Raw genomic sequence first — 54118 nt, forward strand, 5'->3', positions numbered from 1 at the left:
TTAGAGTGCGTCATGTGAATTCATCCTGTCTATTGAGAGTTAGAGGTAACTTTAATATAACATGAAATTCACATGGCGTTTTTTATATGTTAGCCTAAGCGGCTAACTTCATTATAAAATCCAGCAAGCAAAAACAAAAAGATTCTTAGCTTAATAAGCTAAGAATCTTTAGTTAATCTAATTTTTATTTCTTACATGTGAATCGGCATACCTAAAGCAGCTTCTGCAGCATCCATAACGACTTCACTTAGTGAAGGGTGTCCGTGTATAGTTAATGCAATATCTTCCGCATTCATTCCGCTTTCAACAGCTAGAGCAATTTCAGCAATGACATCAGAAGCACTGATTCCCGCTACTTGACCGCCAACAATTACATTGTCTTCTTTAGTTGTTATCAAACGTACGAATCCTTCAGTAGCATTTAAAGATAATGCGCGTCCATTACCACCAAGTGGGAATTTTGTAATATTAACTTCTACTTTATTTTCTTTAGCTTCGCTTTCTGTCAATCCAACAGATGCGATCTCTGGATCTGTAAAGGCAACTGCGGGTAGTGCACGGTAATCCACAGCCACTTTTTTGCCTGAGATTGCTTCAGCAGCAATTTTAGCTTCATAACTTGCTTTATGTGCTAATGCGGGTCCAGGAACGATGTCCCCAACAGCATAAATGGTTTCAATATTTGATTTGCCTTGTTCGTCTACTTCGATTAAACCACGTTCGCCAACTGTAACACCTGCTTGTTCCAAGCCAAGTTCATCAGTGTTGGGACGACGGCCAACAGTTACTAAAACATAATCCACATCTAGAGATTTTTCTTCTCCTTTAGCTTCATATTTGACCGTTACGCCATTATCTGTAACCGTTGACCCTTTAGCCATTGCTCCAGTAATGATTTCCACGCCTTTTGATTTGAAGTTTCTTTCAACAAGTTTAACCATGTCTTTATCAAAACCGTTTAAAATTGAAGGAAGACCTTCTATAACAGTTACTTCAGTACCTAAGTTGGCATACGCACCCGCTAATTCAGAACCAATATAGCCTCCACCAACAATAGCCATTTTTTTAGGAATTGCCGGTAAGTTCAATGCGCCTGTAGAATCTAAAACACGTTCACTGAATTTAAATCCGGGAATTTCAATTGGACGACTACCTGTTGCAACAATAGCGTTATTGAATGAATACGTTTGAGCACTGTCATCATTCATGACACGCAACGTATTTTCATCAACGAAAAATGCTTCTCCGCGTAAAATTTCAACTTTGTTCTTTTTAAGCAGACCTTCTACGCCTTTAGTTAATTTATTAACTACTTGCGTATCTTTCCACTCTTGAGTTTTAGTAAAATCAATTTTTACATTTTCAGAAGTAACACCAAAAGCAGTTGAATCGAGTGATTCTTGATACTTGTGACTAGCAGCGATCAATGCTTTGGAAGGAATACATCCAACATTTAAACATACGCCACCAATAAATTCTTTTTCGACAATAGCTACTTTTTGTCCCATTTGCGCTGCACGAATAGCTGCAACATAACCACCAGGACCAGCTCCAATAACTACTGTATCTAATTCAATTGCGAAATCTCCTACTACCATTTGTGATTCACCTTATCCTTCCATTAATAATAATTCAGGATCTGCTAACAGACGTTTTAGTTCATTCATTGCTTTTTGACCTGTAGCTCCGTCAATAACACGATGATCGAAGACTAAAGATAATGCTAACATTGGAGCAGCAACGATTTCTCCATCGTCATTTACGATTGCTTTTTTAGCGATACGACCAACACCCAAAATAGCCACTTCTGGATAGTTTATAATTGGAGTGAACCAACCGCCACCTACAGAACCTATATTAGAAATCGAGATAGACCCATTACCCATATCACTTGATTTCAATTTACCTTCATGAGCTTTACCACCCAATTCAGTAATTTCTGAAGCGATACTGAACATTGATTTCTTATCAGCATCAGCTACGACCGGGACATATAATCCTTGCTCTGTATCAGCAGCAATACCAATATTGAAGTAATTTTTGTAAACAACTTCATCGCTCGTACCATCGATAGATGAGTTCAACGCTGGGAATTTCTTCATAACAGCGATGATTGCTTTAACTACATAAGGTAAGAATGTTAATTTAACATCCTGCTCTGCAGCAATCGTTTTAAATTTAGTACGGTGTGCCATTAATTTAGTGACATCAACTTCGTCAAACAATGAAACCGATGGTATAGTCAAACTACTGTTCACCATTGCTTTAGCAATAGCTTTACGGGTTGTAGACATTTTTTCTCTGGTTTCTTCGTCAGAACGATTAGATTTAAATGCTTTAACCTCAGCAGAAACAGCAGGAGTTGATCCTTTAGATTCACTTACAGCACTTTCTTCAGTAACTGTTTCTTGAGCAGAAGCTTTTTCTCCTCCACCTTGCAGGAAGTTATCGATGTCTTCACGCGTCGTGCGTCCACTTTTTCCGGTTGCTTCGACTAAACTGATATCTACATTTTTTTCGCGTGCGTGTTGTCTAACTGAGGGCATTGCTAAGACGCGTTTATCAGGATCAGATGTTTTAACTACATCATCCGACACTTCTTTTTCAGATTGAACCGGTTCTTTTTTTTCTTCAGTAGCAGCTTCTTTTGATGAAACTTCAGATTTAGTTGGAGCTTCTTCAGTTTTTTCTTCAGTTTTTTCTTCAGCAGCTTCTTCTGATGATTCCTCGCTATCGTCTTCGTTTCCTTCTGAATCGATTTCAACGATAGGGTCACCTACAGATGCCACTGTACCTGGTTCTACTAAGAATTTTTTGATTATTCCATCAACTGGAGAAGCTAATTCTTCAACAGATTTATCGTTTTGAATTTCAGCAATCGAATCGCCTTCTTCAACTTTATCTCCTTCAGAAACTAACCAGCTGACGATTTCACCTTCAGCCATACCTTCCCCAACATCAGGGAGCTTAAATGTAAAAGCCATTATATTTTTCTTCCCTTCTATAAATGATTTCAGTTTGAACTTCGTTTAATTTTGACTAAATATGGAACATTCTCTAATTGGTCTAAACCAATTAGAGAATGTTCTTTGAAGTCTGTTTAATAATTATTAAAATTCCACTGTTTCTTTAATTGACGCAGCAATGTCTTTAGCATTTGGTAACCAAAGGGTTTCAACTTGACCAAACGGAAAGACTGTATCTGGTGCTGAAACAAAACCGATTGGTGCTTCTAATGATAAAATAACACGTTGCGAAACTTCAGAAATAACTGTGTTTCCTACACCGGCCTGACGCTGTGCTTCTTGAACCATGACCATACGACCAGTTTTCTTAACAGACTTAATAATTGTTTCATAGTCAATTGGAGAAACTGTACGTAAATCGATAACTTCGACAGAAACGTTATCTTTTTCTAATTCTTCAGCTGCTTTGAGAGATTCACGTACCATGTAACCATATGCTACAACAGTAACGTCAGAACCTTCTTTAGCCACAGCCGCTTTACCTAAAGGTACCGTGTACTGCTCTTCAGGTACTTCATCACGGAAAGAACGATATAATTTCATGTGTTCCAAGAATACAACAGGATCATCATCGCGAATTGCCGATGTTAACAAGCCTTTTGCATCATAAGGGTTTGAAGGAATAACAACTTTAAGTCCCGGAGACTGAGCCAGTAACCCTTCAAGACTATCCGCATGCATTTCTGGTGTATGTACGCCACCACCAAAGGGTGAACGAACAACAGCAGGTAAGTTCAATTTCCCGCCTGTGCGGTAACGCGTACGTGCCATTTGACCAACAATAGAATCCATTACTTCAAATACAAATCCGAAGAATTGAATTTCCATTACGGGACGAAAGCCTTGAACTGCTAAACCAAATGCCATACCACCGATTCCAGATTCAGCAAGCGGAGTATCATTGACGCGGTTTTCACCGTATTTATCAAAAAGGCCTTGAGTCGCACGAAATACACCGCCATTTCCACCTACATCTTCACCAAATACCAAGACTTTTTCATCGCGGGCCATTTCTTGATCAAGAGCTTCCGTGATTGCCTGAATCATTGTAAGATTCGCCATGATTATTTATTCTCCTTTGCTTCGAATTTCTCAATCTGCTCAACTATATTTTGACCAGGCTCATTGTACATATTTTTCAAGAATTCTGAAATTTTCATTTTCGGAGCTTGATCTGCTTCTTTCGCAGCTTGTTTAATTTCTTCTTTAGTTTTTTCAATTAATTCTTCTTCTTTTTCGTCAGACCATAATTCTTTTTCTGTCAAGAATTTACGGAAACGAATAAGCGGATCTCTTTGTTCCCAGTAATCAAATGATTCTTTTTCACGGTAACGCGTTGGATCATCACCAGAAGTTGAGTGAGGTCCGAAACGTGATGTGACTGTTTCTATTAAAACAGGACCGTTTCCGGCAACTGCCCAATCACGTGCTTGTTTCGTTACTGCGTAAACAGCTAATGGATCCATACCGTCGACTTGTACTCCTGGAATACCTGCAGCAGCAGCTTTTTGAGCTAGCGTGACAGCAGCGGTTTGTTTTTCACGAGGAGTGGAAATAGCATAGCCATTATTTTGAATGAAGAAAACAATTGGTGCTTTATAACGACCGGCAAAGTTCATACCTTCGTATACATCACCTTGAGAAGAACCACCGTCTCCAGTATATGTGAACGTTACTTCATCTTCTTTTCCGGCAAACTTCTGTCCTACAGCATTACCCATAGCCTGGACGTATTGCGCCCCTATGATAATTTGAGGTGCCATTGCATGTAAATCTTCAGGATAGTTATTTCCTTCAACATGTCCTCTTGACCACAAGAATGCTTGTGATATAGATAAGCCGTGTTGAATCAATTGTGGAACATCACGATATCCTGGGTATAACCAATCTTGTTTTTTAAATGCGAAATGACTAGCTAATTGTGAAGCCTCTTGACCCATAGTTGGTGCATAGAAACCTAATCTCCCTTGACGAGCTAACGCCATTGAGCGATCGTGCAGTACTCGAGACCACACCATTCTTGTCATTAATTCTACTAATTCATCATCAGATAAATCTGGCATAATGTCTTTATTAACGACATTCCCATCTTTATCTAAAATTTGAACCATCGGAAACGAAGCTTCAATTGAACCTAATAAAGCTTCGTAATCAACTGGTTGCTTTGCCATAGATTACCCATTCCTCTCTCGTTGTGTAATTAAATATAACAGTTAATTTTGTCTGTTACAATTTTCTCTATTCCTATAACAATTTATCATGATTTCAAACAAAATGCAAGCGATACCCACTTGAGCCGACCTTAAAAATTGTTGGTATGAAAGGATTTCCGAATCTTTGTGATTACAAATACAAACAAGCTGTTATACTCTGTTATTCTAGATAATTGGAAACATTTAGAATATAAAGTGATACAGGTAAATAAACTGTTATATATAAGCAGCAAAAAAAAAATTTTGTACCATTTATTTATTTTAGAGAAATAACATGTGATTTTAATCACTAATATATTAAGAAATATTTCATTTTCTAATTCTAATTTTAATAATCTTAATGCACAATGCGAGTAAACCTGTTAAAATATTAGTGTATGAATACTAGGAGGTAGTTAGATGATAACAATGAAAGATGTCATTCGAGAAGGGCATCCTGCGTTACGGAAAGTAGCCAAAACAATTACGATACCTTTAAACGATGAAGAAAAAAACTTAGCTGAAGAAATGTTGGAGTTTTTAAAAAACAGCCAGGATCCTGAAATAGCAGAAAAATACGAACTGAGACCTGGTGTAGGTATAGCAGCACCACAAGTTGATGTCTCTAAGCGTATAATAGCCGTTCATGTTCCCGCTGATGATCCCGAAGCAACAGAACCTGAGTTTAGTACGGTATTAGTCAATCCGAGAATTATCAGTCATTCTGTTCAGCAAAGCTGTCTTCCAGAAGGCGAAGGCTGCTTATCTGTGGACCGTGAAATTCCTGGATATGTTCCGAGACACAAACGTATTAAAGTAGAGTATTTCGATCTTAAAGGCAACAAACAGCACAAACGCTTAAAAGATTTTTCTGCTATTGTCGTTCAACATGAAATCGATCACTTGAATGGCGTTATGTTCTTTGACCGCATAGATCCAGATAATCCTTTAGCATTACCTGAAGGACTTGAAGTTTTAGAATCTGAAGAAGAATAATAAAAAAAGCATTAAACCTTTAGACTGACATAACAATTTGAGACAAATATAAAACACCTCTTTAGGCTGCTTGCGCCCCGAATTCTTTGGGCGTTAAGTAGCCTAATTTTTCTAGGATTCGATCTTCATTGTAATAGCGCATATATTCATCCATTCGCTCCACAACGTTGATATTGTGGAGCGAATTAAATTTGACGTACTGGAATTCCTCTGACTTGATATTAGAATGGAACGACTCAATGACCGCGTTATCCCAACAGTTTCCACGACGCGACATACTACTGACCAGATGACTCTCTTTGACCAAATCCTGATACGCATACGAGGTATATACACTTCCTTGGTCGGAATGGATGATGACCCCTTCGGGGTTTCCCCGCAACTCCAGTGCCTCTTTCAACGTGTCGATAATCAACTGCGTCTGTTGGTGATCGTACATCTTATACGCGACAATTTCATTATTGAACAGGTCCATAATTGTCGACAGGTACATTGTCGAACTTCCGTACTGGATATACGTAATATCCGTTACCCATTTTTGGTTCGACGCAGAAGCAGTGAAATTGCGTTGGAGAAGATTCGGCGCTATTATGACCGATTCACCTTGTGATTTCCATTTCCGTTTCGGTTTTATTCGACATTGCAGGTTAAACTTTTGCATGATGGACTGAACCGTGTTTCGATGCCGGTCCAACTTGTACCTTTCCTTCAATAACTTTTTGATTTTCCGATGGCCGAAACGATACTTTGTTTTCTTGCACAATGCGATAATCGCTTCTTCCACTTCTGTCAATACAATTGTAGCGCCTTCGGCGAGCCACCTGTAATAAGTAGAGCGCGGTACACCCAAAGCAGACAAAATTGCCGTAATCGTATATTTCTTCCGGTATCTTTCGACCAATTGTAGTATTAGTTCTTTTTCAACTCCTCTTTCATTTCCAAGTACTTTTTTAATATCTCATTTTCCATTTTCAAATGTGCATTTTGACGATCTTTCTTTTCATCTTCACTTGCGAATTCAGGCCCATGCCCATAAGAATATTGCTTACCGATCGGTTGATCGAAACGGTGTATTTCATTTGCCCGATAACATCTCATCCACGTCTCGATTTGTGATTTTTTTTTGATTTCATGTTTCTTCATAATCTCTTTGGTCGTCAGCTGACCGTTCATTTTGTCTTTTACTACGGCCCATTTTGTTTCACTTGAATATACGTTTTTGCCCATGCAAAAACACCTCCGATTTCAGTACTTGTAGTAAGTGTACCATTTCGGAGGTGTTTTATATTGTCCCATTTAATTATGTTAGTCTACCTTTTTAGAATAGGTTTAATGCTTTTTTATATTTAATTTTCAACTTTGACCGCTTCAGCCGGATCCACCGGTTCTCGTAACTGTCTTCTCTTCTCTTGCTGATACTGAATTGCTTCTAACAATGGTATCATCATAGCCGCTACAAAACCACCTGCAAACCCGTTATTATATAAGTTGATACCTCCGTGCAGATAACCCGTATTAGTAACTACTGTTAAATGTAAAGCACCTGCAAGAATACCTATAAGCGTACCGTATCTGCCTGCTATGGGAGCAATCGTCGTTCCGAACAAACCAGCTATGATTACGCCAGTCGCACTCATGTCATAGCCATTTATAAAACCCATAAGACTAACACCAATTAAAATTGGCAAGACATTTTTCAAGTGTTTACCAAATGCCCCAAAACCAACTACGGTCAATATTCCTCCTATAGCAGGTCCATTTATCTCACCACCATGAAAGAGAACATAGAACACGGAGACATATCCTAGAAATGCCATGTTGATCAACGTAATGCTAAATCCGTTAGTTTTTATGAAGTCTGTTGACAATTGGCCGGAATGCATCATTAACTCTGAGTAACCATTCAGTGTGCCAGAATTTAGGTACAAACCAGCAACTAGCATTACAGTGAACAGTGTCAAAAATATTATAGTGAAAGCTTGATTATTCCCACTGGAAAGCATTGAAACGGGCTCAATTTCTTTACCCATGCTACGTAAAACGGAAGTAAATATTGTTCCGACTACTCCACTGGTAAAACCAATGTTATATAAACTGAATCCTTTGGTGAAGTCGACAAAATGTTTAGCTAAAGGAGGTATGATGAACCCCGCGATAAAACCCGCAATATAACCAAAGAGAATGCCTTCAGGTAACTGAAAACCCATATTAAATGTAATTTCACTGACTAATGGTCCTAACGCAGTCCCGAACAAGGCGCCTAACAAAGATTTTTCGGCGGGGACTTCTGTTACTCTAGCATAGGCAAACGCCCCTATTATGATGGGCATCGAATTGTAAAGATTTTTCCCAAAAAAAGAAAATGCAGCTACTGTAAATACAGCAGCTATGATTGGGCCATTCACTTTTGCTCGTGTCATTCTAACAAGAACTATTGCTTGAGCCGTCAATAAACCCGAATTAAATAATGTAGCCCCTATATTAGATAAAGCAAAGTAATCGGTTGTTAAGTTGGCTGGGGATGTTAAAATAGTTATTTGTCCAGCTATTATTTCTTGTGGAGTGTTAAATACAAACGCCAATGAAGCAAAGAATATTGCTATGCTCATCAAAAATCCATACTTTACATTTTGAGAAATAGTTGTATACCTCGAGATATATAGTTGGTTTTCAGAAATCATCTATCTTCCTCGTTTCAATAATATGTTTTGTAAGCACTTTCACTGTCCTGGAAATAAAAAAGGTGGAGATAGACGGGCTCGAACCGACGACCTCTTCGCTGCCAGCGAAGCGCTCTCCCAACTGAGCTATACCCCCACGTAAAAAACGTACTATTATATTATTGCTTATATGATAGTGTATGTCCACAATTTCAACTAAATTAGGCCACGTTTTTTTCGTTTCTTTCAAATTTTAGTCACAACTCTCAGTTAATGTACTTTAATTGACGCAAAGCATTTGGGATACCATTATTCTCGTTAGAGTCTGTTATGCTATTGGCTACCGCTTTCACTTCTTTTTCGGCATTACCCATAGCAATTCCTAAGCCTACGTTTTTTATCATTTCGATATCATTCATCCCGTCACCAAACGCCACAACATCTTTTAGGTTTATCCCCAAATGGTTCGCGAGTATTTTTATTGTTAAAAATTTCGAGCCATCACTTGGCAGTACATCTACCCCAGTTTCGTACCAGCGAACAAATCGAAAATGAGAGAATTCGTTTTTATAAATCTCCATTTCATCTTCCGATATAAAGAGTAAGCATTGTACAAGTGATTGCGTTTTATAAAAATCTCTATCATGTTCAGGAACAGAAAAACCTACAAATTCCATCCCATTCTTAACACGCTTGTCAGGTGTTTGATTTCTACGTCGTAATTTATCTATTGTTTCATAAACAAGTTGATGGTCGTTTTCATCTGCCAATTTAATTAATTTTTGGAGATCATCTTCATCTAAAAAATTAGTATAAATAGCTTCATGATTATAGTATGCTGCTGCGCCATTACATACTATATAATTTGATATCCCTAATTCTTCGATGACTTCTCTTGCCATCGTGTGATTTCTTCCCGTAGCGATAGCAACTTCGTGGGATTCACTTAATTCTTTTATCGCTTGTTTAGTTTCTAATGGGAGAGCTTTATTATCATCTAAAACCGTTCCATCAATATCAAAAATAAATAATTTTTTATTTTCCAATCATAGACACTCCTTTAATGTAAATACTCCCTTACTATATATAATTCAAATCTAAACTACAACTTTTCATACAATCCTACGAGTAGGTTTCACTGATTTCCTTCTTCTATACTTATTATTTTTAGTATGGTAGAATAGTTATAATAGTGGTTTCTTACACCACGCACCGAGCGGAGATTTTCATAATAGATTGAATTTACATTTTTATAGATCACAGTTTTGCAAAGTAAGATTGAAACGAAAAATCAATTATTAAAATAAGGGAGATATACAATGAAACCAGATATAAAAAATAATGAAACAGCTATGTTTGCATTAGGCGGCTTAAATGAAATAGGTAAAAATACCTATGCTATACAATTTCAAGATGAAATTATTTTAATTGATGCCGGAATTAAATTTCCAGAAGATGATTTATTAGGCATCGATTATGTTATTCCTGATTATTCTTATCTTGTAGAAAACAAAGAAAAAATCAAGGGTTTATTTATTACTCATGGTCACGAAGACCACGTCGGTGGTATACCATTCTTATTGAAGCAGCTTAATATACCTGTTTACGCTGGTAAACTAGCTTTAGCTCTTATTAGAAACAAATTAACTGAACACAATTTGCTCAAATCAACTACTTTACATGAAATTAATGGTGACACTGTAGTGAAGTTCAGAAAAACAACTGTATCATTTTTCAGAACAACGCACAGTGTACCGGAATCATACGGTATAGTAGTGAAAACACCCAATGGAAATATTGTTGAAACTGGTGACTTCAAGTTTGATTTCACTCCTGTAGGTGAACCAGCAGATATTCACAAGATGGCTAGAATTGGCGAAGAAGGCGTTCTGGCATTACTCTCAGATAGTACCAATGCAGAAATACCCAACTTTACAAAGTCTGAGCAAATTGTTGGTGAAACGATTAGAAACTTGTTCAACAAAATTGAAGGTCGTATTATCTTTGCAACCTTCGCATCAAACATTTCCAGAGTTCAACAAGCTATAGAAGCTGCCAATAAAACCGGTCGTAAAATCGCCGTGTTTGGACGTAGTATGGTTACTAACCTGGAAACTGGTCAAGAGTTAGGCTATATCCGAGCAGATGAAGGAACATTCATTCATCCCAATGAGGTAAAAAAATATAAAGCAAACGAAGTTTTGATTTTATGTACCGGATCTCAAGGAGAACCCATGGCTGCATTGAGTAGAATCGCTAACGGGACACACAGACAGATTTCTATTCAACCTGGCGATTCGGTCATCTTCTCAAGCTCACCAATTCCCGGGAATACAACGAGTGTCAATCGTGTCATCAATCAATTGTCTGAAGCCGGAGCAAATGTCATTCATGGAAAAATAAATAACATTCATACTTCCGGTCATGGTGGTCAAGAAGAACAGAAATTAATGTTACAACTAATGAAACCTAAATACTTTGTGCCTATTCACGGCGAACACCGTATGCAACGCATACATGCGAAACTCGCTCAACAAACGGGTGTGCCAAAAGATAATTGTTTTATTATAGATAATGGAGAAATTATGGCCTTTACCGAAGACACTGCTAGACGCGCTGGAGAAATCGATGCGAAAGATGTCTACGTTGATGGTAGTGGAGTTGGCGATATCGGCAACGTCGTTTTAAGAGATCGAAAAATACTCTCTGATAACGGTTTGGTTGTGGTTGTTGCGACAATAGATACAGACAAGAAAAAAGTTTTAGCCGGCCCTGATATAATTTCCCGAGGCTTCATTTATATGAGAGAATCCGAAGAACTTATACAAAAAGCTCAAAAAGTAGCCTTTGATAGCATTCAAAAATCATTTAAAAATAAAGATGTAAATGAATATAAGATGAGAAATGACTTGATCGATGAAATCAAAGAATTCTTCTTTGCTGAAACTGAACGTCGCCCCATCATCTTACCTGTTATTTTAACAAACTAATTTAAAAGTGCCCCGTTCAAGTATCTGTACTTGAACGGGGCACTTTTTTTAATTATTTTTAACAATGTCATGTCTAAAAGCGTATATGGCTACTTGAGTACGATCTTCTACTTCTAATTTTGATAAAATATTAGACACATGAGTTTTAACTGTTTTTAAAGTAATAAATAATTCATCTGCTATATCCTGATTCGTGTACCCTTTTGAAATGAGTTGAACGACTTCGTTTTCTCTACTTGTCAATCTATCGTGCAAATGATTCTTATTGTCTTCAGCTCTTTTTTCTTCAAGTATATTAGACACTTCATCCTCGATATAATTCTGACCATTGTGCGTTTCACGTATGGCTCGAGCAATTTCAGTTGCAGAGGAGGTTTTCAGAATATAGCCACATGCCCCCGCTTGCATTGCCGGATATACTTTTTCGTCATCAATGAAACTTGTCAATATAATAATCTTTGCATCAGGCCACTTTTTCATTATTTCGATTGTTGCTTCTGTTCCATCCATGACTTCCATGACTAAATCCATTAAAATAATATCTGGTTTTTCTTCCAAAGCTAGCTTAACAGCCTCTTGACCATTCGCTGCTTCTCCCACTAATTCGAAATCTTCTTGTATAGAAAAGAAAGAAGATAAGCCTAATCGAACCATTTCATGATCATCTACCAACATTAATCGTATCACACTCACACTCTCCTCGTATAATAAGTTTATTACTAATAATTTTAGTTTATTTCGCTTGGATATTCTGGGATATTCCCTAATAATGGAGCCATGGAATAGGTCCGCCGGGAATCTGCTTACTCTCCTTGTAGTTCGACTACATTATTAAGTCTGTATCCCGACAAATTGGTGTACTTTAAACGCATAAGCTGTACGTGACAGGTGAGGCGACTAGCGTCGTAGAACTAGTTATGTGGCTGCCGAGCCTTTCTATACTGTGCTCATACGCGAGGTTGAGGCATACAATTTGTTTTAGGGGTATCCCAGAGTATCTGAGCATTTTCCAAATTTAAGGAAAGGAGGTCCTCTCCATGAAATTGTTCATTGGTTTAGATGTGAGTTCAACGAAGTTAGATGCCTGTTTTCTAACAAGTGAGTCTACAATTTTGTTAGAGACGACGGTCTCAAACGATTTAGTTGGTGCCTGTGAACTAAAAGGCCATGTGCTTAGTTATATTGACCAGTTTAACTTTTCTCGCATCGTTATTGGTATGGAAGCAACCGGTCAGTATAGTTCTCTTCCAGCCTTGTTTTTCAACGAAGACGTGGAACTGCGTTCCCAGGGTGTCGAAACAACCGTTGAAAACCCGCGTAATATCCATCGATTTATGCGGATCTTCTCTGAAGATAAAAATGATCAGCTTGATGCCTTTCATATTGCTGACTATTTACGTCTCGAACGGTTTTCGACTTCTCCAATCAAAGAAGAGCAGTACGTTGCCCTTCAGTCATTAACACGTGCTCGGTTTAATCCTATCCAGGATATGACACGGACAAAACAGCACTTCCTGAACATCTTATATATGAAGTGTAACGTGCTTCAGCGTGAGCTAAAATCAGAGAGCGGATCAACCTCTGTATTCAGCACCACCATTTTAGAGCTGTTTACCACGGAGTTCACACTCGATGAAATTGGATATATGCCACTCGAGAAATTGGTAGATATTGTTAACCCAAAAGGGCGCGGTCGGTTTAAACAACCAGAGAAACTCGCTCAACGTCTTCAAAAGGCTGTAAGAAGTTCGTATCGTTTAGGAAAAACAGTTCAAGATTCTATCGATAGTGTTCTAGCTTCACAAGTACGCATTATCCGGACGTATCAGGAAGAAATCAAAACCTTAGACAAAGCGATTATTGAGATTCTCGCTGTCATACCTGAATCGAAGAGTTTACTCAGTATTCCAGGTATCGGCCCCGTCTATACCGCCGGTATACTAGCTGAAATTGGCCAAATCGATCGCTTTGCCAACCAAGCCAAGCTAGCTAAATACGCTGGCCTGTTTTGGCCAAAAAGTCAGTCTGGTAACTTTGAAAAAGAATCAACACCACTTTCTAGACAAGGGAATCGCTATTTGCGTTATTACTTAATTGAAGCCACCAATTCAGTTAAACGCCATCTCCCTGAATATTCTGATTACTATCAGAAAAAGTTCCAAGAAGTACCGAAGCATCAACACAAACGTGCCCTCGTCTTGACCGCTAGAAAATTTGTGCGTTTGGTGGATAAACTACTACGAGACCACCAACTCTATACGCCTCCAAGGAGTGTGATAGAGCATTCTTAATTCGAATGACGCAGATTCTTGGTACCTATTATAGAGAACTGGAGTTCTCTATAATTAATAGGTTTATTTGATGCATAGTTTTTTCGAAAAGCCCCGTGTAATTTCTCGGTTTTCTAATTTGACTTAATACCATAAGACTTAAGTTAAAGGTACCTTTATTTCAATACGTGTTCCAAACCTAGGAAGAGAAACAATTTTCACATTTCCTCCCATACCCTCTATTCGTTCTTTGATATTACGTAATCCGTAACTACCTGTTTTTTTATCATCAACGTTAAATCCTACACCATCATCATTTACTCTGAGTTGAATACTGCTTCCACTTTGAGTTAAATAGACTTCCAACACTTTTGCATTAGCGTGTCTGAGTACATTAGACAAAAGTTCCTGCAATATTCTGAAAAAATGATCTTCCATCACTGTGGACATAAAAACTTCCTCGATTTGAAAATGTATATCCACATCTATTTTAGATGAAAGTTCTTTGAGCAATTGTTCAATTCCTTGTTTCAAAGATTTACCATCCAGTTGAATTGGTCTGAGATGTAATAATAAGGCACGCATTTCTGTCTGTGAGGCATGGATGGTCTGCTCTACCAATAGCAATTGTTTGATTACAGGCTCAGGACAACCGACCACTTGTTGATTCACTGCCGACAGCATCATTGAAGCAGCAAACAGCTGTTGTGATACAGAATCATGCAATTCTCTGGCTATACGCTTGCGTTCATTTTCAAGAATATCATTTTTGGTTTCATTATCAAGTGTTTTTGGTTCCTGAGCATTTTTCAGCGCTTCATCTGCCATAAACATTAATTTTTCATGCAATTTCAAAAATTGTCTGTCGATATCTTCATTAATCTGTAGCGGCGTGTCCAATGAATACATATTCAAGAATATTGAAGCAGAATAATGACCTTGACTCATCATTCTTAAACCTTCTTCGACTCTCCTCAATTTTCTTTTTTCAAACGCTCTTAAATAAGAGAGTGTCACCAATGCTAATATGAAGGAAAACAGAATCAGATAAAAAAACAAAGATATGCCTACAATATTTGCTCTATATAGTGCTGTTACCCACTGATTTTCAGAGAGTGCTAAAAAAATAAACACTGTAATAAATAATAAGATAAAAAAGAATAATAAGAAGTATCTTAGTAAATGCGACAAGGACTTTTTCATAAATAAACAACCTCAACTTCACCAATTAATGTGCTGGATACGACTTTAATTTTTCTAAGTGTTGTTTCATAATTTTTTGACTGCCACTTAACCGTTTCATTTTTCATATCAAAGACCTCATCTTCAATAATGAGCTTCCCTAAAACGATGCTGACATCTAATGATAGTGCAACGTCTTTCGGTACAAATAACTTAGTGTCACCAAACCCTTTTCTAAGCAGTAAGATATTTTCTTTTATTGGTAAAACTGTGTTGCCTAAATCAAAGAAAGTATCTCCCATTATTTTTTGAAAATTGTAATCCTCCCATTCAAATATATCCTTACCTACAAAGTCATCTCCGATCCATTTGTTTCGATATAACTTCAACTCATTTGCTTCATTTTCATTCCACTGTACAGAAATATACTCTTTATCTCGCCAATATTGTTTTTTTCTGAATAAAGGATCACGCATAGTATTTAGTAACTTCTCATCTGAACTAAACTGAAATAATAAAAATAGAGTTAATAACACCCAGAAAGCTGTCGTAAATATAAAAGATGCAAGAAATAAAGCTAAACTCGTCCACAAATAATTGGTATGTTTTTGTGTTTCTTTGGGAGATGATTTATATAAGGCTAAAAATCCAATAGCCAAAACAAAAAATAAAAAGAACACATAGTTATGAACGATTTGATATAAAAGCCAGACGAACAGTACGATTAAAATTGCTTTATACACGTTGGCATTCATACTATCTCTCCTCTACTTGATTCTATAGCAAGTATAACTAATTTATCCTAAAATAGCATCACTTTCTCTTGAAAATACATCTTAAGTCGTATAAAAAAAGCTAAAGACTGTTTGGATTGCACAGTCTTTAGCTTTTATTAAAATACTTTGGTAACTTCTACCGACATTGTTCCACCTGGTGTTTCTATCTGAACTTTGTCACCAACACATTTTCCTAAAATAGCATCTGCAATTGGCGATTCGTTCGAGATTTTACCGGAGAATGGATCAGCTTCAGCTTTACCTACGATGGTATACTCTTCTTCAATACCATCAGGTAATTCTTTAAATATTACTGAACGGCCTAAAGTAACTACACCTTCTTTAGAATTTGAACTATCAATTATTTCTGCATTTTGAAGCATGTTTTCAACAGTACTGATTCTGCCTTCTATAAAAGCTTGTTCATCTTTGGCTGATTCATACTCAGAGTTTTCTGATAAGTCTCCAAACCCACGAGCAATTTTGATACGCTCAACAACTTCTTTTCTCTTAACTGACTTTAATTCGTTTAATTCTTTTTCTAAATTTTCTTTTCCTTGAGCAGTCATTGGATATGCTTTTTCTGTCATCATTATTATTCACCTCATAAAATACATTATTATTAAAAATGGCTATCTAAAAAAATTTAATGTCAACTAAATTCTCAATGGAATTAAGATACCACGAACTTATAACGTTGTAAAGCATTTTTCTGAAATAAAACGTTCCTTTTTCACAAGGAACGTTCTTCAAATATGGTATGTATCTTTGTAGTCATTAAATCGATAGCTACTTGATTTCTACCACCCTCAGGTATGATAATGTCTGCATATTTTTTGGTTGGTTCAATAAATTGCGCGTGCATAGGTTTAACTACTGATAAATATTGTTCAATTACAGTGTCCAGTGTTCTTCCTCGTTCTTCAATATCTCTTTTAATACGTCGAATGATTCGTATATCATCATCCGTATCAACATAAACCTTTATATCCATTAACTCTCTTAACCTTGGATCTTCTAAAATAAGAATACCTTCAAGGATAATAACTTCTTTTGGTTCCTGATGAACTATTTCATCACTTCTGGTGTGTCTTGTATAATCATATACTGGTTTACTGATCTTTTTGTATTCCAATAAATCATTTAGGTGGGAAATGAGTAGATCAGTATCAAATGCAAAAGGATGATCATAGTTCGTTTTTAATCGTTCTTCAAAACTTAAATAATCCTGGTTTTTATAGTAAGAGTCTTGTTCAAGCATCATAATTGATTTTCCTGGGAAATAATTGTAGATAGCTTGACTGACACTTGTTTTCCCACTACCCGAACCGCCAGTAACACCTATTACGATGGGTTTATTTTTTTGATTCTTATCCATAATACAATTCCTTTCTTTAAACAACCGATATAATAGTCTTAAGAAAAGCACTGAGTCGGATTTGACTCAATGCTTTCGTGTAAATTATCTACTCATCTATATATTCTCGCTTATATTCTAAATGTTGTTCGTATGTTTCCGAAAAATAAACTTCTCTTGTCGATAAATCCGCCAAAAAATACATATAGTCTGTTTCAACTGGATATATGCTAGCTTGAATAGATTCTTCGGAAGGATTGTTAACGGGACCTGGTCCTAAACCTGTATGCTTATATAGGTTATAAGGCGAATCAATTTCTAAATCATCATAGGTTATTCTTTCTTGGTGTTCTCCGAGAGCATAAGTGACACTCACGTCTGTTTGAAGTGCCATTCCAGACTCTAGACGATTATAAAATACGCCCGAAATCAACTCACGGTCTTCGTAGGTTATGCCTTCTCTTTCGATGAATGAAGCCATTGTCAGTATCTTATGCACTGTCGTTTCTTGTTCGTCTATTTGTGTGTAATGATCTTCAAAAACTTGATTCATATGATTAATCATTTGAGTGACTAAATCATTTAATGTCGTATCATCGAGTAACTCATAAGTCGCTGGATACAAATAACCTTCTAGAGTATAAAGTGTTTCCTCTTGAACATCAATGGCTTCACTTAACAACTCAGGAAATGCTTCAGCTTTTTCAGCTAGGAAATCTTCATCCTCAATTAAATCAAAAAATTCATCAATGGAATAATCCGTTTGCTGCCCTATCACAATAGCGACTTGTTCTACAGTAAAACCTTCAGGAATCGTTATAGAGCCTGAAGCCTCTTCCATAATTGGAGTCCCACCCTCTTGTAACTGAGTCACAATTTCATCTGTAGACAGCGAAGGAGAAAATAGATAGTATCCTGCTTGAAAGCCTTCTTCACCAGTAAATCTTAAATGATAGTTAAAAACAAAAGCACTTCGAATAATATTATTTTCTTCTAAGATTCGGGAAATATCCGTACGTGATGAGCCAATAGGAATCTCGGTTGGGATATCTTCGTTACTACCTGGCTCCAAAGGATCCAAAGAAGAAGTGTAATATTGATAGCCCGAAAAAACGAGCACAACAATTAATATGATTAAAATTGAAACAATACTTAATACAATTTTTCTGACCGTTTTTATCGATTGTCTATCAGGCATGCAATGTCCATCCTTTTTTAATAAGATAGTTATCTTAATCATTATACACAATATGTATACCGCAGAAAAGAAATCTTTCTTCTCATTATTATTTAGTATTTAATATATTTTATTCAAAAAAAAATGGATAGCGGAAAGTCTTTCATACTTATAGCATTATGAGTTAGACTAATTTCCCTATCCATCTTTATATTTTTCTATTATTCGTCGTCTTCTTCGTATTCGTCGTCCTCTTCTTCGCTAATAAATGTGTTTAAAACTTCCTCGATCATTTCCCATTCTTCATCGGAATCAATTGAACTCAAAGATCCTTCAAGCCCACCCTCTGATTCTTTATAAGAAAATGCAGACAGTTCAACTTCTTCGCCTTCGTTGGTACCCGTTGGATAAACTAATACATATGATTTACCAAAATCGTCTGATTCGAAAGTAAAAAGAATCTCGTATAACTCTTCATTTCCCTCTTCATCTATAATCGTAATGTTTTCATGTTCATGTTCATGATCGTGCTCATTATCGTGGTTGTTTTCTTTTGACATTTTTCTTCCTCCTTCAATTCTTTGAATGTTGATCTAGATAATTCTGTAATATCATTACAGCAGCTAGTTTATCTATAACTTTTTTTCTTTTTTTTCGTGAAGTATTGCCTTCTTCAATTAGCATTCGAGTTGCCTGCATAGTAGTTAATCGCTCATCTTGGTAGGTCACTGGTAATTCAAAAAGTTCTTCGAGTTTTTGCCCGTATTCCATTGAAATCTCAGCACGCTCACCAATTGTCCCATTCATATTCTTAGGTAAACCGACAACAAATGACTCTACCTCGTATTCTTCAATGAGTTCTTTGATTCGATCAAAACCGAATTCGTTCTTAGATTCATTGATTTTAACTGTTTCTATTCCTTGAGCCGTCCAACCAAACTGATCACTTACGGCAACACCGACGGTTTTTGAGCCGACATCCAAACCCATGATACGCATTTTATTTTTTGTTCTCAATATAATGAGCAACTAATTCTTCTAAAATTTCATCTCTTTCGTGTCGTTTTATCAAGTTTCTCGCATCATTATGACGAGGTATATAAGCAGGATCTCCCGATAACAAATAGCCAACGATTTGATTTATAGGATTATATCCTTTTTCCTCTAAGGCTTTATATACTAATCTTAACGTTTCGTCGACATTGTGTTCATCAATATTATCAACACTAAATCGAACAGTATGATCATTTATAGTCATTTAACGTTCCCTCCGTCTTTTCAATAACGAATATAAGTAACCATTCATTATATTCTTTTTGAAAATTTCTGTTATATTCATTTTACTAGAAATCCATTCAAAGTACAATGCAATCTATAATCGTTACTTCTCTTTTTAAATGTTACCTGTTATTAAAGTGGTATTCAAGTTTAACTGTTTGACTCGATCCATTCTGGAACTGCTTTTAGCGCTTCGGGTAGTCCCTCAGGCTTTTTACCTCCAGCTTGAGCAAAGTCATCGCGTCCTCCGCCTCCACCTTTTACATATGGGGAGATTGTTTTTATCAAGTTGCCTGCTTTCAATTTCTTGTCTATTGCTTTTTGATTAAGTGATGCAATGATATTTACTTTGCCTTCAATTCTTAAACCTAAAACTAAAACATCTGAATAATTATTCTGCTTCCATTTATCTGCTAACTGTCTTAATTGGTTCATGTCTTTTGCTTTAATCTCTTCAGCAATAAACGTCAAATCACCTACAGTTTTGACTTGAGTAAAGATATCTTCAGCTTGTGCGTTAGCTAATTTTGCATGTAACGACTCATTCAGCTGATTGATATCTTTCAATTCTTTCTGTAAGCCTTCGATTTTGACTGGAAGATCTATTAGTGATTGTATTTTCATAAGTTTGGATACTTGTTTCAAAATAGTTAATTGCTCTTCCATCCAACGATAAGCACCCTCGCTTGTCTGAGCAATAATTCTTCTTGTGCCCGCACCTATGCCACTTTCTGAAAGGATTTTGAATAAGCCTATCTCTGATGTGGTATTAACATGCGTTCCGCCACACAACTCTTTTGAATACTCATCAATCATTACGACACGTACATTATTGCCATATTTCTCACCGAATAATGCCATTGCTCCCATTTTTTTTGCTGTCTTAATATCTGTTTCAACTGTTTCGATTTTGAGGTTTTCTTGGATTTTCTGATTGACGATTCCTTCAATTTCTTTTAATTCGTCTTCTGTCACTTGTCCAAAATGGGTAAAGTCAAATCTTAAATAATCATCTTCAACCAATGATCCTGCTTGATTTGCATGATTACCTATAGTATCTTTTAATGCTTGATGCAAAAGGTGCGTAGCTGTATGATTACGTTCAATTAAACTTCTACGTTTTTTATCGATGACTAAATGATAGGTTTCATTCGCAATCAAGGTTTGTCTGATCTCTACTTCATGAATAGGCTGACCTTCAGGACCAGATTTTACGTTCGTAACCTCAGCCATAACAGTCTGATTTTCATTGAGTATTAAACCACTATCTCCTACTTGCCCACCTTTTTCAGCATAAAAAGGACTTTCATCGAATATAAGTCTGACTGATTCTCCTGGTTCGACGGTTTCAGCGAACGCATCTTCCTTAATGATTTTCACTAATTTACTGGTTATTTCATCAGTATCATAGCCGATAAACTCACTCTTGATAGTGAGACTGTTTAAAAGTGACGATTGAATAGCCATAGATCCTTCAGCTTGACGAGCAGAACGGGCTCTATCACGTTGTTTTTCCATTTCAATTTCAAATTCTTCATAATTAATTTTCATATTTTCTTCAAGTACAACTTCCTCAGTTAATTCTATTGGGAAACCATAGGTGTCATATAACTGAAAGACATCTTTTCCTGAAATTACTGACTGACCTTCTGCTTTTAATTGATCGACCGTTTCTTTAACTTTATCTAAGCCTGCAGACAACGTTTCAAGGAATCTCTCTTCTTCGTTCAAGATAACCTTCTCAATGAATTTAATGTTTTCACTGACTTCCGGATAATGTTCTTTCATGATTTCTGCAACCACTGGAACAAGCTGTGTTAAAAACGGTTTTTCAATGTCTAACTTTCTCCCGTGCATGACGCTTCTTCTGAGTAACCGTCTTAATACATAGCCACGACCTTCATTAGAAGGTAATGCCCCGTCGCTAATTGCAAACACTAACGTCCGAATGTGATCAGCAATGACTTTGAAACTAACTTTGTTTTTTGGATCTGCACCGTATTGATATTCAGAAATCTCTTCCACTTTATTTATAATTGGCATAAACAAATCTGTTTCAAAATTTGTAGGAGCATCTTGAATGACTGATACAATCCGTTCGAGTCCCATACCTGTATCTATATTTTTATTTGGTAAGGCTTCATACGTATCATCTGATTTGTGATTGAATTCTGAAAAGACCAAATTCCATATTTCTAACCATCGTTCATTTTCTCCACCAGGATAATTTTCTACATGTTCTTCTGGTAAATTACTAAACGCTACGCCTCTGTCATAAAAAATTTCAGAATCCGGTCCGCATGGTCCTTCACCGATATCCCAAAAATTGCCTTCCTCTTTGATTAAATGTGATTCATCCACACCGATTTTATCTTTCCAAATCGTATATGTTTCGTCATCTTGAGGATAGACAGTGATATACAGTTTTTTTGGATCTAGCGCTAACCACTCATCTCCTGTTAAAAATTCCCATGCCCATTCAATCGCTTCTTCTTTGAAGTAATCACCAATTGAGAAATTACCCAACATTTCAAATAATGTATGGTGTCTGGCAGTCACGCCAACATTTTCAATATCATTTGTTCGAATACTTTTCTGCGAACTCGCGATTCTCGGATTATCCGGTTTCACTGATCCATCAAAGTATTTTTTCATCGTAGCTACCCCAGAGTTTATCCAAAGTAATGTAGGATCTTCTACCGGAACTAATGATGCACTCTTTTCGATTTTATGCCCTTTTTCTTTGAAAAAATCTAAAAAGAGTTGTCTTAACTCTGAACTTGATAATTTCTTCATCAGTCATTTCTCCTTTGATGTAAAATATATATAAAATAAAAAAACCGAATAATCTACTACAGACAAGGACGAGTGTGCGCGGTACCACCTTGTTTGCAATAACTTATTCAGTCAGTCATTACCTCTTTAGACTTGTTAACGCCAAGTAACGTCATAATTTCTTATGAATAATAGAATGGTAGCACTAACAGTGTGTGATATTCTTTCACCTTTTGAATATCTCTCTTTAATAACACTCTAGCATATCCCTCTATGAATGATAAAATTATAGCGTAGATAAACCGATTAGTCAATGATTCTCTGTTAGTCACACTTGATTACTTAACGGAACATTGTTGAGATATACTATTCTGTATCTGTCCATTCTGTTTCATTCGGTGGAAAATACTTATGCATCGAAAATCCACGACCTAAGACTTCACTCGCTGGCATCGCTACAACAAATGCATCTGCATCTGCTTTTAGCACAGCTTCTTTTAATAGTGTAAATTCTCTCTCTTGAATAACTGCCATAAGCATATCTTTATCTGTGTTCCCATATCCACCACGAATACCCAAATTAGTCACACCACGTTCCATAGTGTGTAGAATTTCTTGTCTAATATCTTCAGTATTATCTGAAATAATAAATACATTTTTATTACGATTAAACCCAAGCTGTACCAGGTCGATCGTACGAGAAACGATAAAGAGAGCTATAAGTGAGAACATGACTGTTTCAACGTCAAAGACTAGTAAGGCAATGAGTATCACGAGACCATCTACCACTATTGTGCTGAAACCCAATGGAAAATGCAGGTACTGATAAAGTATCTGGACAATAACGCTTGTTCCACCTGTTGATGATTTTGCTCGATAAACAATTCCTATACCTAATCCTGTGAGTCCGCCACCATATAATGCCGCCAGTAAAGGTTCGCTAGTAATGGGGCCCCAGTGTCCAATAAAACTTAAGAAGAATGGTAAGAGCAAACTTCCTAGTATCGTTTTATATCCAGCTTCTTTTCCTAATAGAACAAAACATAATACCAATAAGGGGACATTCAGAGCATATTGAAATATAATGGGGTTCCAACCAAACATTGTTTTCGCGGCTATAGATAATCCAGACACTCCGCCTGATACAATATTATTGGGTAATAAAAACACTTGAAATGAGACCGCAGTCAAAAAGGATCCAAATATTATATAAGTGTAATCCACCGCACTTAATGTGTATTTTTTTGCTACTCGTAACATCTAATATCCTCCTTATAAAAAGCATTTAGTCAACTCGAGCATTCTAACATTTAAAGCATGTGAAATACAAGGATAACTTTTTTTATTTTAAATCTTTAATCTTATCTTTTTTTTATCCTGTTTTCCCGTATACTATGGTTATTAAATAAGAATTGGTGATGACTGTGCATAATAAAAATTTAATCTTTATTGTTAATGAATATTCAAGACATGGAAAAAAAACGACGAATAAAATCAGACAAGTTATGGATCTTTTTGATAGTACATATGAAATTCATTTAACCCAGCATAAGCAGCATGCTACTTCGTTAGCCGAATCCTTCGCTAATGAACTAGAGAACGATACACTTGTTGTTGCTGTCGGAGGCGACGGTACATTAAATGAGGTCGTTCAAGGACTAGTCAATGCCGGCAATCATTTACCCGTCGGCTATATACCGACCGGATCCGGAAACGATTTTGCCCGATCGCTTAAGTTACCTTTATCCATTGAAGCATCCATACGTAACATAATCGAAACGAACACCCCGACACCACTGGACATTTTAGTAGGAACATCTGATAATTTAAATGTTGTAGCAGTTAATAGTATTGGATTTGGAATAGATGGCATGGTCATCTATAAAATCGATCAGACTAAGAACAAACAAACGATCGGCAAGTTTTCATACTTAGCTTCTGTTTTGTCTGCATATTTTTCACAGAAAAACTTCCCGTTGAAATTGATTGCTGATGATCGGAAATTCACTTATGGTGAAGCTTTATTGATTGTATGTACGAATAATAAATTCTTCGGTGGAGGGATCCCTATCCATCCACAAGCAGATGCAACCGACGAGTTGATCGATTTGGTCGTTGCTGAAAAAGTTTCTTTCTGGGAATTACTGCATATCTTATTTTCAGTATTAACCACCCAGAAGCATTTAAATCACCCGAAACTTCATTCTCATAGAGTTTATTCATGTGAATTCACACTTTATACTCCTCAATATGGACAGAGAGATGGAGAATTAATAGATAAGAATGTACAACACATGTCTGTAAAAATAATAAAACAACTCTTCTGGATATAGTCTGAATAAAAGAGACCGGGACAAAATAAAAAAATCCATCCACCTTAATATTTACAAACAGAAAAAAACACAATCTCAATTTATATCTGGTTCGATCAGATATAAATGAGATTGTGTTTTTTTGGCTAGTTTTTCATCCCGGCCTTTTTTCAAGGTCTAATTTCTTCCATTCCGATCATCGGATCAACCGAATCACGATCTATATCAGAAGGAGTCAGTACATAATTTGTTTTAACAACATTATTATTAGTCTTTTTTTGGGGGGGATTAATTTTAAGTGTTACAGACTCTTCTTCTTTATCACTATTGATCCGCATAGATAATGATGTTGATCGTTCCGTTGTATTCTCTGAAACGCTTTTTATAAAAGCCGATTTTTCTCCACACAAAAGTAACGTCTGACTTGCACGTGTTATAGCTGTGTAAACAATATCTTTTTTCAACATTCTTCCATATCCATATACTATAGGCAGAATTACCATAGGGTATTCGCTTCCCTGTGATTTATGGATAGAACAACAATATGAAAGAGTGATTTTATTCCACTCATTTCTAAGATAATTAACTTCATTACCATCAAAATCTATGACTAATTCTTCCACATTATTTTCAGATTCTTTGGACGAGATGATCCCCTTTATAATACCCATATCTCCGTTAAACACATTTCTTTCCGGTTCATTGATGAGTTGTAATACCTTATCACCAATTCTATAAGATTTATCTTTGAATTCAACTTCTTTTGTTCTTTCATCTTTAGGATTAAATAAGTTTTGAAGATTTTTATTTAAGTTGTCTATACCGGCGTGCCCTTTATATATAGGAGCAAGTACTTGAATATCCTGCGCTGTATAACCTTTTTCCATTGCCTTAGTAACCAGTAAAGAGACCACTTCAACAACGCGGTTTGTGCCACACGGAAAAAAATTGCGATCCTTTTTTTTACCAGTAAAGTCTGCTGGTACTTGACCTTTCTTTATTTCGTGAGCTAATGAAACAATAGAGGACCCATCATCTTGACGGTAAATTTCAGTTAATTCTTTTTTTTCAATCATTTCACTTGAAATTAAATCTCTTAAAACCTGACCAGGACCTACAGAAGGCAACTGATCTTTATCCCCAACCATAATGACTTTCATATCATTAGGAACTGCTTTTAACAGCTGGTAGGCTAACCACGTATCCACCATAGACATCTCATCAATGATCAATAAGGATCCTTTCAACATACGATCTGTCTCTTGCATTGGGTCTTCCTCAGAACCAGTTAAGCCAAGTAATCGATGAATGGTGCTCGATGGTAAGCCCGTTGTTTCTTTCATCCGTTTAGCCGCGCGTCCGGTTGGTGCAGCTAATATAACGGGATAAGGTTCATTGGAGTAATCAGCTGGATCCAAACTTAAATCATGTAAATCAGCGAAAACAGAAACAATGACTTCCAATACTGTCGTTTTACCAGTACCAGGTCCGCCTGTTAATAAAAAAACTGAAGAGGTTAATGCTTTTCTTATCGCTTCTTTTTGAGATGATCCAAATGTTATCCCTCGACGTTTTTCAAACTGTTTGATTTTTTTGTCGATAGCTTTTTCTTTTATTGTTTCTTTATCTGCGCTCGTCATCAATCTTTCTAATGCGCCAGCAATGCCCCATTCGGAAGCATATAAAGAGGGTAAATAAAAGCGAGTTTCTTCTTGAATAATGTTTTGCATATCAACTAATTCTATAATAATTCCAGCTATTAAATCTGGATTTATAATAAAAGAACGACTATCCTCAAGTATTTTCAAGCTCTGTTCCAAAAGAAAATCCGCTTCAACATATGTGTCTCCAGATTTCATGGTTTGTTCTTCAATTGTGTATAAAATACCTGCTTTGATTCTTTCCGGAGCATCTCCTTCAATACCAATTTCTTCGGCTACCGAGTCTGCTCGCTTAAAACCGATACCTTCAATCTCTTCAATCAATTTATACGGATTCGATTGAATAACTGCTAAGGTTTCACCTTCAAATCGCTGGTATATTTTATAAGCGAGCTGGTTTGAAATACCATAATTATTTAAAGCAATAATGATTTTCTGCATGCCCTGTTCTTTATCTAATACAGATAGCAGCATAGATTTTTTCGCTTGATTTAATCCCGGGACACTGTCTAAAACACTTTCATCCTCTAATATTTTATCCAAACTTTCAAGACCTAGTGTTTCAACTATTTTTTCAGCTGATTTTTTACCGATTCCCCTGAAACGCGGGCTAGAAAGGTAAGTAATGATTGCTTCTTCCGTGGATGGTTTTTCCTTGATATATTTAGTCGATAGAAACTGCAGCCCATATTTAGGATGATCTGTCCATTTACCAAAGAATTTATAAGGATCGCCTTCTTGGATTTGTCCAAAGTTCCCCGTGACTATTGTCTGTGTTTCTTTAACTTTTGTATTGGTGGAATCGATTTTAACTAATATAACTTTGTAGTAATTAGCTGGATTAGAAAAATAAATCGCTAATATTTCACCAATGATGTATTCCTCTGAGTCCTTTTCATTTGAAAAATCAAGTTGTTGCACACCAAGTCCTCCTTCCATAACTAGTTTATCTAATAAGTGACTGTTTATCTAGATTTTTTTTAGAGAATTCATTATTTTCTCTGAAAACTGTTGGCGATACATTTTTAAAGGCTTTAAAATTTCGGTTGAAGGTCCTCAATGTTTTATATCCACATTTTTGAGCTACTTCACTAACGGCTTCTTCGCTATTGAGTAATAGATAAGCTGCTTGAGTTAACCGGTATCTGTTTAAGTACGTAGTAAATGTCAAATTTGTATACTGATAGAATAATTTTGATAAATAAGCATAGTCGTACTGGATAGCTTTTGAAACATCTCTTAATGTACAATCATCTTGGTAATGATTATCTATATAAACAAGAATGTTTTGGATGATTTTTCGTTTAGATGTAACTTTAATCGATTCAAAGGAAGTTGTTTGGATCAATCTATCACAATAATTATAAAGCAGCCCTTTTTGAGCGTAAATAGATGGGAATTCATCTTTTAGAGGGACATCATCAACCATAAACTTATTATTTATCGGTACAGAACTTTTATAAGAAGAAAAAAAATGTCTAATCAATTCAGGTGAAAAAATAAATGCTTTACACACTGAATGGTTAAGTGTTCTAAATTCATGTAATTGATTAGGGAAAATAAATACTGCCTCGTTTGCTCTCAAAACATACTCTCTTTCTTCGATTTTAACGACCATTTCACCCTTTTCCACTACCATAATTTCATAGGCTCGATGGAAATGAAGAGGGAAATTCAAATCTATCAAAGAGGAATACCTAAATAATTCTTCACCTTCCATACCAAACTGCTCAAATAAATACATATAACATCCCTCCACAAAACACTAATATTGTCTATCAGTATACTACAAACAGGCTATAATGAACAAGTTTTCATTATTCTAATTATATTGATTTTTTTCATGAAAATACCACAGCTAACAGTAACAATTAGTGACTATCTTAAATAGGAGAGAAAATCAAATGAAAAAAGAAACGGTTTGACCATAATAACTTTTGTCATCAATTAGAAGCAAACGTTGAAATTTGACCCCTTTATTTTTTTGAGAGCGAAAAAAAAGAGTTGCTCATGATCATGGCAACTCTTTTTGTATGTCTTTTTAGATGTACTGTAACATTTTGGACTCTTGATAAGCTCTATCGATTGTTCCCCCACCCAGGCATTCATCGCCATCGTATAAAACAATTGCTTGTCCGGGTGTGATTGCCCGTGCCGGTTCGTCAAATTCCACCACTGCTGTATTATCTTCTTTGTTCAAGTGTACAGTTACACCAACATCTTTTTGTCTGTACCTGAACTTAGCTGTACATTTAAACGTCTCTGGGAATTCCTTATCTATTGTAAACGTGAACTCACTGGCTTCTAATCGTGTCGCATATAAGTTGGGATGAGTGAATCCTTGACCTACGATTAATTCATTTTTTTCGAGATTTTTTCCAATGACAAACCAAGGTTCATTCGATTGACCCGTGCCCCCGATACCCAGTCCTTTTCTTTGCCCAATCGTATAATACATCAACCCATCATGCTGACCCATTATTTCGCTATCTTCTGTCACCATGTTACCAGGTTGTGCTGGTAAATAGTTCATCAAAAAGTCTTTAAAGTCTTTTTCACCGATAAAACAAATACCTGTTGAATCTTTTTTCTTAGCTGTTGCCAAACCTGCTGCTTCAGCTATTTTTCTTACATCACTTTTATCCATCTCGCCTATGGGAAACATAACTTTCGACAACTGTTCTTGAGATAACTGATTGAGAAAGTAGGTTTGATCTTTATTAGCATCTATTCCTCGCAACATGTGAGTTGTTCCATCTTCGTCTTTCATCACACGCGCATAGTGTCCTGTCGCTACATATTCTGCACCCAAGCTCATTGCATAATCCAAAAAGGCTTTAAATTTGATTTCTTTATTACACATCACGTCAGGATTCGGTGTACGTCCTTTTTTATATTCATCTAAAAAATATTGAAAAACTTTATCCCAATATTCTTTTTCAAAATTTATAGAATAATATGGTATCCCTATTTTATTGGCTACGAGTGCCACGTCTTTATAATCCTCTGTAGCTGTACACACACCATTTTCATCTGTGTCATCCCAGTTCTTCATAAAAACGCCAATAACATCGTACCCTTGTTGTTTTAATAGTAAAGCCGTTACTGATGAATCTACTCCACCACTCATACCCACGACCACTCTTGTACCTGTGCTTGCATTTGACATTTTTTCACCATCATTTCTGTAAAGATTCTGTACTTGCACGAATTGAAGGTTCGTATATTTCCAGTCTGTTATATTATACTGTCTAAAACTAATAAATCAAGGGATTCCATGGATTATTTAAAAAAGACACACAATAAAATTGTGTGTCTTACTTATGTGCTCATTTTCTTGTTATCTTTTAAAATACTTCTTAAACTTTTTCAAGAACTTTTGCAGTAACCAACGAATCTAATATGCCATCTACGAATTTTTTTTCTTCTTCCAATTGATCAGATTTGTACAAATCAATTTTTTTCAACCCATTTGAGGTAACTGCAGACAATTTAAGTTCATCGATATCTTTAGAGATGATTATTTTCAGCTTAGCCTTTTTTTTATCTTGGCTGTTTAATGATAACACTCTTTCATAATGAAAGGATCCATTTTTATTTTCTAAAAACCCATTATCTCTTAGCGTATAGCGTTTTGCGTCTTCATGAATAGCATAATGATCGTCGCTTCCTAATAAATGATCTTTTTTGTATGTTGCCATTGCTTCTCTCCCCCTCTTATATATCTGATTATTAGTTAATTTTTCTTCAGAAAAGTACAGGCATATTCCAGCTTATCTACCGTTTTTCTAATCATTTCTTCCGTTACATCTTGACCGAAACTAATCCGTATAGTTTCTTCGACTGCTGGATGTTTTTCATCATATAATGCAATCAAAACATGACTTGGCTCAATATTACCTGCCGTGCAGGCCGAACCTATAGACACGGCGATTTTTGCTAAATCTAAATGAATGAGTAGTTTTTCAGCGGGAACACTTTTTATATGAATGCTGAGTATATGGGGCAAACTTTTCTCAACCGATCCATTCACAATAAAATCGATTTCCGTTTCCTTAAATTCTTTTATGAATAACCGTTTAAGCTGACTATATGAATCTCTTGATTTTTCTTTATTCTCCATTCTAAGCTCTACGGCTTTTTTAAATCCGACGATGGCTGGTATATTTTCCGTACCGGCTCTTTTATTATTTTCTTGCTCGCCCCCCATGATTAAACTAGGGATCACGACAGCTTGATTTATATATAAAAAACCGATTCCCTTAGGACCGTTGATTTTATGAGCTGAAACAGAGAGCAAATCAATATTATCTCGTTTCACATCTATATCTTCGGTACCGTATGCTTGAACAGCGTCTGTGTGAAAAAGGATTTTAGTATCTAATTCTTTCAAATAATCTCCTATGGCTCTTATTGGCATCAAGCTTCCTATTTCATTATTACCATACATAATAGAAATAAGTATTGTGTCTTCACGTATAGCTTCTTTGACTTGTTCCAGAGTTACTTCTCCATCTTCGTTGACGGGTAGAAACGTAACGTCAAACCCTTCACTTTCCAAATGTTCCATGGGTTCCAGGACAGCAGGGTGCTCAACTGCTGTTGTGATGATATGTTTGCCATACTCTTTAAGTTTTTCAGCAGTTTTGATTATAGCCATATTATCACTTTCAGTTCCTCCACTCGTTATAATGATTTCGTGGGGTTTCGCATGGATACTTTTAGCGAAAGTTAGTCGAGCTTCTTCCAGTATACCTTTGCTCTCTCGACCAATTTGATGAATGCTCGAAGCATTTCCATAATGGTTCTTCATTGCATCTGTCATCTCATCGATAACTTTTGGATGCATAGGTGTGGTTGCTGCATGATCTAAATATATCGTTTCAGTCATAAAAAAGTCCTTTCTAAACTATGAAAGTTCAATATCGGGATATAACATTTCCAACACTTTTTTTGATAGACGTCTTCCCTTACCTTTTTGTACATAAGCATGCATATTCATTGCAGGATTAAAATTAGCTTCGATCACTGTGTATCCTTGGTTTTCTTTGGTACTTGGCAAATCGATATCAGGAATAATCAAATCTAAACCCGTGACTTTCACATTCAATGCTTTAGCTATTTCTTCGGCGACTCGCATATAACTTTCATGCATATCATCGGTAACATCGATAGAATCTCCACCGGTAGATATATTTGAATTTTCACGTAGATTCACTTTCTTGTTGTTTTCAATAATGCTCTCAAACGTGTGACCTTGTTCTTCAAGCATCAATTCTTCTATCTCACTTGTTTTGATTTTTTCAAGCGGTGCCCGGTGGTTCTCACCTCTATAAGGATGCTTGTTCTTTAACGCAATCAATTCTCTGACGGTATGTTCACCGTCACCCGTTACATTCGCAGGTTCACGAAGTAAGACTGCTTCGACTTTTTCATCAAGAACAAAAAACCGATATTCCGTTCCTTCAATATACTCCTCTACCAGGATACCATCATCCTCTTTGAATGCGATAATCAAAGCATCTTCATAGGCTTTTCTTGAAGGCGATTGTTTGAAAATAGATATTCCGATCCCGTAATTTGTTGATTTAGGTTTAACAACAATCGACTTGCTGTTGAGCAAGTCATAATAATTTTTAGCTTCTGTTAATGTAGAGAACTCCTCCCCATCTGGAACTGCGAAGCTCTTTTCTCTCAGAAGTTTTTTAGTCACTGTTTTATTAGCCATGATCCAATGAGAAATATATGTATCCTTCGATGTCATATTTCCATTTCTCACATACTCTTTATTTCCCTTATAAGTGAAAGCCAAAAAATGATCATTCTCATCTAGTACTGTCGTTTCAAGACCCATTTGTAAAGCATCGTACAGTAGTATTTGGGAGCTCATTTCCATCGTTTCAAAACCATTTAAAAGAAACGGTTTTTCAAGTGAAAGCTGTTTGTAGTTTAGTCCTAATTCAATACCAAAATCGATAAAAGATGACTTTTCTTTTAATCTCGTCACTATTTTAGCAGCCAGCGTTTCTTCTGGATGATGGAACACATGTATCGCTTCATCAATGACATTAGAGTAGTCATTCGGTAACTTTAATTCGCGGCAGGTTTGTTTCATCATAGTCAAAAGCGAAAGACCTTCTTCTTGATAACGCGAGGTTTCGAAAGTATTTTCAAGAGAAGTCTGTGCATTCATTTCAATACCTACTTTGATGTCTTCGTCTGAATTATCCTGGTCCATCCATACCATCGTTAATAAATATACATGAACGAAAAGAGACTGTTCATATGAAAAACCTAAAGGGTCAAAAGGATTCAAATCAAACGACCTGAGCTCAATATACCGCGCTCCATTATTAATTAATTGACTAACGTATTTCCCTTTCCCTCTTAACCTGGACGAGCCATAATATTCTCTCTCTTCGTATAATGTATTATTTTTTACTAATCGTTCAATGTCTTCTATATATCTACCTATAGACTCATATGACACATTATCTGTAAAAGTATTATGATACCCGTATGTGCTATTTCTAATGCTTCTAACCATTCCAATCGATTCACTATCCAGTAAAGACGGGTGACTCACCGGTGAAGCACCAAATAAATAAGTCAATACCCACTGATATCTCAAATAGTTCCGAGACATTTTAAGATACAAGTCATTGCACCATTCATCTAATTCATCATGTCCTTGAAACTGTTCACTTAGCTTTTCTAAAAATACTGGGTCAAATGAAAAATTAAAATGTACACCGCTTATCATTTGTTTTTTCTTTCCATATTTGTCAGCTAGATTTTTACGGTATTTAATTTCACTTGAATCCTCCACTTTAATAAGCGGAATATCTTCTTCGTCAGGCAAAACGTTAGGCATACTGAATGGCCAAACAAATTCATCTTCTGAAAGTGTACGATTAACCACATCGTGTAATGCTTTTAACCACTGGTACTGTTGCTTTAATGTGTCTTGTGGTGGAGTCACCAATTCAAGTTGAGATTCACTGAAATCTGTTTGGATATAAGGGTGATGGTTACGATTACCAAAAAGAGCTGGATGATCAGTTAAAGCTAAATATCCCTCTTTATCCGCTCTGAGCCCTTCTTTCTCAATACCAAACGATCCTTTTATAAAATACGGTTCAAGTTTGTTTTCTTGTATGATTTTTTTAAAATTCATTCTATACTTCCTCTTTTTTTTTCCTATTAATATCACAGTCTATCTTATCACAAACTAAACAGTGAAACTAGAAAAACAGATGCCAGATTATAGCAAACATTCGTTCATGTTTATTTTATTGTTTCCAAAAGAATGCTATACTTGAAATGCATAACGATATGATCATAATTTTCCAAAGGAGAATCAGATTGAACAAACCATTAGCCTACCGCATGCGTCCAAAAACGATTGAAAACATTGTTGGACAATCCCATCTCGTAGGAGAAGGCAAAATCATATGGAGAATGGTAAAAGCTAAACAACTTTCTTCAATGATCTTATACGGTCCTCCCGGTATAGGGAAAACCAGTATAGCCAGTGCCATAGCGGGGTCCACGCAATATGCTTTTCGTATGTTGAACGCCGCAACTGACAAGAAAAAAGACTTGGAAATCGTTGTAGAAGAAGCAAAAATGAGCGGTACCGTTGTCCTACTGCTTGATGAGGTGCACCGTTTAGATAAACCTAAACAGGACTTTTTACTCCCTCATCTTGAGAATGGAAGAATCGTACTGATAGGTGCGACTACCGAAAACCCCTATATTTCTATTCACCCCGCCATTAGAAGTCGGGCACAAATATTTGAATTGAAACCATTAAGCGATTCTCAAATTACATCCGCTCTAAATAGAGCAATAACAGATGTAGAAGATGGTTTAGGCCACTACTCTATTGATATTGATGAAAAAGTTCTAAACTATTTTGCTCGTTCAACCCAAGGCGATTTAAGAAGTTCTCTGAATGCCTTAGAATTAGCCGTTACATCAACAGAACCTGATAAAGATGGAATCATTGTTATCTCTCTAGACGTTGCTGAGGAATGTTTGCAAAGAAAGTCATTGAGTCACGATAAAGATGGTGATGCCCATTATAATGCCATATCAGCATTCCAAAAATCGATTCGAGGAAGCGATGTCCATGCCGCCCTTCATTACTTGGCTCGCTTAATAGAAGCCGGAGAACTCAAGGTAATCATCAGGCGACTCATTGTTACTGCTTATGAAGATATCGGTCTAGCTAATCCGGCTGGGGTTGCCCGTGTCGTGACAGCCGTAGAAGCCGCAGAAAAAATAGGGTTCCCAGAGGCTCGAATTCCTCTCTCTAATGCGGTTATTGAAATGTGCTTATCTCCTAAGTCAAATAGCGCTATAATTGCAATAGACGCAGCTTTAAGCGACGTCAGAAACGGACTTGCGGGGGATGTTCCAAGCCATTTAAAGGATGCCCACTATCAAGGGGCAGAAAAATTAGGCAGTGGCATTGGCTATAAATACCCTCATGACTATGAAAACCATTGGATAAAGCAGCAGTATTTACCTGATATCATCAAAAATAAACAGTATTATAACCCAATAATGACATCCAAATTTGAAAATGCTTTAAGCAATCAACTAGCAAAATATAAGAACAAATAATCGTCCTCTCATGAGCACTCCTCATTGACTAAATAGGTCTTCCGTGCTAATATAAAGATAAGAATTCTGAGGTGTACGCGATGCCTACAAACAGTGTTGACCGAACATTTTATTAAAACATTGGGATTCTAAAGGAGAAATTGCTGACATGCCTTATCATTTGGAAGTCAAATATTTTTCTGGTGAAGCCCACCTGCTAATAGCGGGTTCAACCTAATATGGCATTCAACCGGCACCATCGGATTTCTTATACTTATTTTGAAACGGAGTCAAGACTTATGTCTTGGCTCTTTTTTCCTTTTATTAGGTAATTATTATAAATTTTAGTATAATAAAAGTAAGATTAAAAGAAGGGTTGTGTGTAATATGTTACAAGAGTATAAAACAATTTTAATAGCTATCGATGGGTCTTCTCAAGCAGAGAAAGCGTTCAAAAAAGCAGTTGAAGTAGCAAAAAGAAATGATGCTGTTCTTGTACTTGCCCATGTAATTGACACTAGAGCTTATCAATCATTCAGTACGTTTGATGGCTCAATTGCTGATAATGCACGTGAAGAAGCTAAAGGTACCCTTAATGATTACAAAGCATACGCCAGGAAAGAGGGACTTTCACAGGTCAGAACTGTTTTAGAATATGGATCACCAAAAGTAATGATCGCAAAGCAGATTCCAGAGGCTGAAAATGTTGATTTGATCATGCTCGGTGCCACTGGTTTAAATGCGGTTGAACGTATATTTGTTGGTTCTGTTTCTGAATACGTTATACGTCAAGCTAAATGTGATGTCTTGATCGTACGTACTGATTTAGACAATAAATATACTGAAGAATAAATGCAAAAATAAAAAGGCTTTATATGTCCGGTAATGCGGACATATAAAGCCTTTTTTTTGTAATTATTTACTGAATTTTTGTACATCACGAGCAATCATAACTTCTTCATCTGTAGGGATGAGTAATACTTTAACTTTTGAATCATCTGTCGAGATAATTCTTTGTTTACCTCTAACATTATTTTTCTCACCATCAATGTGAACACCAAGGAAAGAAATGCCGTCAATGACTTTCTCACGTGTTTCTGGGCCATTCTCACCGATACCGGCTGTAAAGACAATAGCATCAACACCATTCATGGTTGCTGCATATGAACCGATATATTTTTTCACTCTATCTTCGAATATGCGTAAAGCTAATTCTGCTCGTTCGTTTGTGTCTTCTACATCTTCTAAATCTCTCATATCACTTGAAATGCCAGAAATACCTTTTAATCCAGATTCATTATTTAAAATATAAATCATATCGTTAATGGACTCAATGCCTTCTTTTTCCATTAAAAACGGCAGTAATGAAGCATCAATATCGCCTGATCTAGTCCCCATAGTTACACCTGCTAATGGAGTGAATCCCATTGAAGTGTCCACAGATTTCCCACCGTCTACTGCTGTAATAGAAGCACCATTACCTAAATGGCAAGTGATGATTTTTAAATCTTCAATTGGTTTTTCTAACATTTCTGCCGCTTTTTGAGCAACGTATTTGTGACTTGTTCCATGTGCACCATATTTACGGGCATTATGTTTTTCATAATATTCTAATGGAATACTATACAAATAGTTTACTTTAGGCATTGTTTGGTGGAAAGAAGTATCAAATACAGCTACGCTAGTAATATCTGGTAAAATTTTTCTAAACACTTTGATTCCTGTTGCATTTGCAGGGTTGTGTAAGGGTGCAAATTCGGATAAGCTTTCTATTTGTTCAACAACTTCATCAGTTACTAGTGCTGAATCTTTGAAAATTTCTCCACCAGCAACGACACGATGGCCTACACCTGTAATTTCATTGAAGTCATTAATAATCTTTAATTCCGTTAATTGTTTTAACAACATTTCAACAGCAATTTCGTGATTAGCAATATCGACAACTTGTTTATATTTTTCGCCATTATTATATTTAATTGTAAAAATAGAATCATTTAATCCAATACGTTCAACAACACCAGATGCTAACTCATCTTCTTGTGGCATTGTAAATAATTTCCATTTCAAACTTGAACTTCCAGCATTAATTGCAATTGTTTTTGACATATTAGTCGCTCCCTTTTTATAGTTATATTTGTTGATCTTTTTTCCATTCTTTTATATCTAAAATAAATTCCTTGAATGCATTCTGATCGTTGAGACTAGGTACAGTTGATACCAACACTTCAGAAACCTGTTTACTTTGATCACCTTTCTTCTGCACAATAAACAACGATTTTCTTGATTTGGGCGAACTGAACCATTCATGTGGCATATGGATAATGGCTTGGACATGCCCTACAGAATGAACATACTGTAATAAACTTTTTACCTCTTCAGATTCAAATACATTTGTAGGCAACAAATAAAAAGCATACCCATTCTCTTTCAAATAATTAAACCCTTGTTCAATTAGTAAATAATGGCTATAAGAATAACCTTCTTCAAACCCTGTTTTAAATGCATCACTGTCTACATCTTTAGGATAATAGCCTATTGGAAGATCTGAGACCATTAAGTCTACCGGATCCAACAAAAGAGGTTGCAATGCATCTTGATGCATTAACTGAATCGGAATATTTAATAACCCGGATACAGTAGACGCTAACGATATAAGCAAATCATCATTATCCACACCTGTTAATTTGATCTTTGAATTGTTAGAAAAGAGTGTCGTAAAAAGAGTGTATAATAAATTCCCGGTTCCCACCGATAGATCTGCCAGATGCAGTGCCTCATCTTTTTCATAAAATAAATCTATGAAATAAGATAATATAACACCAATACCATCAGGAGTCGGTTGATGATTAACTTGCAATTGCTCTTCTTTAACTGTATTGATTAATATCATCTGTATGGCTTTTTTCTTTTCTTCCAGTGACAAATCATCGATGGATAAAGAAGCATACATTTTTTTTAACTTATCTCTAGTTTCTGGTTTAGGCAGGTTATTCTCAATATGAATTTTTCCATTATCTATGATGTTTTCACCTGTTTCAATAAAAGCTTCTATAAAAGTAGAATCCAAGTCGTTTTTGATAAGTTGTGTCGATTCTAATAACACAGTATAAAAATCTTCTACTTTAGTGGTATCCACTACAACAATCCTTTCATTTTGAGCAATATCTAAATTGTTTATGCCGCATGAAAGCAAAACTCGCATACTTATATTATCTTAACTTATTCACAAGGTATGTACAAGATTTAAGATTTAAATATAATTATTTTAGCCTAACATTATGACACTGTGTCAGATTTTTAGATATAAAAAAGGAATCAAAATCTAAAAAGATTTATGATTCCAGTTTTTATCTTGATTAGTTAGCTAAAGGATAAACAGATACTTGCTTTTTGTTTTTACCTTTACGTTCAAAGCGAACAACACCATCAATTTTAGCAAATAAAGTGTCGTCTCCACCTCGGCCTACGTTTTCACCCGGATGGATTTTAGTTCCCCTTTGACGGTATAAAATAGATCCTCCAGAAACAGCTTGTCCATCAGCGCGTTTAGATCCTAAACGTTTTGATTGTGAGTCACGGCCGTTAGTTGTTGAACCGCCACCTTTTTTATGAGCGAACAATTGTAAATTCATTTTCAACATATTCAATACACCTCCATTATTTCCCATCAAGGGAATTAATTCTCAAATACTCATTATATTCTTCTTCTGTACTTTTTAAAGACAAGTAAAGACTTTTCATAAGTATCTGACCAGTTTCCATTTGTTTTTGAGTTAAATCAGTAGGTAAAGTAAATTTTAAATATCCACCAGAATCATTTGCGGAAACCACTTCAACAGGTATTTCAGCAATCTCTGATAAACTATTTACAGTACCAATACTTAAAGCTGAAACAGCAGCGCAAACAATGTCATAACCGTATGGGCCAGCTTCAGCATGTCCAGACATTTCCACTGACATTATATTAGAATCTTCACGGCGAAATTGAATGTCTATCATTTCAGTCTCACTTTCTCAAATATTAGTTAGTTTTAATTGATGTTATAGAAACTTTTGTATAAGGTTGACGATGTCCTTTTTTTGTATGAGAGTCTTTACGACGACGATATTTAAACGTTGTCACTTTCTTCATACGACCTTGTTTTTCAATCGTACCTTCTACAGAAGCACCTTTGATGAAGGGATTACCTACTACAGTATTATCTCCTCCAACAAACAAAACTTCGTCAAAAATTACAGAATCGCCAGCTTCTCCGTCTAATTTTTCTACGAAGATATCTTGACCTTCTTCTATTTTAAACTGTTTTCCACCTGTTTTGATAATTGCGTACATGTTTGTTGCACCTCCTTTAATTAATGAATAAAACGTTTAGTTTTATTCTTAAGCACTTAGACTCGCCGTTATAAGTAGCAGAAGTCTACTTTAAACTTATATACGAGCGGTTGTAGTTGTGGTGCTACACATTTACAACATTGTTATCTTACCAAATTAAACATTTAGAGTCAATCAATAATTTCACAGCGAATGATTTGTTATGCAGTAATAAAAGATTTTTCACAAAAACTGGCAGAATTTATGATTCAATCGCTAAATTTTTCGGCAAATCCTAAATCATGTGTAATCATTATAACCCCGACTTCACTTTTGATTATCGGTATCAGTAATTTCCCAAAACGATTAGCCGTATCATGATCCAGTGCAGAAGGAGGCTCACCCAAACGTGAAATTTGTGGTTCCAACATTAGACTGCAGTTCTTACATAAAAAAAGTCCTTTAATCCCTTGTAAAAGAGGATTAAAGGACTTTTAAATATCATAGTCTCGCCTTTATTCGTAACAAACATGATCGGCTAGTTACCTCAACACGGTCCAAACTACTAAGCACTGGAACGATAACGGGTGCATCTGATCAAGCTTACTCGAGTTTCAGCTTAAAGCTTAGAGATGTATTTTGAGAATAATCTTTTAGTTACTATCACCTAAGTAACCTCTCTATAAGATAGTCTCTTACAATTTTCTCATCATAGATTTTTTATTATTTTTTAAATCCAAATATTTTTTTCCAAATACTTACTTTTTCTTCTTTTATGGTCATTAAAGGAACGGTATCGCCTAATATTCTTCTTGCAATATTTCTATAACCCTGCGAAGATGGATGATTCGGATTTAAGACGACTGGATTCCCTTTATTGGATGAACGCACAACTTCATCATCCTCAAAGACAATACCTAAGAGTTTAATAGAAAGATGACGTGTGATTTCTTCAATATCCATTACGTCTCCTGCCTCCATCATACCTTTTCGAATACGATTGATAACAAGTTGTGGCGACTGGATCGAAGTCTGTTCAATTAAGCCAATAATTCTATCAGCATCTCTGATTGCTGATATTTCAGGTGTAGTTACTAAAATAGCTTCATCAGCTGCCGCTATGGAATTTTTAAATCCTTGTTCAATGCCGGCAGGACAATCAATTAAGATATAATCAAAATCAGTTCTCAGTTCATCCACTAATTCGATCATTTGGCTTTCGTTTATGGCATTTTTATCTGCATGTTGCGCAGCCGGAAGTAAGAATAACTGATCATTGAATCGTTTATCTTTTATGAGTGCTTGATGTAATTTTGCTCTTCCTTCTACTATGTCGATAATATCATAGATGATGCGATTTTCCAGACCAAGAATAACATCTAAATTTCTTAATCCTATATCCATATCTATTAAACAAACTTTTTTACCTTGGAGGGCTAAAGCTGTCCCAATATTTGCGGTGGATGTTGTTTTTCCGACTCCACCCTTACCTGATGTAATAACTATGGCTTTACCCATTATAAATACCTCCTGCGTGTTTACCTATTTCTGGACGAATGGTTTTCAATTTTTCTAGGGGAGCAACTTCAATGATATGTAAATCATTAACATGTACAAATTCAACAATATCAGAGTTTTCATCGTTAGTCTTATCTTTTTTTTCAATGACGTGAACATTATCTCCGATACGCACTTGTGCATTATAACGGAAATTAGCTACCACCACTGCACTTTCTTTTCCGTTAACACCTGCATGGGCTATTCCTTTTAACTCGCCGATTATAAAAATACTTCCTGTGGCACGTACTGTTCCTCCTGGATGAACAACACCAATGAGCAACATATCACCCTCAGATTCAACAATCTGACCACTTCTAACGGTTCTGACTTCTAGTGACGGACTTGTCTGATTATGCCACTTAATAAATTTATCCAGTGACATGACATCTGATTCAAATGAAGAAATTTTAAAGTAGTCATCTTCAACAATATCAGTCATCTCATTTTTTTCATCATCAGTCAACTCTCGCTGACCAGTTTTTACATGGAATTCTATTTCTCTTCCAGCTTGAGAATCTTTTTTTAACTGCACTGTCAATGTCTTAAGATTTTCATACACGTCTTGCATAGAAGCTGAAGATTGTATAATAAGTTGATAACCTTCTTTTGTACCCTTTAATGATACAGCACTCTTCATATTGTCCACCTCTAGTTTTTATCTAATTAAGGTACTTTTTTTATTTCTACCCGTTTTTTTTCATCTATATTAACTAATACTTTCATCCATTCTCTGAGCGGATAACCAATAATTAGAAATGCCACTGTATTAAAGACTAAGGTTCCGCCTAAACGATTAACTAAAAATAGTTGGAGTGTCAAATCAGATAATCCGATGCCTCTATATACCCCAAAAACGAATAATTCCATGATTGTTAAGATCACTACATTAACTAATAGTATAACATAGAAATAAGGGTTGATAATTTGACGAATTTGAATGACCAGATAAGTTATTAAAACAAAAGCAGCAATATATACACCTAAAACTCCACTGTAATAACTATCGTATATGAATCCAAAAGTCAGTGAAAGACCAAATAACTGCTTTGGGTCCAAATAAAAAGCCAGCATAATGAGAGTGACAACAACTAATCGTGGCACCATTAAGCCTATAGAAGAATTTAATTGATCATGGAATAAATAGGTTAGACCTCCATCGATTAGTAATGTAAAAAACAACAGAAAAATAGGTATAATAATTTTCTTCCAATTAGACATTACTCTTCACCACTCTCAGCTGTACGGTGAATAATCGTTACAAATCGAATATTATTAAAATCAGCTGCTGGAGTCACATATACTTCTTGAGCAAGACCGTGTGAATCCATGGATACTTCATTCACTTCACCAATGACTAACCCTCTAGGAATAGATCCGCCTAAACCGGAAGTTGTCACAAGTTCTCCTTCTTCAATGTCCAGAGTCGACGTTATTTGAGACATTAATAAGCGGTTAGTTTCATTATTAAAATCACTTATCAAGCCATAAACCGTATCGTCTTCCATTACGACTTCAGAGGAAACTTGATTGGATGTTTGTTCGATATTTGTTAATAAAACAACTTTTGAACTCGTTGGGTTTGTTTCTGAAATCCTACCGATCAATCCATTCCCAGACATTACTGGCATGCCAACTTCTACGCCATCTTGACTCCCGCGATCAACAACGATCTGGTCAACCCAATTGTCTGGATTTCTTGATATGACTATACCAGATATAGTCCGGTAATCTGTTAATGATTGTTTTAAATCAAGCTCTTCTTCTAATTGCTCGTTTTCGTCTTTAAGCGTGTTTAACTCAGCCTGTCGCTCATAGATACGATCTATTTCAATTTTCAATCTTTGATTTTCTTCATACGTATTTTGTAGATCATTAATTGAAGCAAACACATTTATGATGGCATTGGCGGGTTTTGAATATACTCTACCTAGTACTGCAGTTATATCATTAGTTGCTTGCTGCACAAAGGGTATATTCCCAGTATTTCTCGTCGAAAATGAAATAAGTGAAACAAATAAAATAACACTAACAAGTAATACGATTAATTTTTTATTTGTAAAAAATTGGTTCAATTATGACACCTCTTATAGTTTAACTTTGCTTATTTTACCATAGATCATCGACTGTTCGTAGATGCAGCTGAAAAATGAGTGAATCATGCTTATTTATCAACAATAAATTAGTAATAAGTTATCATTCATTAAATTAGCGAGAAGAACGTCTTCCCGCTAGTTTAATATATTTATCTAGATTGTTTTCTGTAAATATCTAAATGACTTAATGCTTCACCAGTTCCTATTGCTACGCAGTCTAAAGGATTGCTTGCAACAAAAACAGGGACATCCGTTTCTTCAGCAATCACATCGCTGAGATGTTTTAACATTGCTCCACCGCCCGTTAAGACGATACCTCGATCGATGACATCGGCTGAAATCTCTGGAGATGTATCTTCTAATGTTCCTTTTACAGCAACAAGGATTCCTTCTATGACTTCTTTAATAGCTTCAGCTACGTCGACAGCTGGAATAGAAATTGTTTTTGGTAATCCTGTTAACAAATCTCTCCCTCTGATGTCCATAGAACCCATATCTTTTGATGCCTCAATAGACGCACTACCTAATTCCATCTTCACTGCTTCAGCGGTTCTTTCACCTATGAGTAAATTATATTTATTTCTTATAAACTGAATAATCGATTGATCCATTTGATCACCAGCCATCTTGATAGTACGACTACTTACAATACCTCCTAAAGATATTGTAGCAACATCAGTGGTTCCACCACCTATATCAATAACCATACTACCCGTCGGTTCATTGACTGGTAAACCTGCACCAATCGCCGCTGCAAATGGTTCCTCTATTAAATAGGCATCTCTTGCACCGGCCATTTTTGCCGCATCGATGATTGCTCTCTTTTCAACTTCAGTACCGCCACCAGGAACACATACAATTACTTCAGGTTTGGTCCCTCGTCTACCTACTGCTTTGGTAATGAAATATTCTATCATTGCAGCTGTCGTATCAAAATCAGCAATAACACCATCTTTCATAGGACGTAAAGCAACAATACTTCCGGGTGTTCGACCAATCATCTTTTGAGCATCTTCACCAACTGATACAACTTCATTAGTTGTTTTATCTTTTGCTACAACTGAAGGTTCGCCTAGAACAATACCTTTTCCTTCTATATACACTTTTGTATTAGCGGTACCCAAATCAATACCGACCCCTTTTTTTCTAAACCAGAACACTGAAAAATCTCCTCTCAAATCTCTAACTCACTAATGTATTTTTAATTTAACATTACAATATGTAATTGTACCCTTTTCCAAGTGATTATGCACTAGCTAACTTACAATTTATTTCAAATTTAATATTTGAAACGTGACTTGAACTTATTTAAATGTACTAAAAAACCGAGTAGGATAAAATCCTACTCGGTCAAAAAAATTATAATGGTTTAGTATTACGCTTTTTCTACGTTAGCTGCTTGAGGTCCGCGTGCGCCTTCTTCGATATCGAAAGTAACTGCTTGACCTTCATCTAATGATTTGAAGCCTTCTTCGTTGATAGCTGAGAAATGTACAAATACATCTTCTGCACCTTCGCGCTCGATAAATCCAAATCCTTTTTCTGCGTTAAACCATTTTACTGTACCATTTTCCATATTACTGTTTCCTCCTCGTGCCTTAAATGCACAAATTATTTCACATTATTGCTAAAGGTACGAATCGGAATGTTATTACACATTACTTGGTTCTTTCCCTAACAAAATGCTACGTTAATACTACCATGGAAAAAGATATATCGCAAGTAAATAACCCCAATTGATTAAAATCAATTGGGTACTACACTATAGTATTAATCAATAAATCACAATGCTCCACATTCTTTTAAACTGACATATCGATCTTCTCCTATGATAAAGTGATCAAGAAGTTCGATGCCCACAATCTTTCCAGCTTCACTCATTCTTTTCGTAAATGCCAGATCCGCTTCTGAAGGTTCAGGGTTTCCCGATGGATGATTGTGAGCAATGATGATTCTTGCAGAAGAATATTTGATTGCGGCTTTAAATATCTCCCTAGGATGAGCGACGCTCGAGTTTAAACTTCCTTTAAATATAGTCTCTTTTTTTATTATTTCGTTTTTAGTATTTAAAAACAATCCCACAACTAGTTCTTGTTGCAAACCTTTGAGTTCTTCCATTAATAATTTCCCAACAAATTGACTTGAAGTAATGGCACCTTCTTTTAGGACTGTCGATTTTGCCATTCGTTTACCAAGTTCAATAGAGGCAAGTAATTCAACCGCTTTTGCTTTCCCTATACCTGGTATAGATAGTAATTCTTCAAGAGATGCATTTTTAAACATGTATAAATCATCAAAGTATGAGAATACCTGCATGCTAAGCTGTAAAACATTGTAGTCCTTGGTCCCTGTTCTCAATAAAATCGCGAGTAGTTCATGATTAGCTAAGGCAGCAGGTCCATATTCTGCCATCCTCTCTCTAGGTCGTGACTGTTCTGGAACATCAACAAATTTTTGATTAAGCATAAATTTCCCTCCTAAATAAAAAGAAGAGAAGATTTTAATCTTCTCTTCTTTTTATATTACCCATTAAATTATTTTCTCACTTTTTATTTTCATTAAAACTTCTTCCAAATCCTCACAAATATCTAATGTTTTAACTTTTGCCTCTTCAGTCGGATGAATTAAGTCGGGAACCATAATGACTTTATATCCAGCTGAACAGGCCGCTCGTATACCATTTAAAGAGTCTTCCAGAACTAATATCTCTGATGCTTCATCCCCAACTAATTGAACTGCTTTTTGGAATATTTCAGGATGAGGTTTAGATTTAGCAACCTCATCTCCCCCTATAAAATCATCAAAATATATGTGTAGATCTGTTAGTCGTAATAATTTGTCTACTATCTTCCTTTCTGAACTAGAGGCTACAACAGTTTTGTACCCTTCTTCTTTCAAATAGGTAAGCAATTCTATAAGTCCTATTTTTAACTGAGGTACCTCAGAAAATAAAATATCTTCCAAATCTTTTTTACTATCGACAATAAACTGATTCACTTTTTTTTCTGGAAACTGTTTATACATCGCCTCAAAGAAATCAGATTCGCTTACGCCGATATATTTCTTATAAAAAGAATAATCGAAGGGAATATTTAGAGCATCCGCAGTCTTTTGATTAGCCCTATAGTAAAGAGGTTCGGTATCAAACATTAAGCCATCCATATCGAATATTACAATAGAATTCATATTAGATCTTCTTTTACTTGTTTTAGTTTTACGATTTGGTTCGTTATAGCATCATATTTTTCTTTGTAGTCTTTCCCTTTTTCTTTTTCAGCTTTTACAATCTTGTCCGGTGCATTTTGAACGAATTTTTCATTTGCGAGTTTTTGCTCTACTCTATCCATTTCTTTTTGCCACTTCATTTTATCTTGCTCTAGTCGTTCTATTTCTTCTTCAATATCAACTAAACCGGCTAAAGGAAGATAAACTTCTGCGCCCGAAATAACTGCTGATTTCACTTCACCTGGCACGTCAACTTCAGTATCGATGATCAACTCATTAGGATTACAAAATCTTTCGATAAATGAGCGGTTTTCCAATAAAAACATCTTTTCTTTTTCGCTTTTTGTTTTTATCAATATATCAATCTTTTTAGATAGCGAACGATTAGCCTCTAATCTGATAGAACGGACAGAACGAATCAATTCGGTAAGCATCTTCATGTTGATAATTGCTTCATCATCTTCGAATTCACTTGAAGTTACAGGATACTCTGCCACCACGAGCGATTGCCCTTCATGTGGAATATGTTCCCATATTTCTTCTGTAACAAACGGCATAATCGGATGAAGTAAGCGCAACGTTTGATCCAGTACGTAAAGCAAGACAGACTTCGTAGTAACTTTTTGTTCGTCTGTTCCTTGAATGAGCAGCTCTTTACTCATTTCAATATACCAGTCACAATAATCATCCCATATAAAGGTGTATAGTCTTCTACCAGCTTCCCCGAATTCAAATTTTTCAAACAATTCAGCGACTTGTTTAATTGTTTCATTTAACCGGGCTAAAATCCATTTATCTGCAATGGATTTCTCTCCTGACATGTCCCTATCAGAGTATGAGAAATCCTCTAAATTCATGATGACATAACGACTGGCATTCCATATTTTATTGATGAAATTCCAGGAAGCATCCATTTTTTCATAGCTAAAACGAACATCATGTCCAGGAGCTGAACCATTTGATAAGAACCACCTTAAGGCGTCCGCACCATATTGATCGATCACTTCCATTGGGTCGATACCATTGCCTAATGATTTACTCATTTTTCTGCCTTGTTCATCACGAATAAGACCATGAATCAATACATTTTTAAATGGCGCTTTCCCGGTAAATTCTAAACTTTGGAAAATCATGCGACTGACCCAGAAGAATATGATGTCATATCCAGTTACTAAAGTGCTTGTCGGGAAATATTTTTTGAAATCCTCTTCATCTTCGTTCGGCCAGCCCATAGTGGAGAAAGGCCAGAGAGCTGAACTGAACCACGTGTCAAGCACGTCATTGTCCTGCTCCCAGTTCTCACTGTCTTCAGGAGCTGCTTCTCCTACATATATCTCGCCAGTTTCTTTATGATACCAAGCGGGAATACGGTGTCCCCACCAAAGCTGTCTGGAAATTACCCAATCGTGTACATTTTCCATCCAGTTATTAAACGTTTTTTCGAATCGTTCAGGTACAAACTCCACTTTATCTTCAGTTAATTGGTTTTCTAGCGCACGTTCAGCTAGGGGCTGCATTTTAACAAACCATTGCGTTGACAATCTCGGTTCGACGATAACGCCAGTACGTTCTGAGTGTCCGACACTGTGGATCATCTCTTCAATTTTTATAAGATACCCTTGATCTTTCAAATCTTTAACTAAAGCTTTTCTCGCTTCAAACCGATCCATACCTTCGTATTTTCCAGCTAATTCATTCATTGAGCCATCAGTACTCATGACATTCACTTGCTCTAAATCATGACGCTTACCGATTTCAAAATCATTAGGATCATGGGCTGGAGTGATCTTAACCACACCCGTCCCGAACTCTGCGTCTACATAATCATCCGCAATAACAGTTAATTCACGTTCTACGATAGGCAATAAAACTTTTTTGCCAATCAAATGCTGGTATCTTTCATCGTCAGGGTGGACAGCGATTGCTGTATCCCCGAGCATTGTCTCTGGACGAGTTGTGGCGATTTCTACTGTCTCCTCAGTACCAATGATTGGGTATTTGATATGGTAAAACGCGCCATTCACATCTTTATGATCCACTTCGATATCAGAGAGCGCAGTTTGAGCTTTAGGATCCCAATTAATAATATATTCGCCACGATAAATCAGACCTTTTTTATACAGATCAACAAATACTTTGTTTACCGCGTCATTGAGTCCTTCATCTAGAGTAAATCGTTCTCTGGAATAGTCAACCGAGATGCCTACTTTTGACCATTGAGTCCGAATGTTACCTGCATATTCCTCTTTCCATTCCCAAACTTTTTCTATGAATTTTTCTCTACCTAGGTCATATTTCGAGATAGAATCCTGCGCTAGTTTTTCTTCGACTTTAGCTTGGGTGGCGATCCCCGCATGATCCATGCCGGGTAACCATAACGTGTCATGCCCTTGCATTCTTTTTTGACGAATGATGATGTCTTGTAATGTCGTATCCCAAGCATGACCCAAATGCAATTTACCCGTAACGTTAGGCGGTGGAATGACCACAGAGTAAGGTTCAATTCCTGTTTCATTCGGTTTGAATAAATCCTCTTTTACCCACTGCTCGTATCTTCCTTCTTCTACTTTTAAAGGTTCATATTTTTTTGACATATCTTTTGCTTTTTCCATTTAGTTTCACTCCTTTTTTTCATAAAAAAAAGCACTCATCCTAAAACTATAGGACGAATGCTTCGCGGTACCACCTAAATTATCATTACATAATTGAATAATGATCTCTTAATAACAGAAATAATGGCCTGTTAGTCCAGCTATAGCTACTTCTCTTCACTATATCAGCTTTCATGCTACTTCTTAATTAGACTAATCAGGGATTTCCAGCAGACACCCATTCTCTGAGATTATCATAATCAATACTACTCATGATCATTGCTTATTCTATTTAGTTATTTAACTTAATTCTGCCTCTTCATGTCTTGCAGCAGATAAAGCTTCTTCAAAGTGCGGATCGCCTGACATTTCTTTTACTATTTCTCTATGGACAATTTGTCCGTGTCTGTTTAAAACAAATACAGCATGCGCTATTTTATCTAATCTTTTAATATATAAGCCATATTCTTTTGCAAAAGTTCGTTCGCCATCGTGTAACAATATGGTTTCAACTTCTTTTGACTGACCCCATTCTGATTGCTGTTCAACGGTATTTGTTGAAATAGATAGAACGGTCGTATTGCTTAAGTTTTTTGCCTTTTCGTTAAAAGTATCTGTTTGTCGTGCACATGTACTTGTTACTATATCAGGAAAAGTACTCAAGATAACAACTTCTCCTTCAAAGTCTGAAAGTTTTACATCCTCGTTCTTTAGATTCTTAAGGTTAAAGGAAGGAGCGTTATCTCCCATTTCTGGAATTGGTCCGTTCGTTTGGAATTTCTCACCTTTTAATGCTACGTCCATAATTTCCCCTTCTTTCGTATATTATACACTCAGTGTAACTGTTTCGAAAGAGGATTTGCAAATTAAACATCATAATAAATCAGCAAATGTTTTTTCTGATTTCTTATTCTCATTTGTTTCTGTATTAATTTGTTCGATCTTTATCCCGTTCAAAGCATTAGTCATTAACTCCGAAACGTTCAACATATTCTCAAAATCTTGAATTTTTTTCAATTTCGGTTTAGTCTTTGGAGTGCTTGAAGCAAAAATAGTGCAACAATCTTCAAAAGGCTGAATAGCTAATTCAAAGGTGTCAATTTGCTTGGCGGTATCTATAATATCATTCTTATCCGTAGTAATCAAAGGACGCAATACCGGTGTGCTCGTCACTGCATTGATCGCCAGCATACTTTCAAGCGTCTGTGATGCGACCTGACCCAGAGACTCTCCATTAACAATTGCTAATCCGTGACGTTGTATTCTTATTTCGTCAGTCAACCTGAACATCATTCTTCTTGTGATCGTCATAGAGTATTCTTCTGGTATCACTTTTTTTATCTGCTCTTGAATTTCTGTAAAAGGGACCTCAATAAATGTGATTTCTCCAGCAAAACGAGCTAATTTGGCTGTTAGATCCTTTGCCTTTTTTAATGCCTGCGGGCTAGTATACGGAGGGCTATGAAAATGAACAGCTTCAATCTCCATACCCCGTCTGAGAGCCAAATAACCTGCTACAGGAGAATCTATACCACCTGACAGCATAAGCATACCCTTCCCAGACGAACCGACTGGCAGACCGCCTAAGCCCTGAAGTGTATCGATTGAAATATATATTCCACGTTCTCTCACTTCAATTCTTGCAGCTACAGTAGGATTCTTCATTTGAACATGAATATCATCGAAAGCATCTTCTACTGCTGTACCAAGCATGCGATTAATTTCATGGGTGTCAAATTCAAATGAATGATCTGCTCGTTTCGTATTGATTTTGAAAGACATACCCGGACTGTAATGACTTTTCATTAATTCTATGACCGCATCCTTAGCTGCATCGACCGATCTTTCAACTCTTATAACTGGTGAAAAGGATTGAATACCGAATACGTCATGCATCTTTTCAATCACTGACTCAGCATCTTCACCATTTAATTTCACATGCATACGATCACGATTAAAGGTGATTTTCAAGTCATTATATCTTACCAACTCACTTCTTAAATGTTTATTTAATTTTTTTATAAAGTATTTCTTATTTTTACCTTTAGTGGATAGTTCCCCGTATCTTATCATTAATTCTGTGATTTCCAAATCATTACCCCTTTATTCAATCAATTTCAATTGTGAATGTATCTCGTTGAATGCTTTCTTAAAAACATCTACCTCTTGTTCAGTGTTTAGATAGCTCAGGCTAATACGCACAGCAGATTCTGCTTCGCTTTTTGTGTAACCCATTTCTGCGACAGAATGAATTTTATCTTTTTTCTTACTTGAACAAGCACTTGTAGTTGACGTATAAATATCTTCTCTTTCTAATGCGTGAACCACTACTTCTCCTCGAATGTTCTTTATTCCAAAACAAATGATATGAGGAGCACTTTCTTTTGGCGTAAATACCGTGACTTTATCAAGTGTTGACAAATAATTTATAATCAGATTTTTCATCTTTACTAATTCAACTTTATTATGTGTCTTTTTTTCCATCAGCAATCTTAATGCCTTGGCCAAAGCAACGCTTCCTGGAACATTCTCAGTACCGCTCCTCAGGCTATGCTCTTGCCCTCCACCGCTCATCAAAGGAGCAAGTTGTCTACCTGCTTTTACGTAAATGAAACCTGTTCCTTTAGGCGCATGAAACTTGTGTCCTGAAAAAACGGCCATATCGATCCTTGAGTCGTTCAAATTCAAGTCTATTTTACCAATAGCTTGCACCGCATCCACATGGAAATGGATAGACGGATAGTGTTCGAGTAGCTCACCCACTTCTTTTAAAGGCTGCAGACTACCCGTTTCACTGTTCACTGCCATTAAAGAGACCAAAACCGTTTCTTTTGTGATAGCATTTTTCAGTTCATCAATATCAATTTTTCCTTCTTTATCAACCGGAAGATAAGTAACGTCCCATCCTAAAGTTTCAAGTTGCTCCAAACTTTTGATTACTGCAGGATGCTCAGTCGAGGCTGTGATAACATGACGACCATAATCCATTTTTTCAATAGCAGTACCTTTTATAGCCAGGTTATCACCTTCAGTACCGCCACTGGTAAAATATATTTCGCCTTCACTTATATTCATTATATGAGCAATTTGCTTTTTAGATTGAGATAAAAGCTGCTGAGATCGCTCACCCAACTGATGTAAACTCGACGGATTACCAAAATAGTTTTCGCTGACTGATTGGTAAGTACTTAGTATTGTCGAATCTGTCTTTGTCGTAGCGGCATTATCAAAATAAATCATCTGGCACCTCTTCTAAATACTTGTTTTAGTCAAACTTTATCCATTGTAACAAAATCATTCAACGCCTCAAGCCTCCAGTGGTCTTTCCATTCTACTAGAGTTCTCGAAAAAGACTCTTAGCCGATACCTTTCCATTCGGTCTAAGAGTCTATACGTATGATTTATGCGTAGTTTTTTTCTTTATTGTAAATTGCTTTAACTTCTTCAAAAGCTCCTGCTTCTATTGATTCCAGTTTTTCTCTTACCATTTTAAGTGACGTTTCATAGTCATATTCATCTAAAAATAACGCTTCACTGTATTTGATTGTTTCAATCACACCTGGATATTCCTCTTTATAACGGTACAAGCGTTGACTAGTTAATTCAGTGAGTAGCGCATTGTCTACTATTTTCTCTGTTTCATCCGCTAAATGCTCGATATCCTCATCACACTGCGCGTGAAGCTTCGTTACTTCTTTAAAATCTAATTTCGGTCTCGCTAACTCTACCGAGAGTTGTTCCAAATGATCAGTGGTATAGAAAAATATATCTAAATAATTATCTGGAAGTCCTGGGAGATTTTTTGCTTGTATATATCTTTTCATTTCTCTCAAGGACTGCTCCATATCCTCTAGGTCATTTTTGATTTCTTTTTCCTTTTCTCTATATGAGTACAAGCTTTCAGACAGAGCACTGTATGACTGTGAAAGGTTCTCAAATCGATCAAACGCTTGGATCAACAACGTTTCTGCATCTGAGTAAGCTATATCATTTTTACCAACTTGAGCTGTAACGTCAGAGACAAGTTGTTTCTGTTCTTTCACAACCTTATTCAGTTCCAGATACGTTTCATGTTCTTCTTGATAAAGATGATAACTTTGACCTATGCGGTCCAGTTCCAAACTCAATTCCTTGCTTTGATTAGTAACATAGTACATAATCTTCGGCAATTTCCTAGAGAGCGTTTCAGTAGCATGTTTAGCATTAATTTCTTTTTCCATTGTACTGTATAATTCATCAATTAAATGTTCAACGATTTCTTGTTCAGATTCAATGGCTTCCAGTTTAAGCTTAGATAACAATTTCTTTAAATGGGTGATTTTCCCAGCGAGAAGAGTGATTCGTTCTTCCATTTCAACTGATTCAGGAAAATTGTACTCTTGAGTAATTAGTTTTTTATGACCTTCTTCGATTTCTTCCAGTTGTTTCTCGTAATTATTTTCTATTTTATCATTAAGTTTGGGAATAGATAATATCATTGTTTCCATTTCGGTTAAGCGTGTTTCCAACTGACTAACAACTTTTTTCGCTTCTTCGTGATCTCCTGAAGCGGTTAAGTCTGAGAAAGAAGTGAATAAATTTTCCATCACTCCCAATTTTTCTTCAAGACTATTAATAGATTCACCAAATGTAAAGCTTTTAGCTAACAATTCTTTTCTAACTTTATGGTAACGTTTTTTTATCGTTTCAATTTTCCTTAGGTTTGCCTGTTCTCTTTGTAAAAGCTCATCTAAATTTTGAGATGTTTTTGCTAAGCTATTCTCAGACTCTTTTATTAATTCAACTACTTTTTTTTCGCTCTTGGTCGATTGATTAAAGCGATATCGATCAGTGGATTGTTCCGCTTCAAACAAATGAGACTCAATCGTTTGAAGATTCTTTCCTTCAATGTTCTCAATGTCAGTTATTACTGCATCTGCTACTTCCTTCGATTGACCCGTAATCATCATTTTATCTAAAGTACGGACCTTATCAGTAGGGATTTTATTATAGAGTTCCTTTTTTTGACTATCTAGTTCATCAATTCTTTCAAAATGTTTCTTTTTCATATAGTATGTACTGATATAAATTAATAC

General features: G+C 36.0%; 49 protein-coding genes, 1 tRNA gene, 1 other RNA gene and 2 other annotated features. Of the genes, 7 read left to right on the plus strand and 44 right to left on the minus strand.

The features are described 5' to 3' along the window. Positions 1 to 191: 191 nt before the first annotated feature. From lpdA to pdhA, 4 genes are all read right to left on the minus strand, one after another. Positions 192 to 1598, minus strand: coding sequence for a dihydrolipoyl dehydrogenase (gene lpdA / locus AX762_RS02640; protein WP_071847617.1), 1407 nt, complete (start codon positions 1596 to 1598; stop codon positions 192 to 194). 12 nt (positions 1599 to 1610) lie between these two features. After that, positions 1611 to 2984 carry a dihydrolipoamide acetyltransferase family protein gene (locus tag AX762_RS02645; RefSeq protein WP_071847618.1) on the minus strand — a complete coding sequence of 458 codons (1374 nt, stop codon included), beginning with the start codon at positions 2982 to 2984 and terminating at the stop codon, positions 1611 to 1613. Between the two features lie 126 nt (positions 2985 to 3110). Next, the gene (locus AX762_RS02650; RefSeq protein ID WP_071847619.1) at positions 3111 to 4088 is read right to left on the minus strand and encodes an alpha-ketoacid dehydrogenase subunit beta; all 978 of its coding nucleotides are present in this window, start codon (positions 4086 to 4088) and stop codon (positions 3111 to 3113) included. Positions 4089 to 4090: 2 nt separating this feature from the next. Next, positions 4091 to 5197 carry a pyruvate dehydrogenase (acetyl-transferring) E1 component subunit alpha gene (pdhA, locus tag AX762_RS02655; protein WP_071847620.1) on the minus strand — a complete coding sequence of 369 codons (1107 nt, stop codon included), beginning with the start codon at positions 5195 to 5197 and terminating at the stop codon, positions 4091 to 4093. Between the two features lie 441 nt (positions 5198 to 5638). Between pdhA and def the strand changes: the two genes are divergently transcribed. Further along, on the plus strand, positions 5639 to 6214 hold the full coding sequence (gene def / locus AX762_RS02660) for a peptide deformylase (RefSeq protein WP_071847621.1): 576 nt from the start codon (positions 5639 to 5641) through the stop codon (positions 6212 to 6214). 61 nt (positions 6215 to 6275) lie between these two features. Here the strand turns inward: def and AX762_RS02665 are convergent. The 4 genes from AX762_RS02665 to AX762_RS02685 form a co-directional block, all read right to left on the minus strand. Further along, positions 6276 to 7441, minus strand: a protein-coding gene (locus tag AX762_RS02665) for an IS3 family transposase (RefSeq protein ID WP_143139267.1) whose coding sequence is annotated in 2 segments (ribosomal slippage) — positions 6276 to 7165 and positions 7165 to 7441 — 1167 coding nt in all. Because the reading frame shifts where the segments join, the coding sequence is not laid out codon by codon here. A 119-nt stretch (positions 7442 to 7560) separates the two neighbouring features. Then, positions 7561 to 8823 (minus strand): DUF1576 domain-containing protein, encoded by a 1263-nt coding sequence (locus AX762_RS02675; protein ID WP_177244021.1) that lies wholly within the window; start codon positions 8821 to 8823, stop codon positions 7561 to 7563. 135 nt (positions 8824 to 8958) lie between these two features. Further along, positions 8959 to 9031 (minus strand) — tRNA-Ala (locus AX762_RS02680). A gap of 109 nt (positions 9032 to 9140) precedes the next feature. Next, positions 9141 to 9920, minus strand: coding sequence for a Cof-type HAD-IIB family hydrolase (locus AX762_RS02685; protein WP_071847625.1), 780 nt, complete (start codon positions 9918 to 9920; stop codon positions 9141 to 9143). Between the two features lie 273 nt (positions 9921 to 10193). On the opposite strand from AX762_RS02685, the gene rnjA reads away from it, so the two are divergent. Further along, positions 10194 to 11864, plus strand: coding sequence for a ribonuclease J1 (gene rnjA, locus AX762_RS02690; protein ID WP_071847626.1), 1671 nt, complete (start codon positions 10194 to 10196; stop codon positions 11862 to 11864). A gap of 48 nt (positions 11865 to 11912) precedes the next feature. Here the strand turns inward: rnjA and AX762_RS02695 are convergent, their stop codons facing one another. Next, positions 11913 to 12551, minus strand: coding sequence for a response regulator transcription factor (locus tag AX762_RS02695; RefSeq protein ID WP_071847627.1), 639 nt, complete (start codon positions 12549 to 12551; stop codon positions 11913 to 11915). 350 nt (positions 12552 to 12901) lie between these two features. On the opposite strand from AX762_RS02695, the gene AX762_RS02700 reads away from it, so the two are divergent. Next, entirely contained in the window at positions 12902 to 14155 is a 1254-nt protein-coding gene (locus AX762_RS02700) for an IS110 family transposase (RefSeq protein ID WP_071847628.1), read from the plus strand. 138 nt (positions 14156 to 14293) lie between these two features. Here AX762_RS02700 and AX762_RS02705 read toward each other — a convergent pair whose 3' ends face one another. From AX762_RS02705 to AX762_RS02750, 10 genes are all read right to left on the minus strand, one after another. Then, entirely contained in the window at positions 14294 to 15085 is a 792-nt protein-coding gene (locus AX762_RS02705; protein ID WP_177244022.1) for a sensor histidine kinase, read from the minus strand. Between the two features lie 248 nt (positions 15086 to 15333). Beyond that, complete coding sequence (gene liaF, locus AX762_RS02710; protein WP_071847630.1) at positions 15334 to 16071, minus strand: cell wall-active antibiotics response protein LiaF; 738 nt, start codon at positions 16069 to 16071, stop codon at positions 15334 to 15336. Positions 16072 to 16208: 137 nt separating this feature from the next. Continuing rightward, on the minus strand, positions 16209 to 16682 hold the full coding sequence (greA, locus tag AX762_RS02715) for a transcription elongation factor GreA (protein ID WP_083432760.1): 474 nt from the start codon (positions 16680 to 16682) through the stop codon (positions 16209 to 16211). 143 nt (positions 16683 to 16825) lie between these two features. Continuing rightward, positions 16826 to 17470, minus strand: a complete 645-nt coding sequence (udk, locus tag AX762_RS02720) for a uridine kinase (RefSeq protein WP_071847632.1) — start codon at positions 17468 to 17470, stop codon at positions 16826 to 16828. Positions 17471 to 17558: 88 nt separating this feature from the next. Beyond that, complete coding sequence (gene mltG, locus AX762_RS02725; protein WP_071847633.1) at positions 17559 to 18647, minus strand: endolytic transglycosylase MltG; 1089 nt, start codon at positions 18645 to 18647, stop codon at positions 17559 to 17561. 200 nt (positions 18648 to 18847) lie between these two features. Beyond that, a complete protein-coding gene (locus tag AX762_RS02730; protein WP_071847634.1) occupies positions 18848 to 19186 on the minus strand; it encodes a DUF1292 domain-containing protein in 339 nt (112 codons plus the stop codon). Positions 19187 to 19199: 13 nt separating this feature from the next. Next, positions 19200 to 19625: a Holliday junction resolvase RuvX gene (gene ruvX / locus AX762_RS02735; protein ID WP_071847664.1), complete on the minus strand. Its 426-nt coding sequence runs from the start codon at positions 19623 to 19625 to the stop codon at positions 19200 to 19202. A 1-nt stretch (position 19626) separates the two neighbouring features. Next, positions 19627 to 19884, minus strand: coding sequence for an IreB family regulatory phosphoprotein (locus tag AX762_RS02740; RefSeq protein ID WP_071847635.1), 258 nt, complete (start codon positions 19882 to 19884; stop codon positions 19627 to 19629). A gap of 170 nt (positions 19885 to 20054) precedes the next feature. Continuing rightward, a complete protein-coding gene (gene alaS / locus AX762_RS02745) occupies positions 20055 to 22700 on the minus strand; it encodes an alanine--tRNA ligase (protein ID WP_071847636.1) in 2646 nt (881 codons plus the stop codon). A gap of 345 nt (positions 22701 to 23045) precedes the next feature. After that, positions 23046 to 23939 (minus strand): YitT family protein, encoded by an 894-nt coding sequence (locus tag AX762_RS02750; RefSeq protein ID WP_071847637.1) that lies wholly within the window; start codon positions 23937 to 23939, stop codon positions 23046 to 23048. Between the two features lie 164 nt (positions 23940 to 24103). On the opposite strand from AX762_RS02750, the gene AX762_RS02755 reads away from it, so the two are divergent. Beyond that, positions 24104 to 25012, plus strand: coding sequence for a diacylglycerol kinase family protein (locus AX762_RS02755; RefSeq protein WP_177244023.1), 909 nt, complete (start codon positions 24104 to 24106; stop codon positions 25010 to 25012). Positions 25013 to 25161: 149 nt separating this feature from the next. Here the strand turns inward: AX762_RS02755 and AX762_RS02760 are convergent, their stop codons facing one another. The 6 genes from AX762_RS02760 to gshAB form a co-directional block, all read right to left on the minus strand. Next, entirely contained in the window at positions 25162 to 27573 is a 2412-nt protein-coding gene (locus AX762_RS02760; protein ID WP_256244364.1) for an ATP-dependent RecD-like DNA helicase, read from the minus strand. Positions 27574 to 27598: 25 nt separating this feature from the next. Next, positions 27599 to 28396: an AraC family transcriptional regulator gene (locus tag AX762_RS02765; RefSeq protein ID WP_071847640.1), complete on the minus strand. Its 798-nt coding sequence runs from the start codon at positions 28394 to 28396 to the stop codon at positions 27599 to 27601. Positions 28397 to 28693: 297 nt separating this feature from the next. Next, the gene (gene mnmA, locus AX762_RS02770) at positions 28694 to 29821 is read right to left on the minus strand and encodes a tRNA 2-thiouridine(34) synthase MnmA (RefSeq protein WP_071847641.1); all 1128 of its coding nucleotides are present in this window, start codon (positions 29819 to 29821) and stop codon (positions 28694 to 28696) included. Positions 29822 to 30011: 190 nt separating this feature from the next. Beyond that, complete coding sequence (locus AX762_RS02775) at positions 30012 to 30353, minus strand: hypothetical protein (protein ID WP_071847642.1); 342 nt, start codon at positions 30351 to 30353, stop codon at positions 30012 to 30014. 35 nt (positions 30354 to 30388) lie between these two features. Next, positions 30389 to 31543 (minus strand): cysteine desulfurase family protein, encoded by a 1155-nt coding sequence (locus AX762_RS02780; protein WP_071847643.1) that lies wholly within the window; start codon positions 31541 to 31543, stop codon positions 30389 to 30391. An 18-nt stretch (positions 31544 to 31561) separates the two neighbouring features. Beyond that, entirely contained in the window at positions 31562 to 33829 is a 2268-nt protein-coding gene (gene gshAB / locus AX762_RS02785; protein WP_071847644.1) for a bifunctional glutamate--cysteine ligase GshA/glutathione synthetase GshB, read from the minus strand. Positions 33830 to 34017: 188 nt separating this feature from the next. Between gshAB and AX762_RS02790 the strand changes: the two genes are divergently transcribed. The 3 genes from AX762_RS02790 (at position 34018) to AX762_RS02800 (ending at position 36114) form a co-directional block, all read left to right on the plus strand. After that, positions 34018 to 35283, plus strand: coding sequence for a replication-associated recombination protein A (locus tag AX762_RS02790; protein WP_071847645.1), 1266 nt, complete (start codon positions 34018 to 34020; stop codon positions 35281 to 35283). 60 nt (positions 35284 to 35343) lie between these two features. Further along, positions 35344 to 35532: non-coding RNA, 6S RNA (ssrS, locus tag AX762_RS02795), on the plus strand. A gap of 117 nt (positions 35533 to 35649) precedes the next feature. After that, a complete protein-coding gene (locus AX762_RS02800) occupies positions 35650 to 36114 on the plus strand; it encodes a universal stress protein (RefSeq protein ID WP_071847646.1) in 465 nt (154 codons plus the stop codon). Between the two features lie 63 nt (positions 36115 to 36177). Here AX762_RS02800 and AX762_RS02805 read toward each other — a convergent pair whose 3' ends face one another. The 19 genes from AX762_RS02805 to AX762_RS02890 form a co-directional block, all read right to left on the minus strand. After that, a complete protein-coding gene (locus tag AX762_RS02805) occupies positions 36178 to 37368 on the minus strand; it encodes an acetate/propionate family kinase (protein WP_071847647.1) in 1191 nt (396 codons plus the stop codon). Positions 37369 to 37390: 22 nt separating this feature from the next. After that, positions 37391 to 38398: a class I SAM-dependent methyltransferase gene (locus AX762_RS02810; protein WP_071847665.1), complete on the minus strand. Its 1008-nt coding sequence runs from the start codon at positions 38396 to 38398 to the stop codon at positions 37391 to 37393. 220 nt (positions 38399 to 38618) lie between these two features. Beyond that, complete coding sequence (rpmA, locus tag AX762_RS02815; RefSeq protein WP_071847648.1) at positions 38619 to 38903, minus strand: 50S ribosomal protein L27; 285 nt, start codon at positions 38901 to 38903, stop codon at positions 38619 to 38621. Positions 38904 to 38919: 16 nt separating this feature from the next. Continuing rightward, entirely contained in the window at positions 38920 to 39261 is a 342-nt protein-coding gene (locus AX762_RS02820) for a ribosomal-processing cysteine protease Prp (RefSeq protein ID WP_071847649.1), read from the minus strand. A 22-nt stretch (positions 39262 to 39283) separates the two neighbouring features. Beyond that, entirely contained in the window at positions 39284 to 39595 is a 312-nt protein-coding gene (gene rplU / locus AX762_RS02825) for a 50S ribosomal protein L21 (RefSeq protein WP_071847650.1), read from the minus strand. Between the two features lie 48 nt (positions 39596 to 39643). Next, positions 39644 to 39717, minus strand: a sequence feature (ribosomal protein L21 leader region). Positions 39718 to 39843: 126 nt separating this feature from the next. Next, positions 39844 to 40005: a hypothetical protein gene (locus AX762_RS12710; protein ID WP_177244024.1), complete on the minus strand. Its 162-nt coding sequence runs from the start codon at positions 40003 to 40005 to the stop codon at positions 39844 to 39846. 292 nt (positions 40006 to 40297) lie between these two features. Then, entirely contained in the window at positions 40298 to 41092 is a 795-nt protein-coding gene (minD, locus tag AX762_RS02830) for a septum site-determining protein MinD (RefSeq protein ID WP_071847651.1), read from the minus strand. After that, positions 41085 to 41771 carry a septum site-determining protein MinC gene (locus AX762_RS02835; protein ID WP_071847652.1) on the minus strand — a complete coding sequence of 229 codons (687 nt, stop codon included), beginning with the start codon at positions 41769 to 41771 and terminating at the stop codon, positions 41085 to 41087. Before AX762_RS02835 ends, minD begins: the two co-directional genes overlap by 8 nt. Before the next feature lie 26 nt (positions 41772 to 41797). After that, positions 41798 to 42352 (minus strand): rod shape-determining protein MreD, encoded by a 555-nt coding sequence (gene mreD, locus AX762_RS02840; protein WP_071847653.1) that lies wholly within the window; start codon positions 42350 to 42352, stop codon positions 41798 to 41800. Then, on the minus strand, positions 42352 to 43206 hold the full coding sequence (gene mreC / locus AX762_RS02845) for a rod shape-determining protein MreC (RefSeq protein WP_071847654.1): 855 nt from the start codon (positions 43204 to 43206) through the stop codon (positions 42352 to 42354). The genes mreD and mreC overlap by 1 nt, the downstream gene beginning before the upstream one ends. A gap of 170 nt (positions 43207 to 43376) precedes the next feature. After that, positions 43377 to 44387 carry a rod shape-determining protein gene (locus AX762_RS02850; protein WP_071847655.1) on the minus strand — a complete coding sequence of 337 codons (1011 nt, stop codon included), beginning with the start codon at positions 44385 to 44387 and terminating at the stop codon, positions 43377 to 43379. A 215-nt stretch (positions 44388 to 44602) separates the two neighbouring features. Continuing rightward, positions 44603 to 44803 carry a cold-shock protein gene (locus AX762_RS02855; RefSeq protein ID WP_071847656.1) on the minus strand — a complete coding sequence of 67 codons (201 nt, stop codon included), beginning with the start codon at positions 44801 to 44803 and terminating at the stop codon, positions 44603 to 44605. 206 nt (positions 44804 to 45009) lie between these two features. After that, positions 45010 to 45693, minus strand: a complete 684-nt coding sequence (gene radC / locus AX762_RS02860) for a DNA repair protein RadC (RefSeq protein ID WP_071847657.1) — start codon at positions 45691 to 45693, stop codon at positions 45010 to 45012. Between the two features lie 63 nt (positions 45694 to 45756). Next, positions 45757 to 46413, minus strand: coding sequence for an HAD family phosphatase (locus tag AX762_RS02865; RefSeq protein ID WP_071847658.1), 657 nt, complete (start codon positions 46411 to 46413; stop codon positions 45757 to 45759). Next, positions 46410 to 49064 (minus strand): valine--tRNA ligase, encoded by a 2655-nt coding sequence (locus AX762_RS02870; RefSeq protein WP_071847659.1) that lies wholly within the window; start codon positions 49062 to 49064, stop codon positions 46410 to 46412. The genes AX762_RS02865 and AX762_RS02870 overlap by 4 nt, the downstream gene beginning before the upstream one ends. A gap of 46 nt (positions 49065 to 49110) precedes the next feature. Further along, positions 49111 to 49332, minus strand: a binding site (T-box leader). 11 nt (positions 49333 to 49343) lie between these two features. Further along, on the minus strand, positions 49344 to 49847 hold the full coding sequence (locus tag AX762_RS02875) for a peroxiredoxin (RefSeq protein ID WP_071847660.1): 504 nt from the start codon (positions 49845 to 49847) through the stop codon (positions 49344 to 49346). Positions 49848 to 49916: 69 nt separating this feature from the next. Further along, entirely contained in the window at positions 49917 to 51134 is a 1218-nt protein-coding gene (gene thiI / locus AX762_RS02880; RefSeq protein ID WP_071847661.1) for a tRNA uracil 4-sulfurtransferase ThiI, read from the minus strand. 12 nt (positions 51135 to 51146) lie between these two features. Further along, complete coding sequence (locus tag AX762_RS02885; RefSeq protein ID WP_071847662.1) at positions 51147 to 52283, minus strand: cysteine desulfurase family protein; 1137 nt, start codon at positions 52281 to 52283, stop codon at positions 51147 to 51149. 161 nt (positions 52284 to 52444) lie between these two features. Continuing rightward, positions 52445 to 54118: septation ring formation regulator EzrA (locus AX762_RS02890; protein ID WP_143139268.1), on the minus strand; the 1674-nt coding region annotated here is incomplete at its 5' end.

The organism is Alkalibacterium sp. 20 (assembly GCF_001885615.1).
Lineage (GTDB): Bacteria > Bacillota > Bacilli > Lactobacillales > Carnobacteriaceae_A > Alkalibacterium.

Bases quoted from the DNA above. Each gene is read 5' to 3' on its own strand.
- lpdA (WP_071847617.1), bottom strand. From the start codon at position 1,598: ATGGTAGTAGGAGATTTCGCAATTGAATTAGATACAGTAGTTATTGGA.
- AX762_RS02645 (WP_071847618.1), bottom strand. From the start codon at position 2,984: ATGGCTTTTACATTTAAGCTCCCTGATGTTGGGGAAGGTATGGCTGAA.
- AX762_RS02650 (WP_071847619.1), bottom strand. From the start codon at position 4,088: ATGGCGAATCTTACAATGATTCAGGCAATCACGGAAGCTCTTGATCAA.
- pdhA (WP_071847620.1), bottom strand. From the start codon at position 5,197: ATGGCAAAGCAACCAGTTGATTACGAAGCTTTATTAGGTTCAATTGAA.
- def (WP_071847621.1), top strand. From the start codon at position 5,639: ATGATAACAATGAAAGATGTCATTCGAGAAGGGCATCCTGCGTTACGG.
- AX762_RS02675 (WP_177244021.1), bottom strand. From the start codon at position 8,823: ATGAGCATAGCAATATTCTTTGCTTCATTGGCGTTTGTATTTAACACT.
- rnjA (WP_071847626.1), top strand. From the start codon at position 10,194: ATGAAACCAGATATAAAAAATAATGAAACAGCTATGTTTGCATTAGGC.
- AX762_RS02700 (WP_071847628.1), top strand. From the start codon at position 12,902: ATGAAATTGTTCATTGGTTTAGATGTGAGTTCAACGAAGTTAGATGCC.
- AX762_RS02705 (WP_177244022.1), bottom strand. From the start codon at position 15,085: ATGATGAGTCAAGGTCATTATTCTGCTTCAATATTCTTGAATATGTAT.
- liaF (WP_071847630.1), bottom strand. From the start codon at position 16,071: ATGAATGCCAACGTGTATAAAGCAATTTTAATCGTACTGTTCGTCTGG.
- greA (WP_083432760.1), bottom strand. From the start codon at position 16,682: ATGACAGAAAAAGCATATCCAATGACTGCTCAAGGAAAAGAAAATTTA.
- udk (WP_071847632.1), bottom strand. From the start codon at position 17,470: ATGGATAAGAATCAAAAAAATAAACCCATCGTAATAGGTGTTACTGGC.
- mltG (WP_071847633.1), bottom strand. From the start codon at position 18,647: ATGCCTGATAGACAATCGATAAAAACGGTCAGAAAAATTGTATTAAGT.
- AX762_RS02730 (WP_071847634.1), bottom strand. From the start codon at position 19,186: ATGTCAAAAGAAAACAACCACGATAATGAGCACGATCATGAACATGAA.
- ruvX (WP_071847664.1), bottom strand. From the start codon at position 19,625: ATGCGTATCATGGGTTTGGATGTCGGCTCAAAAACCGTCGGTGTTGCC.
- AX762_RS02740 (WP_071847635.1), bottom strand. From the start codon at position 19,884: ATGACTATAAATGATCATACTGTTCGATTTAGTGTTGATAATATTGAT.
- alaS (WP_071847636.1), bottom strand. From the start codon at position 22,700: ATGAAGAAATTATCAAGTTCAGAGTTAAGACAACTCTTTTTAGATTTT.
- AX762_RS02750 (WP_071847637.1), bottom strand. From the start codon at position 23,939: ATGTTACGAGTAGCAAAAAAATACACATTAAGTGCGGTGGATTACACT.
- AX762_RS02765 (WP_071847640.1), bottom strand. From the start codon at position 28,396: ATGTATTTATTTGAGCAGTTTGGTATGGAAGGTGAAGAATTATTTAGG.
- mnmA (WP_071847641.1), bottom strand. From the start codon at position 29,821: ATGTCAAATGCAAGCACAGGTACAAGAGTGGTCGTGGGTATGAGTGGT.
- AX762_RS02775 (WP_071847642.1), bottom strand. From the start codon at position 30,353: ATGGCAACATACAAAAAAGATCATTTATTAGGAAGCGACGATCATTAT.
- AX762_RS02780 (WP_071847643.1), bottom strand. From the start codon at position 31,543: ATGACTGAAACGATATATTTAGATCATGCAGCAACCACACCTATGCAT.
- gshAB (WP_071847644.1), bottom strand. From the start codon at position 33,829: ATGAATTTTAAAAAAATCATACAAGAAAACAAACTTGAACCGTATTTT.
- AX762_RS02800 (WP_071847646.1), top strand. From the start codon at position 35,650: ATGTTACAAGAGTATAAAACAATTTTAATAGCTATCGATGGGTCTTCT.
- AX762_RS02805 (WP_071847647.1), bottom strand. From the start codon at position 37,368: ATGTCAAAAACAATTGCAATTAATGCTGGAAGTTCAAGTTTGAAATGG.
- rpmA (WP_071847648.1), bottom strand. From the start codon at position 38,903: ATGTTGAAAATGAATTTACAATTGTTCGCTCATAAAAAAGGTGGCGGT.
- AX762_RS02820 (WP_071847649.1), bottom strand. From the start codon at position 39,261: ATGATAGACATTCAATTTCGCCGTGAAGATTCTAATATAATGTCAGTG.
- rplU (WP_071847650.1), bottom strand. From the start codon at position 39,595: ATGTACGCAATTATCAAAACAGGTGGAAAACAGTTTAAAATAGAAGAA.
- AX762_RS12710 (WP_177244024.1), bottom strand. From the start codon at position 40,005: ATGTTGGAACCACAAATTTCACGTTTGGGTGAGCCTCCTTCTGCACTG.
- minD (WP_071847651.1), bottom strand. From the start codon at position 41,092: ATGGGTAAAGCCATAGTTATTACATCAGGTAAGGGTGGAGTCGGAAAA.
- AX762_RS02835 (WP_071847652.1), bottom strand. From the start codon at position 41,771: ATGAAGAGTGCTGTATCATTAAAGGGTACAAAAGAAGGTTATCAACTT.
- mreD (WP_071847653.1), bottom strand. From the start codon at position 42,352: ATGTCTAATTGGAAGAAAATTATTATACCTATTTTTCTGTTGTTTTTT.
- AX762_RS02855 (WP_071847656.1), bottom strand. From the start codon at position 44,803: ATGGAAAATGGTACAGTAAAATGGTTTAACGCAGAAAAAGGATTTGGA.
- radC (WP_071847657.1), bottom strand. From the start codon at position 45,693: ATGCTTAATCAAAAATTTGTTGATGTTCCAGAACAGTCACGACCTAGA.
- AX762_RS02865 (WP_071847658.1), bottom strand. From the start codon at position 46,413: ATGAATTCTATTGTAATATTCGATATGGATGGCTTAATGTTTGATACC.
- AX762_RS02870 (WP_071847659.1), bottom strand. From the start codon at position 49,064: ATGGAAAAAGCAAAAGATATGTCAAAAAAATATGAACCTTTAAAAGTA.
- AX762_RS02875 (WP_071847660.1), bottom strand. From the start codon at position 49,847: ATGGACGTAGCATTAAAAGGTGAGAAATTCCAAACGAACGGACCAATT.
- AX762_RS02885 (WP_071847662.1), bottom strand. From the start codon at position 52,283: ATGATTTATTTTGATAATGCCGCTACGACAAAGACAGATTCGACAATA.